This is a genomic window from Tabrizicola sp., assembly GCF_031377265.1.
Lineage (GTDB): Bacteria > Pseudomonadota > Alphaproteobacteria > Rhodobacterales > Rhodobacteraceae > JAUYQR01.
Map to the genome: position 1 here is coordinate 1 of NZ_JANMET010000206.1, position 41048 is coordinate 41048.

Consider the following 41048-nt stretch of genomic DNA (forward strand, 5'->3'; position numbering starts at 1 on the left):
CCCCGCCGCCCAGCCCGCATCCGACAGCCCGCGCAGCGCACCCAGCATCGTCGATTGCACCCCGTCAAACAGCTGCATCACCGCAAACACCGCCATCACGGTCGCGGCCAGCGTGACGACCTCAGGGTCGCGCACGATCAGACTGGCCATCCAATTCCCGCCAAACCCGAGCAGCAGTGCCGATCCTGCCAACCAAACCGTGGCCACCGCAAGGGCTGCAAAGGCCACTGGCCGCACGGCATCCCGGTTTCCCGCACCGCTCACCTGCGCCACCCTGATCGCCACCGCCCCCGCTGCCCCCAACGGCACCATGTACAACAGACCGCCGACCGACATGGCCACCTGATTTGCTGCCAGCGCCAGCGCCCCAAAGGTGCCGATCATCATCGTGCCCACCGCGATGGCCCCGGTTTCCACCAGATACATCACCCCCATCGGCAGCCCTTCGCGCGCCGTCATCGCCATATCCGTCCATGACAGCGCCCGGCGCAGCCGCAACCGGCGCAACGACGGTGCCCAAATCCACATCCCCCAGGCCACACCCAACGCCAGACATTGCGCCGAAAGGCTGGCAAGTCCTGCCCCGGTCAGCCCAAACGCCGGAAGCGGGCCAATCCCCCAGATCAGCGCATAGTTCAACGGCACGTTCACGATCACCCCGATGAAAGCGAAGCCGGTGCCCAGCCACGGCCTCCCGACTGCTTCAAATGTTGCGGTAAACACGAACAAAAGGGCAAAGGGAATCATGAACAGTGCCATCAGCCCATAGTAGGCCGGCATCGCCGCCAACACCTCTGGCGGTTGGCCAAGATGCGGCAACGCGAACCAAACGGCGGCCATGATCAGCGTGCCCATCCCCCCGATCACCACCCCCAGCGCCAGCCCGTTGCGCAATATCCCCGGAATGGCCCGCCCCGCGCCCGCGCCATGTGCATGCCCGATCCGCACCGACAGCGCCGACAGGATGCCATAGATCGACGCATACAGGATCATCGCCACCGCCGATGTCAGGCCCACTGCGGCCAATGCCACCGGGCCAAGCGGCGCCACCATCAGCGAATCGGTGATGCCGACAAGGCTCGACGCCGCCAGACCGACCACGATCGGCACCGCCAGCCCGACAATTCCCGGTACCTCCGCCCAGATATCCCGCGCCCGCACTTGCCAGCCTCCATCGTTTCACATACGCTTCGTATGTCAATATCTCACATACGGTCCGTATGTCAACCACACGCCAAAGCCGCGCCGCCATGGCGCAAGCCACCACCGACCGGCTGCTTGCCGTCGCACATCGCGCCTTTGCCGACGAAGGCTTCGCCGCCGTGTCGCTTGATACGCTGGCCGAACGGGCTGGTGTCACACGCGGCGCGCTGCACCACCACTTCACCAACAAGGCCGGCCTGTTCGAGGCGGTCCTGCGCCGGATCGACGCTGAGGTCGCCGCCGAGATGGTCCCGGCATGGGAGGCGACGCCCGACCACTGGCAAGGTTTTCGCGATTGCTTCCATGTCTACCTTGATGCCGTGCTGCGGCCTGACCGCCGCCGCATCCTGTTTCAGGACGCCCCGGCGGTTCTGGGGATGAAATCGGTCGACATCCTGATGGAATCGGGCTTTGGCGAAACGATGTCAGACCTGCAGGGCTTCATAGCCCAAGGCCGCGTCCGTGGCCCGGATGCCGAGGCGCTGGCGCATCTGGTGAACGGCGCGATCTTCGCCGTGGCCTTCTGGGCCGCCGAAGGCCAACCAGCCGAGGATCGCCGCTCCCGCGCCCATTCGGCGCTGTCCGCCCTGTTTGACGGGCTGACCCTGCCTTAGTCCAGAGCCGATTCGCAGCGCACGGTTAACGCCACTTTTGTCTTGCGCGCGTGTAGACGCAGGGAAGACGGAAAGAAGACGCAATGAAGACGTCGAAAACCCTGCCATTTCGCGGCGTTAACCCGCAGAACGGCAGGACTCCGTGCTATCTCCGCGACCCGAACAACGACCCCAGCACTCCCCGGATGATCGCCTGCCCCGACTTCGTGCCCAACTGCCGGGCAAAGCTTTTGGCAAAGGCCGTGCCGACCGAATCCGACCGACCGGTGGATTTCTTCGGCGCCTCATACCCCTTGCCGTCATAGCGCCGGGCGCGTTCGAACTCGCGGTCCACGTCAGCTTTCTTCGCCTCGTCCTCCGCCGCAGCAGCGGCGTCCTGCGCCGCCCGTTCCGCCTTGGCACGCAGCCGCTCATAGGCGCTGTCGCGGTCAACGGTGATGTCATACTTCCCCTTGACCGGAGAGCCCGCCACCAACGCCGCCCGCACGGCTTCGTCAATTGGCCCAAGCTGGCTTGACGGCGGCCGGATCAGCGTCCGCTCGGCGATACCGGGAATGCCTTTGGCCTCCAGCATCGAGGTCACCGCCTCGCCGGTGCCCACATCGCGGATCGCATCCTCGATGGCAAAGCGCGGGTTCGGACGATAGGTTTCCGACGCAAGCCTCAGATCTTTCTGGTCTTTCGCGGTAAACGCCCGCAGCGCATGCTGCACCCGGTTGCCCAATTGCCCCAGGATGTTCTCTGGCACATCGGCCGGGTTCTGGGTGATGAAATACACCCCAACACCCTTGGACCGGATCAGCCGCGCCACCTGTTCCACCTTGGCCACCAGCGCTTTTGGCGCGTCGGTGAACAACAAATGCGCCTCGTCAAAAAAGAACACCAGCTTCGGTTTGTCCGGATCACCCACTTCGGGCAGCGTCTCGAACAACTCCGACAGCAGCCACAACAGGAAGGTCGCATACAGCCGTGGCGAATTCATCAACCGGTCCGCCGCCAGAATGCTGATCCGCCCCGCACCGGCGGCATCGGTCAGCATCAGGTCGGAAAGTTCCAGCGCCGGCTCGCCAAACAGATCCGCCCCGCCCTGGTTTTCCAATACCAGCAACCGGCGCTGGATAGCCCCCACTGATTCCTTAGACACTAGCCCATAACGCGCTGAAATCGCTTCAGCATTTTCCGCCACAAAGACTAGCAGCGCCTGCAGGTCCTTCAGATCCAGCAGCGGCAGTTCCTCCTCATCCGACAGGCGGAACGCCACGTTCAGCACCCCCTCCTGCGGCTCCGACAGTTCCAGAAGCCGGCTCAGCAGCAGGGGTCCCATCTCAGCCACGGTGGCGCGGATCGGGTGGCCCTTTTGCCCGAAAAGATCCCAGAAAATCACCGGGAATGCGCGGTAGGTCAGCTCCATCCCGATGGTCGCCGCGCGTTTCATGAATGGCTCGTGCAGCTTGTGCGCCGCCGATCCAGACGCGCCGATGCCCGACAGATCGCCCTTCACATCCGACAGGAACACCGGCACCCCGGCCGCCGAAAATCCTTCGGCCAGCACCTGCAGCGTCACCGTCTTGCCCGTGCCGGTCGCCCCCGCGATCAGCCCATGCCGGTTGCCGTATTTCAGCAACAGCGACTGCGGCACCCCGTAGCCCTCACCGCCGCCACCCAAAAAAATGCTGTCTGCCACAACTGCTGCTTCTGCCACGCCACACTCCCACTCGTTGCGCGAAATCGGTCCCGCGCACCCTGCACTCGCTGCCAAAATACATTGTTAACTCCATTGTGCCAGACTTGTCTTGTCGGGCCGCATCTCCCATGCGGGTTGATGATGTTTTCCTCCCTGTCGACTGGCCGCGCCCTTAAATCGGCGCGGCTTTTTTTCGGGAAAAATCGGCCATTCGGGCTGCCAAAAACCCGTTGACGCATGTAAAAAACCGCCTTACGGTCTGTCACATAAGTCGGCCAGTCCGACAGGGAGCAAAAAACATTATCGTGAAAAGGGCCGGTTTCCCGGCCCTTTTTTCTTGCGCCCCGCTGGCCGCGGCAGAACCGCGCCACCCGTCTTTTTCGCACCTGACTTGCCGCTTTGCCCATGGTAAAGACGCCGACGAACCGACTGATCCCGACCAAAGGAATTGCCAAAGATGGCCAAGACCATGCTTTCCACGCTCGCGCTGGCGTTCACGCTGGCGGCGATGCCGCTTTTCGCCCAAACCACCACCACCGAAGAACCCGCGCCCGTCGAGGGCGATGCCCCCGCGGCAGACGGCCTTTCGATGGGGGCCGACGTCGGCGCAGCTGACGGGGTTGGGTCAACCTATGTCGCAGCCAACTTCGAAGCCTGGGAACAGCGCTGCGTGCGCACCGAATCCGGCATCGATCCATGCCAGCTGTACATGCTGCTGAAAGACGATCAGGGCAATTCGGTTGCCGAATTCACCCTGTTTGGCCTGCCCGAAGGCGGCGAAGGCCCCGCCGTTGCCGGCGCCACCTTCATCGCCCCGCTGGAGACGCTGCTCACCGCCGGCATGATGCTGCAGATCGACACCGGCAAACCCAAAGCCTACCCGTTCACCTTCTGCGCCCAGATCGGTTGCGTGGTCCGCCTTGGTTTTACTGCCGAGGAAGTGGAACAGCTGAAGAAAGGCGCCAACACCGTTATCACCATCGTGCCTTTCGTTGCCCCGGATCAGAAGGTCACCCTGACCGCGTCGCTGAAAGGCTTCACCGCAGGGTTCGAGGCGGTGAATGTTGCCAACAAGGCGGCTGATGCGGCAGCAGCGGCTGCCAAAGCTGCGGCCCCTGCCGAAGAAGCCCCAAAGGCCAGCGAATAGCGCCTGACCAACGCTGAACACAAGGCCGACCCATCCGGGTCGGCCTTGTGCGTTAGGCCCGGCGCAGTGCCAGAACGGCGTTAAGCCCGCCAAAGGCAAAGGCATTGCTCAGCGTCGCGTCAACCCGCACGGCTCGTGCGACATTTGCCACCACATCCAGCGCGCAATCCGGATCAGGGCCCTGAAACCCGATTGTCGGCGGCACCACGCCTTCGATCAGCGCCATCAGGCAAGCCAGACTCTCGATCGCCCCGGTGGCCCCGATGACATGGCCGTGCATCGCCTTGGTTGACGACATCAGCGGCGCGCCTATGCCAAAAACCTGCCGCACCGCCGCACATTCCGCCCGGTCGTTGGCCAGCGTCCCGGTACCATGCGCGTTGATGTAGCCAACGTCGCGCGGCCCCATATCGGCATCCGCCAGCGCCAACGTCATCGCGCGCGCCGCCCCTTCGGCAGACGGCGCCACAATATCAGACGCGTCCGCCGTCATCCCGAATCCCGCCACTTCAGCCAGAATGCGCGCCCCCCGCATCCGCGCATGGCTTTCTTCCTCGAACACCAGCACCGCTGCGCCCTCACCCATCACCATGCCGCGTCTTCCAGCTGAAAAAGGTCGGCAGGCGTCCGGCGCCATCACCCGCAGACCCTCCCAAGCCTTGATCCCGCCAAAGCACAGCATCGCCTCCGACCCGCCGGTCAGCATCACATCCGCAGCGCCCGAGCGGATCATCTGCAGTGCCAGCCCCATCGCGTGATTGGCGCTGGCGCAGGCCGAGGCCACGGTGAAAACCGGCCCCTGCAATCCGTAGGTCATCGACAGATGCGAAGCCGCCGCATTGTGCATCAGACGCGGCACGACCAGCGGCGACACCCGGTTGCGCCCTTCGGCAAAGACCGCGCGATAGCTGTCTTCCCAAGTGGCGATGCCGCCCGCAGCGCTGCCCAGAATCGCCCCCGCACGCACGCCCAGACCGCCGCCCAAACCCGCCGCAGCCATCGCTTCACGCGCGGCAAAGACGGCAAACTGGGTGAAACGGTCATACAACGACAACTCAGCCGCAGTGAACTCCGCCTCTGGCTGCCAGTCTTGAACCTGCGCGCCGATCTTGATGCTCAACCGGTCCGCGTCGCGGAACCTCAGTGGCCCGATCCCACAGCGCCCGTCGCGAAATGCCACAAACGTCCCCGCCACATCACGCGCCAACGCATTCACCGTTCCCGCCCCGGTGATCACGACCCGCTTCATGCGGCTTGCTGAGCGATCAGACTTTCCACAGCCGCGACAATGCTTTGCACCGAAGAGGTATCGAAATCAGGGGCTTCTGGTACATTCGCGTTGAACGGGATCGAGATGTCAAAGCGTTCCTCCAGCGCAAAGATCGCCTCGACCTTGCCCAGACTGTCCAGCCCCAGATCTTCCAGCCGTGAATCAGCCGCAATATCGTCAGGCGAAAGCAGTGCTTGCGCCGCCAGAATCTCGATCACCGCCTGCTCTATCTGTAGTCGCATCCCTGGCCCCTGCCTGATGCAGCGGGTTTAATCTGTCTCCGGCAGCTTGGGAACAAGCTTCTCGATCTCGGCCACCCGGGCTGCCAGCTTTGGCAAACGCCGCAGTGCCTTCTGCATCTCGACATGCGTCTCCATCCGAACGGCGGGATAGCCCAAAAGCACCCTGCCCGCCGGTGCATTGGTCATGATCTTGGTGCCACCGCCCGCGATCACATCATCACCCACGAACAGGTTGTCGCCGACCCCGCATTGCCCGCCCAACACCACCCGGTCGCCGATCTTGGTTGATCCGGCAATGCCGACCTGCCCGCACAACAGGCAATCGCGCCCGAGGGTCACGTTATGACCAACGTGCACCTGGTTGTCGAGCTTGCAGCCTGCCCCGATCACCGTGTCACGGATGGTGCCGCGATCAACGCAGGAGTTTGCGCCGATCTCGACGTCATCCCCAATTGTCACCGCCCCCAGCGAATGGATTCGCGTCCAGCTTTGGGCGGTGATCGCCTCACGCTGGCCCAGCGTCTCGCGGATCTGCTCAACCCCGGATTTCTCGGGCGTGACAAATGAGAACCCGTCCGAGCCGATTACAGCATTGGGGTGGCAGATGAACCGCGCGCCTATGCTGACCCGCGCGCCGATCCGCGCGCCTTCCAGGATCAGCGCATCTGCCCCGATCCGCGCCCCCGGCCCAATTGATACGTGCGATGCAATCCGCGCACCGGCGCCAATCTGCGCACCCGCACCGATGGTCACGAATGGCCCGATGGCGGCACCCGCGCCAATCTGCGCCGTAGGGTCAACCAGGCTCATCGGATGCACGCCCGCAGCGATATCCGGCCCCCGGTCCAGCAACCGCGTCAGTCCCGACATCGCAAACCGCCCGCGCGGCGCAAAGATCACCGCCACCAAGCCCATTGCCCGCCAATCCGCGCCAGGCCACAGCAGTGCCGCCCGCGCCCTGCCCTTGGCAATCCCGTCGCCATAGCGCGGGTCCATCGCCAGCGCCAGATCATCCGGCCCAGCCAACTGCGGCTCGGCCACCCGGTCGATGGTCAGATCCAGCGCCCCCTCGGCCTCGGCCCCAATTGCAGCGGCGATATCGCGAATGGTGTGGGCCATGGGATTCCCTCCGGGACACCTGCCCCGACGCGGATTTAGCGCTATACGCCGCCCAAAGCCACCCCGGCCTCGACCAGCGCCTGATACAGCTCTGCATCGCGACCATAGATGTCGCGCGCATAGCTGATCTTGCCCTTCGCCGTCGGATAGGCGGTGAAATACACCAGATGCACGGGCACCGGCGTCTCCAATTCCACTGTGGTCTCGCGCCCGGTATCCAGAACCGCCTTGAAATCCGCCTCTGGCGTCGTCGATTGCAGCGATAGCAGTGCATAGGCCAGATCGAACGGATCCGCGACCCGGATGCAGCCATGGCTAAAGGCGCGAACTTCCTTTTCGAACAACGGCTTCGACGGGGTATCATGCAGATAGATGTTGTATTGGTTTGGGAACATGAATTTCACCAGCCCCAAGGCATTGCCGTCTGACGGTGGCTGGCGCAACGCATAGGGAAAATTGCGCGCCGAATAGGCTGCGAAATTCACTGACCCGCGCGGCACGACGCGCCCGCGCCCGTCCACCACCTGCAGATGGCCAACGGCATTCGGGTTCTGTTGCAGCAGCGGCAGATATTCCTTCACGATGATAGATCGCGGCACCCCCCAGGACGGGTTGATCACCATATGCTCCATCTGGTCCGAAAACTCGGGGCTGCGCTGATCGGGGACGTTCTTGCCGATCACCACCCGCGTCTGGAACACGGTCTTGCCGTGGTCGATGATCTTGGCGGTGAACTCCGGCTGGTTGACCCAGATGTGACGCACGCTGCGGTCAATATCCAGCCAGCGTTCGCGCTCCATCGCCACGATCACCGATTTCAGCCGCTCCTCGGGGCCGACGTTGATCTCGGCCAGCGTGCTTTCCGACGCGTTGCCGTTGGGGGTAAGGCTATGGTTCAGCTGAAATTCCTGAACAGCCTTTTGCATTGCCCGATCAAAGGTCTGGCTGGCCGAAGCTGCCAGATACCCCATCCGCACCAGCCGGTCGCGCAGCGCCACCACATCGGCGCCTATCGCGCCGGGTTCCATTGCCGCCACATCAAGCGCTTCGCCCCAACCGCCGCTGCCAATTTGCCGCTCCAGCCGGATCTTGGCTTTCATCAGTTGCACATAGACTGACGACTTCGGCAGCAACCGCGCCAGCACCGCCTCCGGATCCCCGGCGGCGATACGCGCCAGCAGCACTTGCGGGTCTTCTCTCACAATGTCGCGCACAATGCCTGCGTCGATCTTCGCTGGTTTCAGCACACCCGAGGTCAGGTCATGCGCCCAAGCAAGGTAGGCCTTCGTCATCGCTACTTCCAAGCGGCCACGGTCGCCTTCGGTTTCCGCCACATGATACGCCGCGATCAATGCAGCGGCGTCATAGCGTTGCACCGGCAAGGCATGGTCGTGTGCCGTCGCAATGGCACCCAGGAATGCAAGCCTGCGCGCCGCGTCATCCTGTCCGGTCCACAGCGTTTCATAGCCGGTCTTGCGATACCATTCCGCCACTGCATCTTCGGTCGCAGCAGCCGTTGCCAGCGATTGCGTAAAGGCCGTTGTCTGTGCCTGCAGCGGCGAGGCAACGCCCACCGCCAAGACCACCGCAATGCGAGCAAAAGCCAGATGGCCGGGCCGCAAACGCATATCCAGAATACCCATCAGATCCTCAAATGTAATCGTCCCGTATCGACCTGATGTTGCAAGGAAAACAACGCATGAGTCCATTCACAAAGGTGTCGACGTCAGGAAATCCGTCTCAATTGTCGCAGAATTGGAGACAGTCTTGGTGCACGGCGATGCATCCCCGCAACAAATGGTAAAAATTTGACACGTTCAGCAATTTTTTGCCTATCGGTGGTTGTGTGGGGAACCAACGGGGATTCTGCGCTTGGGCTTCGATTCCACTTGTGCGATAAGGCGGAAGCACTTGGGGAAGAAGTGGCACAGAACTGCAAAACTGGCAGTCAAAGACAGCTACGGGGACAGGCGTTAGAATGACGGAAACTGGATCTTTCGGTGTCACGCGGCGTGGGCTGCTTGGCGTTTTCGCAGCGACGGCAGTAATCGCTGCGCCAACATACACCAATGCTTTCGGATTGCTGAAGGGCGCTGGCGACATTCGCCGCATCCGGATGTATTCCGGCCGAACCGGCGAAAGCATAGACACGATCTATTGGATCGAGGGTGAGTACATCCCCGAGGTTCTCAAGGAAATCAACTACTTCATGCGCGACTGGCGTTCCGGCGAATCCGTGAAGATGGACGCTCGCACCGTCGATATCATGGCCGCCTCGCACCGTCTGATGGATGTAAGCGAGCCGTTCATGCTGCTGTCAGGCTATCGCTGCGCGGCTACCAACGCGATGCTGCGGTCCAAATCGCGTGGCGTGGCGAAGAATTCTCTCCACATGAAGGGTCAGGCAGCTGACCTTCGGCTGAAATCCCGGTCGGTCGGGCAGATGGCCAAGGCGGCCGCAGCCTGCGCTTCGGGCGGTGTCGGCAAATACTCTCGCTCGAACTTCGTGCACATGGATTGCGGTCCGGTGCGCAGCTGGGGCGGCTGACCGCCACTTTCGGCTAATGAACAGGCGCCTTCGGGCGCCTTTTTCATGGCCGCCCGGTGCACTCACTCGCCTGCTTCGCCGTCCTCGGCCTTGCCGCGATAGCCCATCGCCACCACAAACTTCTCCGAACTGTCCGAGCGGCTTGCCGGCGGCTTCACATTCGCCACTTTCTTGAAGTTCCGCTTCAACAGCGCCTGCAATTCATGCTCCGCCCCGCCCGCCAGAACCTTGGCCACGAACGACCCGCCGACTTCCAGCACGTCAAACGCAAAATAGGCCGCCGCTTCGCACAGCGCGATGATGCGCAGATGGTCGGTGCCCTTGTGCCCGGAAGATGCCGCTGCCATGTCGCTCAACACCACATCGGCAGCGCCTCCGAGCCAGGTCTTCACCTGCTCCTCCGCACCGTCGGCCAGAAAGTCGAGCTGATGCAGCTCTGCGCCCGGAATCGGCTCCACTTCCTGCAAATCGACGCCAAGCACCCTGCCCACCGGTTTGCCCTTGCGGTCACCCAGCGCATTCACCCGTCCCACCGACACCTGACACCAGCCGCCCGGCGCGCAGCCAAGATCAACCACCCGCGCGCCCGGCACGAGAAAGCCGTACTTGTCGTCCAGCTCCAGAATCTTGTAAGCCGCCCTGCCCCGGTAGCCTTCGGTTCTGGCGCGGATCACATACGGATCGTTCAGCTGCCGTTCCAGCCACAGCGTCGAGGACAGCTTGCGCCCCTTTGCCGTCTTAACCCTGACCCGCAAATCGCGTTGGCCGCGGCCGGATGTTCCCTTGATCTCGCTCATGTATATGGCCCGTCTTCCAGAATTCCGTCCGCGCTCATCTGCGCATACAAGAGGCCCTCCCTAAGCCCCCGATCCGCCACCGACAACCGGTCAGTAGGCCAGATCCGCATCAACGCCTGCAAAATCGCTGCGCCGGACATGATCAGCGCATGCCGATCGCGCCCGATCCGCGGATCCGTGCGCCGCCCCTCAGGCCCGAGTGTCAGGTATTCGCGGATCACATAACCGATCTGGTCGCTGGTCATCTGCAGGCCATCCACCTTCGCCCGGTCATAGCGGCGCAAGCCAAGAAAGCTGGCCGCCACTGTCGTGACCGTGCCGCTGGTGCCAATAATCTGAAAGCCGGCCCGCAGGTTTTCGGCGTTATAGGGGCTGAAGCTGGCAAGGTTCTCTTCGAAGAACCAACTCATCAGTGCGAACCGCGCCGCGTCGTCATCGACATCGGCAAACTGATCCTTCAGCGTCGCCACCCCAAGCGGCACCGAAATCCAGTCAACCACCCGGGCCACCTTGCCTTCGCCCTGTGCGTCAAAGCCCATGTGCAGCCGCATGATAGCGCGTGGCCGCTCTTCCTGCGGCACGGCGGACAGGTCGATCCACACGAGTTCGGTCGATCCGCCGCCGATATCGACCACCAGCAACTGCTCCGTCGTCGTGTTGACCAAAGGCGCACACGAGATGACCGCCAGCCGCGCCTCCTCCTCAGGTCCGATGATCTCCAGCTGGAGGCCCGTCTCGCGCCGCACTTGGTTGATGAAATCCTTGGCGTTGCGCGCCCGTCGACACGCCTCGGTCGCGATCAGTCGCATCCGCCGAACGTTATGCTTTTCCAGCTTTTTTTCGCAAATCCGCAGCGCCTGAATGGTGCGTGCCATCGATGACCGGCTCAGCCGTCCGGATGCCTCAAGGCCCGCGCCAAGCTGCACGGTCTTGGAAAAGCTGTCGATGACGGTGAACTGACTGCCCTTCGGTTGGGCAATCAGCATCCGGCAACTGTTTGTGCCAAGGTCAAGTGCTGCGTACAGCGGCAATGACCCCGGGGCTGCAGGGGCAGATGGCTCTTTTGCGACGGAACCGCCCTCGGGCAGCTCGATCATCGCATCAGCAGCGTCCGCCCCTTGGGGACGCTCGGGCGTCATGATCGCCCTCCATATGTGGTTGTCGCAAAGCGTAATCCGGTTGTCACAGTCCTGCAAGCCGCGATCCGGGCCACCTCGCATGGCATCTGTCTAACGCATGATCTGAATGAAGATTTTTCCGCTCCGCCGGCGTCGCAATTCTGGTGCGTTGGGTATATGTGGGGGCGGCACCCCCCAAGGGGTCGCATCCTCGCTGCGCCATGTCGAAATCCGACATCGGTTGTCGGGGATTGGCGACTATCAACAGCAGCAACAGCGCAAGGGAATCATCGTATCATGGCCGAAGTCACAGTGGTTTTTTGGCGCGACATTCCGGCTCAGGTCATTGTCGGCAAGGGTCGGCGCGGCTCCAAAGTGCAGCTTTCCGAACGCTTTGAACAAGCCATCGACCGTTGCGCCATGAAGATCGGCGCGCGTGACAGTGACAGTTACCTCGCCGAATGGCGCAAGGTGGTGGTCCATGACCTCGACGGCGACCCCGACGCCATTGTCGCCTCCGAGGCAGCGCGCCTTGAGGCGGAATATGATGCCTCGCGCCTGAAGACACTGATTGATTCGGAAGGCTGGGCGAAAGCCTGACCCGACAATGACCCTGAGGGAGACCGTGATGGCCTTGTTCAACTTTCGCCGCCAAGAGGCTGCCCCTGCTCCCGCTGCGCTGGAAGCCTTTCTGAACGGCTATTCCATCGAGGTGATGCCGCGCACCGCCGAAAAGGTGGAAAGCTTCCGCGACATCCTGCCGGCGCGCACGCGTGTCTACGTGGCGCACATCGAAGGCACCCCGATCGAAGAGATGGTGGCCACCGCCGCGCGCTTGTCCACTGACGGCTACACCGTGATGCCGCACTTCCCGGCCCGCATCATCAAGGACAAGGCCACGCTGCAAAACTGGGTCGCGCGCTACAAAGACGCGGGCGTGCATCAGGCGCTCTTGCTGGCCGGTGGCGTGGCGCAGCCGGTCGGTCACTACCAGACCTCGATGCAACTGCTTGAATCCGGGGCATTTGACGGGTTTGACCGGCTGCATGTTGCAGGTCACCCCGAAGGCAACAAGGACATCGATCCCGACGGCTCCGACAAGATGGTGATGGCGGCCGCGCGCTGGAAATCGGCGTTCATGGAACGCACCGATGCGCAGATGGCAATGGCCACGATCTGCTTTGAGGCCGCCCCGGTGATTGCCTGGGTTGACCGGCTGGCTGCCGAAGGCATCAAACTGCCGGTCCACATCGGCGTTGCAGGCCCGGCAAAACTGCAGACCCTGATCAAATTCGCCATCGCTTGCGGCGTCGGCCCGTCCTTGCGGGTGCTGCAAAAGCGCGCGATGGATGTGACCAAACTGCTCTTGCCGTATGAGCCGACCGAGGTTCTGGCAGCATTGGCGGCCCACAAGGCCAAAAACCCCGGTTTCGGGATCGAGCAGGTCCATTTCTTCCCCCTCGGCAGCATCAAGACCAACGCCGCTTGGGTCACCGAAAACGGCGGCGCCTCCGGCGTGCCCGCAAACGCCTAAGGCAAAGGTTTAAGAATGACCCGTACTGTTATTGAATCCAAAACGAAAACCGTCATCATCGGTTTCGACGAGCCATTCTGCGTGATCGGCGAGCGGATCAACCCCACCGGGCGCAAGAAGCTGGCCGCCGAACTTGAGGCAGGCAACTTCGAAACGGTTCTGCGCGACGCGCTGGAACAGGTGGCCTGCGGGGCCACGGTGCTTGATGTGAACTCTGGTGCCGTGTTTACCAACATGATGGCCAAAGACCCGCGCTACGCCGACAACAACTTTGTCGAGCCGCCGTTGATGAAGGAACTGATCCTGCGCATTCAGGCGGTGGTGGACGTGCCGCTGTGCATCGACAGTTCGGTTCCCGGCGCGCTGGAATCGGGGTTGATGGCCTGCGAAGGCAGACCGCTGCTGAACTCGGTCACCGGGGAGGAGCATCGCCTGGAACTCGTCCTGCCGCTGGTCAAGAAATACAATGTGCCCGTCGTGGCAATTTCGAACGACGACACCGGCATTTCGGAAGACCCCAATGTGCGCTTTGCCGTGGCCAAGAAAATCGTCGAACGCGCTGCCGATTTCGGCATTCCAGCACATGACATCGTGGTTGACCCGCTGGTGATGCCGGTCGGCGCGATGGGCAGCGCCGGTCAGCAGGTCTTCACCCTGGTGCGCCGCCTGCGCGAGGAATTGGGCGTGAACACCACTTGTGGCGCCTCGAACATCTCTTTCGGTCTGCCACACCGGCACGGCATCAACGCAGCCTTCCTGCCGATGGCAATGGGCGCTGGCATGACCTCCGCCATCATGAACCCCGTCCGTCAGGTGGAAATGGAGGCGATCCGCGCCGCCAACTTCCTGATGAACCACGATGCGAATGGCGGCGAATGGATCCGCTTTGCCAAGGTGATCGAGGCAGTTGAATCGGGGGCAAGCTTTGCCGAAGCCTCTGCCGCCGCCAATCAGGCCACTTCGGGGCGGCGTGGCGGTCGGCGCGCGCGCGGCTAGACCGCCTGCGCCAACGCCCTCAGCGCCCGCGCCCGCGCGGGTGCGATCCGATTGGTCTCAATCGCCGTAAACACATGCAGCGTGTCCAGTTCGGTGTCTTGCACCGCATGGTCGCTGACCCAGGCCCCCAGCGCCAGATAGCTGCGCAGCATCGGTGGCAGCGCCGCCGGGTCGCCCGCACCTGTCCCGAATGCCACCGCTTCACGCCGCGCCCGTGGCCGCCACTGCACCGGCCCTGTCCGGTCCCGCAACGCGGCCAGCCCGCCCGCGTGGCGGGCCGGATCGGCCCCGGCAAACGACGAACACCCGCACAGCAGCGTCACCCCGTCGGCATCCACCGCGCGCGTGATCACCCCAAAGGCCAGACGCAGCACATCCGGGTCACCAACCCCCGGCGCCACGCAAAACCGCCCCAGCTCCAGCACCGGCCCCGGATAGTGCCGCAACGCTGCCAGATCATAGAACTGCGCCGAATAGCTGCTCTCGATCTCTCCCTCTGGCAGGCTCAGCATCCGGAACGTCGCCAGCAGCTGCCCTTCGCCATTCTCGATCACCACCTGCCCGCAGCGCGCGTCAAAGCTGTCCCGATCCTCGGCCGCGCCCCCCCGGAACACCAGCGACCGCAACGCCAGCGCCCGCGCCAGATCCGCAGCGCCCGTCACCATCCGCGCTCGCAGACGCCCGCCTTCACCTTTGGTCACAACTGCGCCTCTTCTTGTAACACGGGCTTGGCCAACCCGCCGCAACCGCCTAAATCTGTGCCAAGCCGGAAGGCTGCGCAAGCCGCGAGGATCATGGAGAGACAGATGGACAAAATCGTGAAACCGGATGCCGAATGGCAGGCGCAACTGTCGGATCTGGCCTATAAGGTCACCCGCAAGCACGGCACCGAACGCGCCTTCACCCATGACGACTTCCCCAAGGCCAACGGCACCTTTCGCTGCGTGTGCTGCAATGCGCCGTTGTTCGATCAGACCACAAAGTTCGACAGCGGCACCGGCTGGCCCTCGTTCTACGCGCCACTAGACGCCGAAATGGTCGGCGAACAGGAAGACAACGGCTGGTTCATGCGCCGCACCGAAGTGCATTGCAACCGCTGCGAGGCGCATCTGGGGCACGTCTTTCCTGACGGCCCGGCCCCCACCGGCCTGCGCTATTGCATCAACGGCGTTGCCTTGAAGTTCGATCCGCAGGACGCTTAGCCCGCGACATCCTCGGCCCGCAGCCGGCCAAAGCTGCCCAAAAGCTGGCCGATAAAGCTCACGCCCTTGATGTTGCTTTCCGTCACCCGGCGCGAGATTTCGACAACACGGCCGTCTTCAAGCCCGAAGCGGCCGATGTTCTCGACCACCCCGGCTTCGTTGAAATTGATCACCAGCACCTGCCGGTCGATCTCTTTCGGCTCGCGCGGGCCGATCAGTTTGTATCGGCTTTGTACATAGAACCAGCCTTCGTCGTTCAACAGGCCGGACGTGGACGGCCGCCCGATCTTGGTTCCAACCGTCTCACGGGTATCAACGCCGACCTCGACCTGCGCCAGTTCGTCGTCAGCGGGCACATAGCCGTGATTGCGATAAATTGGCGTGCAGGCCGCAACGCCCGCCACCACGATCATCGCAAGCCCACGCAACCGGGCCGCGTGGCAGGCTGCCAAAAGCGTCCGTGTCATCCGGAAAACTGCCATTCCTGCCCTCTTGACCATTCCCAAGCCCTGTATCCCCCCTCCTCGCACAAAAGCGCAAAGTCTTCCAGTCCGGAGCCGAGATGTGGGTTCTTCAAAACCCTTGCGGTTCGGGATAACAGAAGCATAGCCCATTGTTCAAGAATGGAACGTCGCACCTTGCTGCCGGTGCTGCGTTCCACCCATAAAGGTTCCCCTGATGTCCGACCCAGCCCCCGCCAAGCCGACCCGCTTTCGCACTGGCGGCCTCAGCCCACGCAAGCCCACGCATTTCTCCTATGCCCCCGATGCCGCCGGGCGCGTCGACCTTGCCCGCAGCCTCGATATCCTCGAGGTGAAGGCGCTGATCTTTTCGGGTGCCATCACCCCTTCTGGCCGTGAAGAGATGACGCTGACCGGAACCCTGAAGGCAATCGTGGTGCAGGCCTGCGTCGTCACCCTGGCCCCGGTCGAGACCCGCCTGAATGAAACCGTGCGCCGCCGCTATGTGGCAGACCTGCCGCAACCCGAAGGCGACGAGGTCGAAATGCCCGAAGATGACGGTACCGATCCGATGCCCGAAGTCATCGATCTGGCCGAGGTCGTAACCGAAGCACTGGCCTTGGCGTTGCCGCTTTACCCGCGCGCGCCGGGCGCAGAACTTGGCGAGGCGGTGTTTGCCGCCGACGGCGTAACCCCTTTGGCGGAAAGGGATCTCAAGCCTTTTGCAGGTCTTGCGGGGCTTGCGGCGCAACTGACAGCCAAGGCTGAAAAGGACGGCTCCGGCGACAGTTGACGCGTCGCGTTCGCGGCGTCGAAAAGGGGCTTGCGCTGACCCGGAATCCGAGTATGTTCCGCGCCTCATTCAAGCTGTAAAGCAGCAACCGTGATCTGTTGCCGAAAGGCATCCGAACGGCCTGCTTTGCAAAGGAAATCAGGGGCCTGTCCCCACTGCCCGAGGTTGTGACATGGCTGTCCCGCAGAACCGCACCACGAAATCTAAGCGCAACATGCGTCGTTCGCATGACGCTCTCGTGGCTGCAAACCCGAACGAATGCTCCAACTGTGGCGAACTGAAGCGCCCACACCACGTGTGTGGCGCCTGCGGTCACTATGACGCGCGCCAGGTTGTCGCCGTTGCCAAGGACGTGGATCTCGACGAGGACGCGGCGTAAGCCGCCCAGACGCGCCGCCGCTCCGATGGCAAACGGACTTCATACTCCGGTAATCCATGGTGCTGCGCGCATCGTCATTTCAATTGATGCGATGGGTGGTGATCGCGGACCGGCAGTGGTTGTTGCCGGTCTTGCTGATTCTGTCGCCAAGATTCCCAATATTGCGTTCATCCTGCATGGTGACGAAGCGGTGCTGGCACCCCTGCTTGCACGGTACCCCAGCCTTGCCGACACTGTCACGCTGCGCCACGCACCCCGCGTCGTCACCATGCAGGACAAGCCTGCCCAGGTGATGCGCCATGGCATCGGCACCTCGATGTGGTCCTGCATCGACAGTGTCAAGCAGGGCGAAGCCACCGTGGCGGTGTCTTGCGGCAATACCGGGGCACTGATGGCTGTCTCGATGATCCAGCTGCGCAAGCTGCCCGGTATCAACCGTCCGGCCATCGCCTGCCTCTGGCCCTCGCGCAATCCTGGCGGCTTCAACGTGATGCTGGACGTCGGTGCCGACATCAAGGCCGAGGCGGACGATCTGTTGCAATATGCCACGATGGGTGCCGCCTATGCGCGCAACGGACTGAACGTCGCCCGTCCCCGGATTGGCCTGTTGAACGTCGGTACCGAAGACCACAAGGGCCGGGCCGAACTGAAAGAGGCGCATGACCGCATGGCCCATGCCGCCGAAGCGGGCAATTTCGACTATGTCGGCTTTGTCGAAGGCGGCGATCTGCCGTCCGACCGGGTAGATGTGATCGTGACGGACGGCTTTACCGGCAACGTGGCACTCAAGACCGGCGAAGGCACCGCCAAACTGATCTCCGACCTGCTGCGTGAGGCGTTTGGCGGCGGGCTCTTGTCCAAATTCGCTGCAATGATGGCTATCAAGCCACTAAAACGCCTGCAAAAGCGCATCGATCCACGGCGGGTGAATGGCGGTGTGTTTCTGGGGCTTAACGGCACAGTGGTGAAATCCCACGGCTCGGCTGACAGCACCGGTGTGTCCGCAGCCATCCGTCTGGCCCACCAGCTGGCTCATTCGAACTTCATCGAAGGTCTGGCCGAACGGGTTGCATCCGCAGAACGCGCGGCGCAAGATGCCAAACACGAAGACCCCGTCGAGACCGGGTCAGGGAGCACACCATCCCCATGACCATCCGCGCAGTCGTCAAGGGCGTCGGGCATTATCTGCCTGACCGTGTCGTCCCGAATTCTGAATTTGAGGCTATCGTCGACACATCGGATGAATGGATTCGCGCCCGCTCGGGAATCGAACGCCGCCATTTCGCCGCCGAAGGCCAGAACACCTCCGATCTCGCCACCCGCGCGGCCCAGGCCGCCCTCGCCGATGCGGGCCTTGTGGCCGATGACATCGATGCCATCATCCTCGCCACCTCGACCCCCGATCTGACCTTTCCCGCCGCTGCCACCATGGTACAGGCCGCCCTCGGCATGACTCGCGGCTTTGCCTATGATGTGCAGGCCGTCTGCGCAGGATTCGTTTTTGCCCTGTCCAACGCCAACGCTTTGATCGTCTCGGGTCAGGCGCAGCGGGTTCTGGTGATCGGCGCCGAAACCTTCAGCCGCCTGATGAACTGGAAAGACCGCAGCACCTGCGTCCTGTTCGGCGACGGTGCCGGCGCGCTGGTCCTTGAGGCCGCAACAAGCGCCGGCACCTCGGCGGATCGTGGCATCCTTTCCACCGATCTCAACTCCGACGGGCGCTACCGGGACCTGCTCTATGTGAATGGCGGGGTGTCCACCGGCAGCACCGGCTATCTGGTGATGGAAGGGAAAGAGGTCTTCCGCCATGCCATTGAAAAGCTTGCCGAAACCGCCCATCGCGCGCTGGACAAAGCTGGCCTGACGCCCGATCAAGTCGATTGGATCGTGCCGCATCAGGCCAATATCCGCATCATCGAGGGCACCGCAAAACGCATGCAGGTGCCGATGGACCGCGTCGTCGTCACCGTGCAGGACCACGGCAACACCTCTGCCGCCTCGATCCCCCTCGCCCTGTCGGTCGGGCGCGATCGTGGCCAGATCAAACCCGGCGATCTCTTGGTAACCGAGGCCATCGGCGGTGGCCTGGCCTGGGGGTCGGTCGTATTACGCTGGTAAATCGCTCTTAACCCCAGCCGACAAGTGGTTGATATTGACTCGTAAATCCATCCGCAGCATCCTACGCAAAACAGCATCGGGGGGATGTGATGAGCGACAAGACTTTGACACGGATGGATCTGAGCGAGGCGGTATTCCGCGAAGTCGGCCTCAGCCGCAACGAATCCGCCACATTGGTGGAATCCGTGCTCACCCACATGTCCGACAGTCTGGCCTCCGGTGAGACGGTCAAGATCTCGTCCTTCGGCACCTTTTCGGTCCGCGCCAAATCGGCCCGCGTCGGGCGCAATCCGAAAACCGGTGACGAGGTTCCGATCAGCCCGCGCCGGGTTCTGACCTTCCGCCCGTCGCATCTGATGAAGGATCGTGTGGCTGCCGGCAAGAAGCGGTAAGGGGATAGTCGCGGATGGACAAGTCGCCGGACGCGTTCCGCACGATCAGCGAAGTTTCGGAATTCCTGGAAACGCCGGCGCATGTGCTGCGGTTCTGGGAAAGCCGGTTTCCGCAGATCCGCCCGGTGAAACGCGCTGGCGGGCGGCGCTATTACCGCCCCTCCGACATCGCCCTGCTGACCGGCATCAAGCGCCTGTTGCATGACGAAGGCCTCACCATACGCGGCGTGCAAAAGATCCTCCGCGAACAGGGCGTGCGCCATGTCGCTGGCCTGACCGACGAAGCCATCGCCGCTGACGAGGCCATCGACGAGGCCGTGATTGCCCGCTACTTCGGCGATGCCGACAGCGCCGCCCCCGCGCAGCCCGAAGCGCCCGCGCAGACCGTGCTCAGCTTTCCAACCGCACCGCAGGCGGCGGCTGCGCCAGCATCCACGATCCCGGCCCCGGCCCCGCGCCTGATTGATGACACCCGCAGCTTTGCCAGCCGAATCAGGGCCTTGCCGCCTGGCACCCTGTCTTCCAGCCGCACTCAGGTGGCCACTTTCGCCCGCCGCCTGACCACGCTGCGCGGCCAGATGGCTGACCGTGCAGATCGTGGCCAGGGCTGATCCCGCGCATGTGCTTTCCCGCTTGCTCTGCCTTGGAAACTCGCTATGTATCGCCCCGTGTCGGGCCGTAGCGCAGCCTGGTTAGCGCGTCCGTCTGGGGGGCGGGAGGTCGAGAGTTCGAATCTCTCCGGCCCGACCATTGCAAAGCCGCCCGCCTGCCATCTGGCAGTGCGGGCGGCTTCGTATCTAGCGATCAGGGGCGATAGATGACATCCGGTGTGCTGCCCAGCCAGACCCTCCGCGACCTGATCGCATCCGGGGCAATTGCCGCCGATCCGCCGGTCCGTCCTGACCAGCTGCAACCCGCCAGCCTCGATCTGCGGCTTGGAACGGTCGCCTACCGGGTGCGCGCCTCGTTCCTGACCGGCAAGGACCAAAGCGTCGAAGACCGACTTGCCGATTTCACCATGCACCGCGTCAACCTCAGCGATGGCGCCGTGCTGGAAAAGAACTGCGTCTATGTGATCCCGCTGGCCGAACGCTTGCGCCTGCCGCCCGGCATCACCGCCGTCGCCAATGCCAAAAGCTCCACCGGGCGGCTGGATCTGTTGACCCGCACCATCACCAATGGCGGGATCGAGTTTGACCGCATCCCCGAAGGCTACGACGGCCCGCTCTATGCCGAGGTTTGCCCGCGCAGCTTTTCCGTCCTCGTTCGCGCCGGTCAGCGGCTGAACCAGATCCGCTTCCGGCAGGGTCACGCCGTATTGACAGACGCAGATCTGCTTGCCCTGCATGCACAAGAGCCCCTCGTCTCCGGCGAAGCAGTGATTTCCGAAGGCTTGGGCTTTTCTGTCGATCTGCGCCCCGCCATCGGCGATCTGGTCGGCTACCGCGCCAAACCGCATGCCGGGGTGATCGACCTTGACCGCATCGGCCACTACCCCACGACCGAGTTTTGGGAGGCGCTGCACACCACCGAAGGCCGCATCATCCTTGATCCCGGCGCCTTCTACATTCTGGTCTCGCGCGAAGCGGTGACGATTCCGCCGGATTATGCCGCCGAAATGGCGCCCTACCTGGCGATGGTCGGCGAGTTTCGGGTGCATTACGCGGGCTTCTTCGATCCCGGTTTCGGCCATGCCGCCGCCGGGGGCGAGGGCTCGCGCGGCGTGCTGGAAGTGCGCTGCCACGAGGCCCCCTTCGTGCTGGAACACGGACAAGTCGTCGGACGGCTGGTCTATGAACGCATGCTGGCCCGCCCGGACACGCTTTATGGCGCGGGCCTTTCGTCAAACTATCAGGGCCAGGGCCTGAAACTGGCCAAACAGTTCAAGGCCTGATCAGGGTCGCCCCCTCGGCCATTTGCTCTTTGCAAAAAACCCACGCGGACCGCTCCGCCGCCGGCTAACGCCCGAACCGCCGGGTGATCTTGGCGATGTCCTGCGCCTTCTTGGCAAGGGCCTTGCCCTTCTCCGCCTGTTCGCGCTCCTCCGGGGTCATTTCGGCCTCGGGTTTGCCACGACTGGCAGCATATTTTATGCCGCTGTCCACCGCCGTCTTGATGAACATGCGCATCAGCATCTGGAACAGTCGGTTCAGGTCCATCGTAGGCCCCCTTCAATCCTCGAAAAGTTCGCTTTGGCCAGTCACCGCCTCGTCTTCGTCGTCTCCGGGCAGGCCAAGGCCCGGTGCGGCGCGATTGTCCAGCAGCCCTGCCGCCCGCAACTCCTTCAGCCCCGGCAGATCGCGCGCCGATTCCAGGCCAAAGTGGTCCAGGAAATGCTCGGTCACCACAAAGGTCACCGGCCGCCCCGGCGTCATCCGGCGGCGACCCAGACGGATCCAGTCCAGTTCCAGCAGTTGGTCCACCGTACCCCGGCTGACCGCAACGCCGCGGATTTCCTCGATCTCGGCGCGCGTCACCGGCTGATGATAGGCCACGATCGCCAGCGTCTCAATCGCCGCGCGCGACAGCTTGCGCGTTTCCACCGATTCGCGCTGCATCAGGTGGCCAAGGTCGGGCGCGGTGCGAAACGCATAGGCATCGCCGACCCGCACCAGATTGACCCCCCGCCCCTCATACCGCCGCTTCAGATGCGCCAGCGCCTCGCCCGCATCCGCGCCATGCGGCAGCCGCGCGGTCAGTTCGGCCAGCGTCACCGGATCGGCCATCGCAAACAGGATCGCCTCGACCATACGCTCCTGCTCGCCGATCGGCGGCGCCTCGAACAGGCTTTGTTCGTCTTCGATCACGGATCCCTCCTGCGCACCTGCACCGGTGCAAAGGTGTCGGACTGGCGCAACACCACCTGTCCGCGCTTGGCCAGCTCCAGCACCGCCGCGAAATGTGCCGCCGTGGTCGACCGCCGTGCCATCGGCGTCGCGGTCCAGCCGTCGGGCAGGAATGTGGTCAAATCCGCCCATTCCCCCGCAAACCCGATCAGTCCGCGCATCCGGTCCAGCGCTTGTTCCATCGTGTAGACATGTTCGCGGTCCATCACAAAGGGCCGGAACTCATCCTTGGTGCGAATGCGTGCGTAGGCCCGCATCAGGTCCAGCAAGCTTGCGGTGTAACGGATCGTGCGGTGATGCAGCACATCCTCCGGCACGCCGCGGGCAAACCGGTCGCGCCCCAGCTGGTCACGCCCCATCAGCCGCGCTGCCGCCTCGCGCATTGCCGCCAACCGCTCCAGCTGAAACGCCAGATGCGCCGCCAGATCCTCGGCCGAAGGTCCCTCATCCGTCGGGTCGGGTGGCAGCAGCAGCCGCGATTTCAGAAACGCCAGCCACGCCGCCATCACCAGATAATCGGCCGCAAGTTCGATCCGCAAGCTTTGTGCCTGCGCCACAAATCCCAGATACTGCTCGGCCAGCTTCAACACCGATATCTTGCGCAGATCCACCTTCTGCGTCCGACTGAGCATCAGCAACAGGTCCAGAGGCCCCTCGAACCCATCGACATCGACGATCAGCGCCTCAGCCGCCAGCCGGTCAACGGTCAGCAATCGTTCCGGCTGATCCCAGGCGTCCGCTTCCTCAGCCATGCGCCAGCTCTGCCATCAGGCCGGCCACATCCGGTACCCCGACATCGCGGCGCTGCGCCAGTGCGGCCCCCGCCCGGCGCAGGGTCGCAGGCCCCATCCGCCCCGCAGCCCCCGCCACCGCCTGCATCTCGGCCATCTCGCCACTGCAATGCAGCGCAATATCCACGCCCGCCGCAATCGACCGCGCGGTCCGTTCGGCCAGCGTCCCCGACAGCGCATTCATGTTCAGATCATCCGTCATCAACAGCCCGCCAAAGCCGATATCTTCGCGGATCACCCTGATCATCCGGGGCGATTGGGTTGCGGGCAAGTCCTGATCGAATGCCTCGAACACCAGATGCGCCGTCATCGCCATCGGTAGATCGGCCAGCGCCCGGAACGGCGCGAAATCCACCGCCTCCAGCGCTTCGGCCGAAGCAGTCACCCGCGGCAGATCGTGATGCGTGTCCATCATTGATCGCCCGTGCCCCGGCATGTGCTTGATCACCGGCAGCACCCCCCCGGCCAGCAACCCATCCGCCACCGCCCGCGCCACCGCCGTCACCACCGCAGGATCGGTCCCATAACACCGGTTGCGCAGGAACGGATGCGTCGATGCGCTCGCCACATCGGCAACCGGCGCGCAATTGGCATCCACCCCCACCGCGCGCAGTTCCGCCGCGATCAGTTGCGCGCGCAGCCGCATCTGCCGCGCCGCCGAGGCCAGATCCGGCGCCGTCAGCACCGTCTCCAGCGGCGGCGCCCACTCGCGCCAATGCGGCGCGCGCATCCGCTGCACCCGCCCGCCCTCCTGATCAATCAGCACCGGCGCATCACGACCAACCGCCTCGCGCAGCGCATCCGTCAGCCGCGCCACCTGATCCGGCGTCTCGATGTTGCGGGCAAACACAATAAACCCGAACGGGTCACAGTCCCGAAAAAATGCCGCCTCGTTTGAGGAAAGCGTCGTTCCGGCGCACCCGAAAATCGCCGCTCCGGAACCAGCGTTCATCTTTGCGCAACAGGAATGCAGGGGGCATCTTCGGCCACAAAGGCAGAACAGAACCGCCGCGCATCGGCCTCGTCTTCAAAGCCGTGGCCGCGCAGCCGGTAGAACGTGTGCCCGCCGCTTTCGGCCGCCTGAATCACCATTGCCTTGCCCGCCATAAGATCAGCGAACCTGATTTGCAGCTTGCCCCATTCGGCTTTCGCCTCATCCACCGTGTCAAACGCGCCAAACTGCACCAGCCGCGTTCCCGGCTCCAGCGTGCTCGCGTCAATCTCGACCGGCGCTTCTTGGATGGCCGGTTCTGCCTCTGGGGTGGCCGCACTCAGCGCCACCGTTTCTGGGCGCGCCACCGGGCGCGGCGATCGGGTGATCGCACCGGGCGGTGCGGGCTCCAGTCCCGCTTCGATGACCGGCTCGCCTTCGATCACCGGTTCACCTTCGCTCAACGCTTCGGCCAGTGCTGCGGCCACGGCAAGCTCGGTGGGGTCGGCGCTTTCGGTCACCGGGTCCAGCGCAAGGGGAAGGTTCGGGTCCGCGCCCACCGACGATGCTGGCAGCACGTCAGGCACCGGTTGGCCAGCCAGACCCGCCGCATCCTCCAGCGTCAGTTCCACCGGGCGCGGCGCAAGGATAAGCCGGTCAGGCATCGGTGCAGCACTGCCTACGGCTGCAACCTCGTTCACTGCCAGACCTTGATGGTCCGTCACCTCGCCACCGGGGTTTTCCGGCGCAACCCGCATCGGCCCATCCAGCGCCAGAACCACCGGCACGCCGCGCACGTCGCGCACCGCCAGCTTGTAACCCCAGAACCCCAGACCGAACACCAGGGCCACTGAACACAGCGCCCCTGCAATGTTGATGTATCGTTGCAGGTTGGCTGCGCCGCCACCGGTTGTGGAAACACCGCCGCCGAAACCGTCGAAATCCGCGTCCGCCATGTGTCGCCTCTGCTCGCGGGGTGGTTTGTCCCCCCCTGCTTTCACGCCTGTTGGGCCGGTCGCACGCAAAAGTTCAGCGCATTTCCTCGACCGGAGTGACACCCAAGATACCAAGACCAGCGCAAATAACAACGCCCACGGCCCGGACAAGGGCGATTTTTGCCTGCGAAACGTTCAAATCGTCCTGCAGGAACCGCAAACCGGCCTCGTCATTGCCCTTGTTCCACAACCCGTGGAAATCTGACGCGACCTCGTACAGGTAAAACGCCACCCGGTGCGGCTCATTGCCCTTGGCGGCAATCTCCACCAAGCGCGGCCATTCGGCCAGTTTGCGTGCCATCTGAATCTCGGCCTCGTGGTCCAGAACCGAAAGATCGGCCCGCGCCAGGGCTGCATCCGTCACGTCGATCCCCGCGTCGCGCGCCTTGCGCAGGATCGAATTGATCCGGGCATTGGCGTATTGCACATAGAACACCGGGTTGTCTTTCGACTGTTCCAGCACCTTGTCGAAATCGAAATCCAGCGCCACGTCGTTCTTGCGGGTCAGCATGATGAACCGGGTCACGTCTGCGCCCGCCTGCTCGACCACGTCGCGCAGGGTGACGAAGGTGCCGGCGCGTTTGGACATTTTGAACGGCTGGCCGCCCTTCCACAGTTTGACCAGCTGGATCAGCTTGATGTCCAGCGGCACACGGCCCCCCGACAGCGCCGATACCGCCGCCTTCATCCGCTTCACATAGCCGCCGTGATCGGCGCCCAGAATGTCGATCAATTCGTCAAAGCCGCGCTGAACCTTGTCATAGTGATAGGCGATGTCGGGGGCGAAATAGGTCCATGACCCATCCGATTTCTGCACCGGGCGGTCGACATCGTCACCATGCGCCGTGCTGCGGAACAGGGTCTGGACGCGCGGCTCCCAATCGTCCGGCTCCTTGCCTTTCGGGGCTTCCAGCACGCCTTCATAGATCAGCCCCATGCCGCGCAGTGCCTCGATCGCCGCTTCGATCTTGCCGGTGCCGTACAGGGCCTTCTCGCTCGAATAGACGTCCATCTCGACGCCCAGGGCCGCCAGATCGCCCCGGATCATCGCCATCATCATGCCGGTCGCAAACTCGCGCACATCGGCCAGCCAATACTGCTCGCCCTTGTCCAACAGGCGGTCGCCATACTTGGCCTTCAACGCCTCGCCCACCGGGATCAGGTAATCCCCCGGATACAGCCCTTCACGTATTTCCGGCTCCAGCCCATGCGCCTCGCGGTAGCGTTCATAGGCTGACCGCGCCAGCACATCGACCTGCGCGCCGCCGTCGTTGATATAATACTCCCGCGTCACATCCCAGCCCGCAAAGGCCAAGAGCCGCGCCAGCGCGTCGCCGACCACCGCGCCCCGCACATGGCCCACATGCATCGGCCCGGTCGGATTGGCGCTGACGAACTCTACGTTCACCCGCCGCCCCGCGCCCATGTCGGAGCGCCCAAAGCCCATCCCCGTCTCCAGCACCGCGCGCACCAGCCCCTGCCAGGCCTGATCCACCAGCCGCAGGTTCAGAAACCCCGGTCCCGCCACATCCGCCCCCGCCACGCGCGGGTCTTCCATCAGCCGCAACGCCAGCATGTCGGCAATCGCGCGCGGCGCCAGCCCTGCCGGTTTGGCCAGCACCATCGCTGCATTCGTCGCCAGATGCCCATGCCCCGCATCGCGCGGCGGCTCTACCGCGACAGCGGCAAGGTCCAGCCCCATGGGCAGCTTGCCATCGGCAGCAAGCGCGGCAAGTTCGCCCACCACCAGCTCACGAATATCGGCGAAAAGGTTCATCTGGTCACATCCTCATTCTTGCCCAAGGCCATGCCAGAGGGCGCGATAGAGGTCAAGGATCGCTCAGGTTTCAGACCGCCAGTCGGCCAATGCCGGGTTGTCTTCGGCCTGCGTGCCAAGCCCCGCCGGCATCCGCACCTCGCGGTTGCGAAAGTAATGCGTCTCGCGCGCGCCAAAGTAGAACGCCACCACCGCACCCAGCAGCCACCAGAGCGGCTCTGGCACCGCATTCAACCCCACCATCCGCTCGGCAAACCTGAACGGGTCCACCATCGCATAGACGAACAGCCCGATCGTCCCGAACGCCAGCAGCGGCCGCGGCAACCGGTTCAGCCCGTTTACCAGCCGGTCGAACCAGCCGGCCGAGGGGTTGCCGAACTCATCCCCCAACTGCCGCAAGGCCGCCATCTGCGCCTCCGCAGACAGCTCCATCCGCTTGGTGGCCGAGGGCACGAACACCTCCGCCATCCCCTTTGCGGCCTCGCCCAGGGCCGTCACCGCCGCAGGCCCGCCCACCAGCTTGCCGATCACGCCCATGCTGCCACCCGTGCGGCATGCTGTGCCGCCGTCAGGTGATACTTCGGCGAAATGAACTCCTCCGCCCGGGTGATCCAGCCACCCTTGCCGCCATCCTTGCGGCGCGCGAACTTGCGGCTGGCCGGGCGTTTGTCGGCAAGCGTGTAATAGTAGTTCCGCCGCGCAATCCCGTAAGCGTCCGCCAGATGCGATGGCGCCGCCTCAGAGGCCATCTGCGCCGCGCGAATGGTCTGCGGCCCGATCTCGCCGTCCGCATCGCAGGGAAATCCCATATCCCCCAGCAATCGCTGCAATATCTTCACCGCATTGCCGCCCGCATTCACATACATGTCAAACACGCTGGCCTGCAGCGCCTCGGGCAGTGCCGCGATGCCGGGGCGCTTGTAGTAATGCTCCAGATAGATTTCCACCGCTTGCGCCCGGCTCAGGGCGCGCACGTCGGCCACGTCGATGCGCGTGTCGCGGTTCACATCGATCCCAAGGCGGCGCAGCGTGCCGATCGTGACCCCGTGGTTGGTGGCGCCGCCCGGATCATCGGGGTCGTTCACGAACCCACCCTCGCGGGCGACAATCTCTTCGGCAATCTGTTGGACGGACACCATCTGCTTCTCCGGTTGGCGGCGTTGCGCCCCAACCATCGGAAGTTCTTGTTAACCCACCTTCACCGCAGCGTACGCTCAGCTTTCCGGTTTGGCGTTCGGGTCCTTGTAGACGCCTTGTTCCTTCAGCGCCTCCACCACTTCCTTCGGCATGTAGGTCTCGTCATGCTTGGCCAGCACTTCGGTGGCGACAAAAGTCTGCCCCTCCATCCGCCCCAGCGCCACGATCCCCTCGCCTTCCGCGAACAGGTCCGGCAGCACCCCGGTATAGCTCACCGGCACTGTCGCATTGGTATCGGTCACTGAAAACCGCACCGCCGCCCCATCGTCGCGCACCACCGACCCCTCGACCACCAGCCCGCCCACCCGAAACACCTCGTTTGGCGACGGCGGGTCTTCCAGCACCTGCGTCGGGCTGCGGAAAAAGTTGATGCCATCCTGCATCGCATAGCCGATCAGCGCCGTAGCCACCGCCAACGCCACCACCGCTAACGCGATAATCTGGATACGCCGTTGTTTCTTAAGCCCTTTCAGTCCCGCCATCAGCTCCTCACGGGAAGACCGGCGCCAGCATCAGCCCGGTTGTTTCTTCGATCCCCAGCATCAGGTTCGCATTCTGGATCGCCTGCCCCGATGACCCTTTGGTCAGATTGTCCAGAACCGCCACCACCACCGCAAGCCCGGGCTTGCGGTCGCCAATCACCCCCAGATGGCAGAAATTGGATCCCGCAATGTCGCGTGTCGAGGGGAGTGTGCCAAAGGGTAGCACCCGCAGGAACGGTTCCGTCGCATAGGCCGCCGCCAGCGTCGCATGTACCACCGCCGGGTCGCCCTTTACATAGACTGTCGCGAGGACACCCCGGTTCATCGGCAACAGATGCGGGGTGAACTGCACCAGCACCGGGCGACCGGCAAGTTTCGAAAACTCCTGATCAAACTCGCCCAGATGCCGGTGCTTGCCGCCCGCCGAATAGGCATGCGTGCCGCCTGACAACTCGGCGTGCAGCAGGTTCTCCTTCAGGCTTCGCCCAGCCCCGCTGACCCCTGCTTTCAGGTCGATCAGAATATCGTCAAGGTCGATCACTTTGGCCGCAATCAACGGCAGCAGCGCAAACTGCCCGGTGGCCGCGTTGCAGCCGGTGCCCGCCACCAGCCGCGCAGCGCGGATGTCATCGCGGTAAAACTCGGTCAGACCATAGACCGCTTCTTTCTGCAGCTCCGGCTGGCTGTGCGGCTGGCCATACCACTTTTCATAACCCGCCGGGTCGCGCAGCCGGAAATCGGCGCTCAGGTCCACGATCTTCAGATCACGCGGCAATCTGGCAATCACCTCTTGCGTCGTTGCATGAGGAAGGGCGCAGAAGCACAAGTCAACATTAGAAAAATCGATCTCGTCGATCTTGCTGAGCATCGGCAGGTCAAGATGCCGCAGAAACGGAAATACTTCCGCCATCGCCATCCCGGCCTTGCGGTCGGCCGATAGTGCGACGATCTGCATCTCCGGATGCGTGGCGATCAAGCGTACCAGTTCCGCGCCGGTGTAGCCCGAGGCTCCGAGAATGGCTATTTTATGGGTCATCGTCTTGCCTCCCGTCCTGGCAGCGCGCTCGTCAAACTCGGCGCCTTACTTGCGCCGAAGTACGGTCATTTGCAAGAACCCCTATTGCCGGGGCGAGATCAGCCAATCGTTACCAAATCCCTAATCTGGAATCGTAACCCATTGATATCATGTGATCGAATTTCTGTCCACGCGTGGACAAGGCCAATTCAAGCTACCGGCACCCACATCACATCTTCGATCCTCGGTGCCCCCGTGGCCAGCATCACCACCCGGTCGAACCCCATCGCGATCCCCGACGCGGCAGGCATGATTTTCAACGCCTCAAGGAAATCCTCATCCAGCGGATACCGCTCTCCATAGACCCTCTCCTTTTCATCCATCTCCAGCCCGAACCGTTGCCGCTGCTCCTCCGGGTCGGTCAGTTCGCCGAACCCGTTGGCCAGCTCCACCCCGCAGGCATAAACCTCGAACCGCTCCGCCACCCGCTGGTCCCCCGCGACCCGCCGCGCCAGCGCCGCCTCCGCCGCCGGATAGCGGTCCAGGATCGTGATCCGCCCCATCCCAAGATGCGGCTCCACCTTTTCCGACAACACCCGGCTCAGCAGGTCCGACCAGGTGTCATCCTCAGCCCTGCGCAGGCCGATCGCGTCCAACTCACGCGCCAGCCGCGCTGCGGAAACCGTGCCATCCGCCGTGATCGAGGCCAGCAGGTCCACCCCCGCGTATCTCTCGAAGGCCTCCGCCACCGACAGCCGTTCCGGTTGCGCATAGGGATCGCAGCTGTGCTCCCGAAAGCGCAGCTCCCGGCTTCCCGCCGCCGATACCGCCAGCCGCAGAAAGCCGACCGTGTCTTCCATCAGTTGCTCGTACCCTTCACCGACCCGGTACCATTCCAGCATCGTGAATTCCGGTGAGTGCAGCGCCCCCCGTTCGCGGTTGCGCCAGACATGGGCAAAGGCATGGATCTTTGTCTCCCCCGCCGCGAGCAGCTTCTTCATCGCGAACTCGGGAGAGGTATGGAGATACATGTCCCGCCCGACCCCGTCATTGCCGATGGCAGACGTGGCAAAGCCGTGCAGATGCGCTTCATTTCCCGGCGAGATTTGCAGGGCGACCGGGTCCACCTCGGTGAATCCCTCCACCGCCAACCAGCCGCGGATCGCGGCCTGGATCCGGCCCCGCGCCAACAAAAGCGGGCGGCGGTCGGCGTGACGGTCAGGGCTCCACCAAGGCGTGTTTGGTTTCATCTGGAATTTCCGGTCAGGATGGGTTAGTGCGCGGCGACGCCCGTTTACGGGCCATGCCAGCCAATCACAAGGACCGCGCTTTGAAAGTCATCGCCTCCTCGCTCCGCAAGGGCAACGTCGTCGAACTGGACGGCCGTCTTTACGTCGTCCTCAAGTCGGAGAATTTCCACCCCGGCAAGGGCACGCCGACCACCAGCGTCGACATGCGGCGGATCTCGGACGGGGTGAAGGTGGCCGAGCGTTGGCGCACGACCGAGATGGTCGAGAAGGCCACCGTGGACGAGCGGGAGTACGACTTTCTCTATGAGGACGGCGAGGGGTTCCACTTCATGGAGCCGGAAAGCTATGAGCAGATCGCGGTTCATCCGGACGTGGTCGGCGACGGCAAGGTGTTCCTGACGGACGGGATGAAGGTCTACCTCAAGACCTTCGAGGGTGCGGCGATTGCCATCGAGTTTCCGCAGCGGGTGATCGTGGAAATCACCGAGACGGAGCCGGTGGTGAAGGGGCAGACGGCGTCGTCTTCCTATAAGCCCGCGATCTGTTCGAACGGGCTGCGGGTCATGGTGCCGCCGCATATCGGGGCGGGGACGCGGATCGAGATCAATACTGAGGATAATTCTTATGTTGGGCGAGCGAAGGAGTGATGGCCCTTGGGCCTCAAAGACGATTGTCCACGCGTGGACACGGTGGCAGTTGTAAGCATATCAACGGGTTAGTCGGCGTTGTTATCCAGTTGTTAAGATCTGGATATCTTAACGGATGGCGTACATGGTCGCAACGTGGATGCTGGAGCAATGCGGTCTATCGCCAGCATGCTGACCCGACGAAAATACAGGTAAAGATCTGTGCTGGTAGCTAAGATGATCGCGCTGAGCTTTCGATCCAACCAGAGTGTTCGCTGATTAATGAATAGACAGCTGGAAAGCTGGTGTTAACCTCGTCCTTATGAATTATTGGAAATCACATGTCGGATCAAACTGTCCACGCTGATACTTTGATCGACCCGGCGGCTGTTGTCGATGCTCTGGAAAGCAATCGATTCAAGGACTTTCTGGACCATGTACCGGTTGCCATTGCGGTTTCGGAACTGCAACCATCAGAAGTCGTCCGATACGCCAACCTGGAATTTCAGCGACTGACAGGGCGAACAGCGATAGAGATCGAGGGGAAAAGTTGGCGAGCGTTACCCGGAATTGCTTCGGCCGATGGCGATGAGAGGTTGCTGCGGGACGCTGTCAAAGACGATTCGGAGTATATCGGTGTCTTCGCGATCGACTGCGAGGTTGGCACCATCAATGTGGACGTCTGGTCGAACACCATCGAAGGCGACACCGGAGAGCCGATCTACCGTCTGGTGGCCATGGGTCGCGCCGCCGACGCCACCGATATCCGAAACGCCGAGGCGACGGCGCTTTACCAGAAAGATGTTCAGCTCAAGGAACTTCAACACCGGGTTAAAAATAACCTGCAAATGATCACGTCCCTGATACGCGCAGAGGCGCGCAGCCTGCAGCACCCCGACACCAGCGAAAGCTTTGGCCGACTTGCGGGCCGGGTGAATGCGCTTGCGGTCTTGTATGATGCACTCTCTCACGACAAAACCGATGATCAGGTCGACTTGGGGTCCTATCTCGGTCAGATTGCATCCGCCGTGATGCAGGCGCATGCCACGACGGGGATACGGCTTGACACCAAGATCGACAGCTGGCCGGTCTCGATCAATGTTGCGCTGCCGGCGGGCCTTGTGGTGAACGAGGTGCTGACGAATGCCCTGAAGCATGCCTTCAAGGCCGGCGAGGGCGGCATCATCAAACTATACAGTCTGATTGATGACCAAGGCTGCCACATCACCATTTCCGATGACGGCATCGGCCTGCTGGAGGGGGCGGTCTGGCCGCTTCCCGGCAAACTCAGTGCGGTTATCGTGCAGTCCCTGAAACAGAATGCCGCTGCCGCAGTGTCGGTTCGGTCCGCGCCGAAGAAAGGCGTTTCAGTGACAATTTCTTTCGCCAAAGCGGCAGCGGCACCGGCCAATGCCAAGCAAGGCTGACCCTTGGAGCCTGGCTTTGGATAGGCCCCTCCTCACGCCGCCTCGAACACCACTTTTTTCCGCAAGAACTGCGTCGCGCGGTCGCTGACGGAGCGGGGGTCGCCGGTGGTCAGGAACTTCGCCTTCTTGCCCTGCCCCAGCATTTCGGGCCGACGGGTCAGATAGTCGGCCAAGCTTTCGGCCACCAGGTTGGCTTGAGAATAGACCTTGACCCCCGGCCCCAACGCTTCGGCGAACACCCGCTCCATCAAGGGGTAATGAGTGCAGCCGAGAACGGCGGCTTCGGGGTGGGGCATGCGGCGTTTCAGGGCGTCGACATGGCCGCGCACCAAAGCTTCGGCAAGGATCTCGTCGCCTTGCTCAATCGCGTCGACCACGCCGCCGCAGGGCTGCGCCTCGACGTCCACGCCGATGGCGCGGAACGCAAGCTCGCGCTGGAAGGCGCGGGAGGCGACGGTGGCAGGGGTGGCGAAGAAGGCGACGTGCTTTACCGCAACTTCGCGCGGCGGCGAGTTGTCGCCCCAGTTGCGTTCTGTCACCGCCTCGATCATCGGGACCAGCACACCCAGCACCCGCTTGTCGCGCGGCAGCCAGGTTTCCTGCATCCGTTTCAAGGCGGCGGCGGCGGCGGTGTTGCAGGCGAGAACCACCAGATCGCAGCCCTCGGCCCAAAGCCGTTCGACGCCGGCGGTGGTCAGCTTGAAGATATCATCAGGGGTGCGCACGCCGTAGGGCGCATGGGCGTTGTCGCCGAAGTAGACGAAGGGCACATCCGGCAGGCGCTTTGTTACGGCGTCAAGCACGGTAAGGCCGCCCAGACCGGAATCGAACACACCAACTGCCATGCCTGCCCCCTTTTCGCGGCAGGCCGGAGTTACCGGGTCTTGTACCGCTCTTCGAACTCGTACCCCGGATCATAGGTGCGAAGGGGCGTGGGCGAAAGGGCATAGGTTGCGCGGCGCAGGCTTTCCATCATCGCGGTCGGATCAGAGCCGAGGCTGTGGCGCGGGATCGGGTCGCCGATCACCAGACGGACCGGCGCATCGGTGCGCGAGCGGAATTCCTTGATCAACAGGCCAAGGCGCAAGGTGTAATGCAGGTGCGAGGCAATCTGGAACAGGCGCGAATTCTGCCCCTCGAAGTACAGCGGCACAATGGTGGCATCGGACTTGGCGATCATCTTGGCGGTGAAGTTGCGCCAGGACGGATCCATCGGCGGGCCGAAGGGTTTGGCGGCGGTGGATACGGTGCCGCCGGGGAAAATGCCGATTGCCCCGCCGTCACCGAGGTAGCGAAGGGCGGTTGCGCGGGTGTCGATATTGAGCTGCACCGCCTCTTTGGTGGCATCGAACGAGATCGGCAGCAGAACCTTGTTCAACGTCTCGGCCCGGCGGAACACCGAGTTGGCAAGGATGCGGAAATCACCGCGGGTCCGTTGCAGGATGTGGCCAAGGATCAGCCCGTCAAGGATGCCGTAGGGGTGGTTGGCAATCATGATCAGCGGGCCAGTGCGGGGAATGTTGTCGAGCGAGCCGCCGATGATGTCGAGCGACAGGCCGTAGCGTTCCACCATCACATCCCAGAACGGAATGCCGCGGGCGATGTCTTGTTCGTAGCCCTTGGCGCGGCGGATCAGGGACAGCCGACCGGTGGTGTTTTCCAGCATCCGGATCAAGGCGCGGCCACTGCGAGAGCGGGCCGAAGTGGCGTAGGTGATGTCGCGGGTCAGGTCTCTGGCGGTCATTATTGGGTCCGGTTTTTGCTGTTGACGGCGATGCCACAGACAGATGACGGCAGCATGACAGTGCGGAATTCAGGGTGCGGATTTCCGGTGTTTACAGTCGAAGGATTTTGCGTGAACAGGGCACTATTGTGTTAGGGTCGCGCGGATTTCGCAGGAGTTGGTGATGGATTGGGACAAGCTGAGGATTTTTCATGCAGTGGCCGAAAAGGGCAGTTTGACCCATGCCGGTGAGGTGCTGCACCTTAGCCAATCCGCTGTCAGCCGCCAGATCCGTGCGTTGGAGGAAAGTCTGGCGGTAACGCTGTTTCACCGGCATGCGCGAGGGCTTATCCTGACCGAGCAGGGCGAGTTGCTGTATGACGCGACGCAAGCCATGGCCAAGCGGCTGGATGCGACGGCGGCACGGATACGGGACAGCGAGGATGAGGTGTTCGGCGAGTTGCGGGTGACTACGACCACCGGCTTTGGGACCCTGTGGCTGGCCCCAAGGCTTGCGCGGCTGTATGAGAAGTACCCGGCGCTGAAGATCGATCTGATGCTGGAAGAGCGGGTGCTGGATCTGCCGATGCGCGAGGCAGATGTGGCGATCCGGATGAAGGAGCCAAGCCAGGCCGACCTGATCCGTAAACGGCTGATGAACATCAAGATGCGGCTTTATGCGACGCCGGAGTATCTGGAAACGCACGGCACGCCGGTCACGATGGACGATTTCAGCCAGCACCGACTGATCAGCCAGCACGCAGGCACGCCGCAAGTGGCAGCAGGTGCGCTGCTGGTGCAGGAGTTGATGAGCCACGACATCCCCTCGACCCTGACGGTAAACAACTATTTTGGCGTGTTGCAGGCGGTGTTGAACCATTTGGGTATCGGGGTGATGCCCGACTATATCACCGAGGATTTCCCGCATCTGGTGCGGGTGCTGGACGATGTGCAAAGCGCCGAAGTGCCAGTGTTTCTTGCCTACCCGGAAGAACTGCGGCATTCCAAACGGGTGGCGGCGTTCCGCGATTTCGTGGTGGACGAGATCATGACCTATCGGCGGCGGCAGAACGATGAGGCGGTCACGGCGTCGGCGGTTGCCGGCTGATCGCATTTGTCGGTATGCAAACAACGCATGGCGGCAATGCCGCAAAAGTGGACCTGTTCGCCTTGTTTCCGGGCGGTCTTCAAACTACCTCGGTGATTGAGGCGATGATTGAGATTTCTCTCACCGCCTCATACCTCCCTGTTGGACTTGGCCGAGCGCAAGCTCGGCCTTTTTTTTTACGCCCGTGCCAAAAGTGCACCTTCATGAGCGCGCAGGAATGCGTGCAGCAGGTCGTTGTAGTTGGGCACTACCGCCGTGATCACCGAAGGCCGGGCAGCAAGCGCCTTGCGCCATGCCGTGACCTTGGGCAGGCCGGTGAGGATGCAGAGATCGGTGATCTGGTCGAACACATCGAAGTAGCGGAACATCGGCGCGAAGACAGCATCGACGACAGAGAATGCCGCACCCGCAAACCACGGACCGCCAGCCAGCGCCGCCTCGACGCGGGCGAATTTGTCCCGCAGGGTCGCGACCTTTTGATCAAGGACAGTGCTATCCTTGGTCGTTTCCAGCACCCAGATATCACCGAGCATCGAAGAGCCGAACTCCATCCAGGCGCGATGTCTGGCGCGGGCCAGCGGGGCGGTTGGGTGCAACGGCGACGGTGTGGTGTCTTCGATGTATTCGACGATCACGCTGCTTTCAAAGAGCACCTCATCGCCGACAAGCAGAAGCGGCACCTTGCCCTGCGGCGAAATGCGGGTGAACCAGTCGGGCTTGTTTGCGAGGTCCACATCGCGGCGGGCGAAGGGAATACCCTTTTCAGCCAGCACGATAGCGGCGCGCTGGACGTAGGGGCAAAGGTCGAAGGAGACGAGGGTCATGCTGTCGGTGGTCAGGGTGTCGGTCACGGGAATCATCCTTGTAGTTTTAAATGCACATGCATCTTTTTTCATGCACTCGCATGGATGTCAACCTTGATCCATATGCATGAACTGTTAAGGTCTGGCGATGAATGATCTTCCCGATGAGACGACGATTCTGGCTTGGGCACGGTTGGTACTGGCCGCGCGTTCGGTACTGGGCGCTGTTGAGGCGGACCTGAAGGCCGCCGGATTTCCGCCGCTCGGCTGGTATGATGTGGCGCTGGAGGTACGGCGCGCAGGCAGGGCCATGCGCCCGGTGGAGATCGAAGAACAGCTTTTGATCCCGCAGTCGAACGTGTCGCGGCTGCTGGACCGGATGGTTGCGGCAGGATATCTGTCGCGCCAGCCCTGCGCTGATGACCGGCGCGGGTTCGAGTTGAACCTCACTCTGGCCGGGCACGACCTGTTGGCGAAGATGTGGCCGACCTACCGTGACCTGATCCAGAGGCATGTCGGCGGCAAGCTGCAACCGGGTGAGGCTGAAACGCTGGCTGCCGCGCTTGGGCGGCTGCTGGACTGACCCTCAGGACAAAAGCCGGGCGCGGCGGCGGCTGAGGAAGGCCGCGTCCGAAGGTGAGGCGGCCAGATCGATTGCACGGGCATAGGCTTCGTTGGCAGCGGTGATCTGACCGCTTCGCGCCAGAAGCTCGGCCCGGGCGGCGTGGAACGGCTGGTAGGCGGCAAGGTCTGATTGAAGCTGGTCAAGGGCGGCAAGGGCGCAGCCAAGATCGCCCGCTTCGGCCACGGCCACGGCCTGATTGAGGCGCACCACCGGGGTCGGTTCATGGGCGTGCAGGCCCGCGTAAAGGGCGGCGATCTGCGGCCAGTCGGGCGGATCGCTGGTCTGGCAGGCGGCAATCGCGGCCTTGATCTGGAACGGGCCGGGAGTGCGGCGGGTGATCGCCGCGTCAAGGTGGGCCAGCCCATCGGCAACCATCGCGTGATCCCAGAGGCTGCGGTCCTGATCGGTCAGCGCCACGGTCACGCCATCGGCGATGCGGGCGGCGCGGCGGGCATGGGTCAGAAGCAGAAGGGCAAGCGCACCTTCGACCTCGGCCTCGGCGGGGCGCAGATCGTTCAGCATACGGGCAAGGAAAATAGCCTCGTCGCACAGATCGCGGCCGGCGTGGGGGCCAATGGTGTAGCCTGCGTTGAAGATCAGGTAGACCACTGTCAGCACCGAATTCAGCCGGTCGGCCCAATCTTCGGGATCGGGGACACGGAAGGGAATGCCGGCGGCGGCGATCTTGGCCTTGGCGCGGCTGAGGCGCTGGCCCAGCGTTGGTTCGGTATCAAGGAAAGCGCGGGCGATTTCGGGCGTGGACAACCCGCCAAGGGTGCGCAGGGTCAGCGCCACGCGGGATTTCTGATCAAGTGCCGGGTGGCAGCAGGTAAAGATCAGGCGCAGGCGGTCATCGGCGATCATCTCAGGCTCGGTATCATCGGCTTCGTCCTTGGACAGGCGGGCGAGATCGGCAGCTTTGCGGGCCTCGCGGGCACCGCTGCGCAACCGGTCGATGGCCTTGCGCAGCGCGACTTTCAGCAGCCAGCCCTGCGGCGAGTTGGGTAGGCCCGCGCGGCCCCAGTGCGACAGCGCCGAGATCGCGGCCTCCTGCAGCGCCTCTTCGGCCAGCTGGAAGTCGCGCAACCGGGCAATCAGCGCGGCAATAAGCCGCCCCCGGTCATTGCGCATCACCTGATCAAGGGCACGGGTGATGGCAATGGCCTGCGAGGCGGCTTGGGTGGTCATCGGATCATTTGCCTGCCGGGTTGTAATCCATCAGGGGGCGCACTTCGACCGTGCCCCAATGGGCGGGTGGCATGATTTTGGCATAGCGAAGGGCCGCATCAAGATCAGGCACATCGACCACATAGTATCCACCGAGGTGTTCTTTGGTTTCGGCAAAGGGGCCATCCATCGTTTCCACCTTTCCGCCGCGGATACGCAGCGACGTGGCGGTTTCAACACCTTGCAAGCCTTCACCCGAGTCAAGCACGCCGTCGGCGACCAGCTTTGCACTTACGGCAGCAAATTCAGCCATCATTTTTTCGAACTCTGCTGTGCCATAGGCAGGTTCTGCTGCGGGATTTCCATAAAGCAAGATCATGTATTTCATAGCAAGATTCCTTTGTCCTTGGGTTACGAGATTTCCGGTTGTGGTCGTGGGTCAGAGGCCGAGGATGTTCACACCGAGGCAGACCATCATGTTCAGGGTGGCCAGGATGTTGGTGCCGTTGCCGACATAGCGCAGCGGATGGGCCGAATTGTCGATCTTCAGCCCGGAGGGATGTGCGATTCTGCCGATCAGCAACAGCGCGCCGGAGATGTGCAGATAAAGTGCCGGTGCGCCCATGCCTTCTGCAAGGATCATCAGGATCAGCACGAAGGGGGTCCATTCGACAAAGTTGCCATGCTGGCGAATGCGCAACAGCATTTCGGGATTGCCGCCGTCACCAATCGACAGCTTGAGGCCGCCACGCATGCTGGTGGTGCGGAACCACAGGATCAGGAAGATGACTGCAAGCGGCAGGGCGTAGATCGGGGTTACTTCAAAGGCCATGATTTCACTTTCTTGGGTTCAGGTTTCGATAACCCAAGGACGCTGGCACTTTGCCGATTTCGACACGCCGCACAAATATTTTCGCCGAGCATCGGAAGTTGCGGTCACTGCTGCCGTGCCGGGCCGGGCCAAATGAAAAAAGCCCGGCAGTTTCCTGCCGGGCCTTTGGTCGATGAATGCGGGCCGCTTAGCCTTTGGTTGCAGGCTCCAACTGGCTGCTCAGCGCGACGAAGAGTTCCGCTTCGGTCCAGCCCAGCGTCAGCGAGCCGTCGGCAACCATGTCCTTCGGCATTGGCACGGTGAACGACTTGACGCTCGACTTTGACGCGATGTCACCGTTGATCGTGACGATGACGATCAGTGCGCCATCGGCATCTTCGTAGACGCCTTCGACCTGACCGATGACGATCTGGTCTTTGGTCCGGACTTCATTGCCGATGAAAGCGCTGTCCTCCAGCATCTTGACTGTGGTCATGTCTTCGGGCGACGAGCCAAGCATCGCGTCGGCGGACAGATCCACCGCTAGCGCCGGGGCAGCGATCAGCGAAGCGGCTGTGGCAACAGCCAAGAAAAATTTGGATTTCAACATTCTGTTTACTCCTGTTTGTCGCCGGTCACCCGGCATGCGTGAACAACGGCTGGATCGCGGATCGGTTCCACCCGTCAGGCTATTTGTTGGTCTTTCATGTTCTGGGTTGATCGCATAAGGAACCAGCAGTCGAGCGGAGAGACCCCATGCAGGACCCGAAGATCACCCCGGACCTTGTTGCCAGTCACGGGCTGAAGCCGGATGAATACCAGCGGTTGTTGAGCATCATCGGGCGGGTGCCGTCGTTTACCGAACTGGGCATCTTCTCGGCGATGTGGAACGAGCATTGTTCCTACAAGTCGTCGAAGAAATGGCTGCGCACCCTGCCCACCACCGGGCCGCAGGTGATTTGCGGGCCGGGCGAGAATGCCGGTGTGGTGGATATTGGCGATGGTCAGGCGGTGATCTTCAAGATGGAGAGCCATAACCACCCAAGCTATATCGAGCCGCATCAGGGCGCCGCGACCGGCGTGGGCGGCATTCTGCGCGATGTGTTCACCATGGGCGCGCGGCCGATTGCGGCGATGAATTCGTTGTCTTTCGGGCTGCCCAGCCACCCCAAGACCCGCCATCTGGTGAAGGGTGTGGTTGAGGGTGTGGGATCTTACGGCAACGCGTTCGGGGTGCCGACGGTGGGCGGCGAAGTGCGCTTTCACCGCAGCTACAACGGCAACTGTCTGGTCAACGCCTTTGCTGCGGGCCTCGCGGATGCGGACAAGATTTTCTATTCGGTGGCCAGCGGTGTCGGGATGCCCGTGGTCTATCTGGGTGCCAAGACCGGGCGCGACGGGGTGGGCGGGGCTACCATGGCATCAGCCGAATTCGATGACACGATCGAGGACAAGCGCCCGACGGTGCAAGTCGGCGACCCGTTCACCGAAAAACGCCTGCTGGAGGCGTGTCTGGAGCTGATGGCCAGTGGCGCGGTCATTTCCATTCAGGATATGGGGGCTGCGGGGCTGACCTGTTCAGCGGTGGAGATGGGCGATAAGGGAGGCCTCGGCATCCGGTTGCAACTGGATGACGTGCCACAGCGCGAAACGGGCATGACCGCCTATGAGATGATGCTGTCGGAATCCCAGGAACGGATGCTGATGGTGCTGAAACCTGAGCTTGAGGCGGTGGCGCGGGCGATTTTCGTGAAATGGGATCTGGATTTTGCGATTGTCGGCGAGACCATCCCGGAGGACCGGTTCCTGATCCTGCACGGCAATGCGGTGAAAGCCGATCTGCCGCTGTCAAAGCTC

47 protein-coding genes and 1 tRNA gene are annotated in these 41048 nt (G+C 62.9%); 20 read left to right on the forward strand and 28 right to left on the reverse strand.

Annotation, left to right across the window (positions count from 1 at the left end; translation table 11 throughout):
* The coding region (locus RMO18_RS11890) for an MATE family efflux transporter (RefSeq protein ID WP_309666132.1) at nucleotides 1–1161 on the reverse strand (1161 nt) is incomplete at its 3' end.
* 59 nt (nucleotides 1162–1220) lie between these two features.
* Here RMO18_RS11890 and RMO18_RS11895 point away from each other — a divergent pair.
* Complete coding sequence (locus RMO18_RS11895; protein WP_309666134.1) at nucleotides 1221–1817, forward strand: helix-turn-helix domain-containing protein; 597 nt, start codon at nucleotides 1221–1223, stop codon at nucleotides 1815–1817.
* Between the two features lie 145 nt (nucleotides 1818–1962).
* Here RMO18_RS11895 and RMO18_RS11900 read toward each other — a convergent pair whose 3' ends face one another.
* Nucleotides 1963–3501, reverse strand: a complete 1539-nt coding sequence (locus RMO18_RS11900) for a helicase HerA-like domain-containing protein (protein ID WP_309666188.1) — start codon at nucleotides 3499–3501, stop codon at nucleotides 1963–1965.
* A 457-nt stretch (nucleotides 3502–3958) separates the two neighbouring features.
* On the opposite strand from RMO18_RS11900, the gene RMO18_RS11905 reads away from it, so the two are divergent.
* Nucleotides 3959–4648 carry an invasion associated locus B family protein gene (locus RMO18_RS11905; protein WP_405054061.1) on the forward strand — a complete coding sequence of 230 codons (690 nt, stop codon included), beginning with the start codon at nucleotides 3959–3961 and terminating at the stop codon, nucleotides 4646–4648.
* Between the two features lie 52 nt (nucleotides 4649–4700).
* Here the strand turns inward: RMO18_RS11905 and RMO18_RS11910 are convergent, their stop codons facing one another.
* Genes RMO18_RS11910 through RMO18_RS11925 form a run of 4 tightly spaced genes read right to left on the reverse strand, consistent with a single transcriptional unit; the run spans nucleotide 4701 to nucleotide 8922 of the window.
* A complete protein-coding gene (locus tag RMO18_RS11910) occupies nucleotides 4701–5897 on the reverse strand; it encodes a beta-ketoacyl-[acyl-carrier-protein] synthase family protein (RefSeq protein WP_309666135.1) in 1197 nt (398 codons plus the stop codon).
* Nucleotides 5894–6160: a phosphopantetheine-binding protein gene (locus tag RMO18_RS11915; protein WP_309666137.1), complete on the reverse strand. Its 267-nt coding sequence runs from the start codon at nucleotides 6158–6160 to the stop codon at nucleotides 5894–5896. Before RMO18_RS11915 ends, RMO18_RS11910 begins: the two co-directional genes overlap by 4 nt.
* Before the next feature lie 27 nt (nucleotides 6161–6187).
* Complete coding sequence (lpxD, locus tag RMO18_RS11920; RefSeq protein WP_309666138.1) at nucleotides 6188–7279, reverse strand: UDP-3-O-(3-hydroxymyristoyl)glucosamine N-acyltransferase; 1092 nt, start codon at nucleotides 7277–7279, stop codon at nucleotides 6188–6190.
* 41 nt (nucleotides 7280–7320) lie between these two features.
* Nucleotides 7321–8922, reverse strand: a complete 1602-nt coding sequence (locus RMO18_RS11925; RefSeq protein WP_309666139.1) for a L,D-transpeptidase family protein — start codon at nucleotides 8920–8922, stop codon at nucleotides 7321–7323.
* 335 nt (nucleotides 8923–9257) lie between these two features.
* On the opposite strand from RMO18_RS11925, the gene RMO18_RS11930 reads away from it, so the two are divergent.
* Entirely contained in the window at nucleotides 9258–9827 is a 570-nt protein-coding gene (locus RMO18_RS11930) for a DUF882 domain-containing protein (RefSeq protein ID WP_309666140.1), read from the forward strand.
* Nucleotides 9828–9889: 62 nt separating this feature from the next.
* On the opposite strand, the gene RMO18_RS11935 is transcribed toward RMO18_RS11930, so the two are convergent.
* Complete coding sequence (locus RMO18_RS11935) at nucleotides 9890–10624, reverse strand: RlmE family RNA methyltransferase (RefSeq protein ID WP_309666142.1); 735 nt, start codon at nucleotides 10622–10624, stop codon at nucleotides 9890–9892.
* Nucleotides 10621–11763, reverse strand: a complete 1143-nt coding sequence (locus RMO18_RS11940; RefSeq protein WP_309666143.1) for a Ppx/GppA phosphatase family protein — start codon at nucleotides 11761–11763, stop codon at nucleotides 10621–10623. The genes RMO18_RS11935 and RMO18_RS11940 overlap by 4 nt, the downstream gene beginning before the upstream one ends.
* A gap of 276 nt (nucleotides 11764–12039) precedes the next feature.
* Here RMO18_RS11940 and RMO18_RS11945 point away from each other — a divergent pair, with 276 nt between their 5' ends.
* From RMO18_RS11945 to RMO18_RS11955, 3 genes are read left to right on the forward strand one after another with little or no spacing between them, the layout of a single operon-like run.
* Nucleotides 12040–12342, forward strand: coding sequence for a virulence factor (locus tag RMO18_RS11945; protein WP_309666144.1), 303 nt, complete (start codon nucleotides 12040–12042; stop codon nucleotides 12340–12342).
* Between the two features lie 28 nt (nucleotides 12343–12370).
* Nucleotides 12371–13276 carry a methylenetetrahydrofolate reductase gene (locus tag RMO18_RS11950; protein WP_309666145.1) on the forward strand — a complete coding sequence of 302 codons (906 nt, stop codon included), beginning with the start codon at nucleotides 12371–12373 and terminating at the stop codon, nucleotides 13274–13276.
* Nucleotides 13277–13291: 15 nt separating this feature from the next.
* Entirely contained in the window at nucleotides 13292–14272 is a 981-nt protein-coding gene (locus tag RMO18_RS11955; protein ID WP_309666146.1) for a methyltetrahydrofolate cobalamin methyltransferase, read from the forward strand.
* Here RMO18_RS11955 and RMO18_RS11960 read toward each other — a convergent pair.
* On the reverse strand, nucleotides 14269–14973 hold the full coding sequence (locus RMO18_RS11960; RefSeq protein WP_309666147.1) for a GNAT family N-acyltransferase: 705 nt from the start codon (nucleotides 14971–14973) through the stop codon (nucleotides 14269–14271). The genes RMO18_RS11955 and RMO18_RS11960 overlap by 4 nt on opposite strands.
* A 105-nt stretch (nucleotides 14974–15078) precedes the next feature.
* Here RMO18_RS11960 and msrB point away from each other — a divergent pair, with 105 nt between their 5' ends.
* Nucleotides 15079–15474, forward strand: a complete 396-nt coding sequence (msrB, locus tag RMO18_RS11965; protein WP_309666148.1) for a peptide-methionine (R)-S-oxide reductase MsrB — start codon at nucleotides 15079–15081, stop codon at nucleotides 15472–15474.
* Here msrB and RMO18_RS11970 read toward each other — a convergent pair.
* Entirely contained in the window at nucleotides 15471–15956 is a 486-nt protein-coding gene (locus RMO18_RS11970; RefSeq protein WP_309666149.1) for an outer membrane protein assembly factor BamE, read from the reverse strand. The two genes, msrB and RMO18_RS11970, sit on opposite strands and share 4 nt — an antisense overlap.
* 196 nt (nucleotides 15957–16152) lie before the next feature.
* Here RMO18_RS11970 and RMO18_RS11975 point away from each other — a divergent pair, with 196 nt between their 5' ends.
* The 8 genes from RMO18_RS11975 to RMO18_RS12010 all read left to right on the forward strand — a co-directional run bounded on the left by RMO18_RS11975 (nucleotide 16153) and on the right by RMO18_RS12010 (nucleotide 21511).
* Nucleotides 16153–16728, forward strand: coding sequence for a DUF177 domain-containing protein (locus RMO18_RS11975; protein ID WP_309666150.1), 576 nt, complete (start codon nucleotides 16153–16155; stop codon nucleotides 16726–16728).
* Between the two features lie 172 nt (nucleotides 16729–16900).
* A complete protein-coding gene (rpmF, locus tag RMO18_RS11980; RefSeq protein ID WP_309666151.1) occupies nucleotides 16901–17107 on the forward strand; it encodes a 50S ribosomal protein L32 in 207 nt (68 codons plus the stop codon).
* A 25-nt stretch (nucleotides 17108–17132) separates the two neighbouring features.
* Nucleotides 17133–18257: a phosphate acyltransferase PlsX gene (gene plsX, locus RMO18_RS11985; RefSeq protein WP_309666152.1), complete on the forward strand. Its 1125-nt coding sequence runs from the start codon at nucleotides 17133–17135 to the stop codon at nucleotides 18255–18257.
* A complete protein-coding gene (locus RMO18_RS11990) occupies nucleotides 18254–19225 on the forward strand; it encodes a beta-ketoacyl-ACP synthase III (RefSeq protein WP_309666153.1) in 972 nt (323 codons plus the stop codon). The genes plsX and RMO18_RS11990 overlap by 4 nt, the downstream gene beginning before the upstream one ends.
* Nucleotides 19226–19314: 89 nt before the next feature.
* Nucleotides 19315–19617, forward strand: coding sequence for an integration host factor subunit alpha (gene ihfA / locus RMO18_RS11995; RefSeq protein ID WP_309666155.1), 303 nt, complete (start codon nucleotides 19315–19317; stop codon nucleotides 19615–19617).
* A 14-nt stretch (nucleotides 19618–19631) separates the two neighbouring features.
* Nucleotides 19632–20228 carry a MerR family transcriptional regulator gene (locus RMO18_RS12000; RefSeq protein WP_309666157.1) on the forward strand — a complete coding sequence of 199 codons (597 nt, stop codon included), beginning with the start codon at nucleotides 19632–19634 and terminating at the stop codon, nucleotides 20226–20228.
* A 61-nt stretch (nucleotides 20229–20289) separates the two neighbouring features.
* Nucleotides 20290–20367, forward strand: a tRNA-Pro gene (locus RMO18_RS12005).
* Nucleotides 20368–20434: 67 nt separating this feature from the next.
* Complete coding sequence (locus RMO18_RS12010) at nucleotides 20435–21511, forward strand: 2'-deoxycytidine 5'-triphosphate deaminase (protein ID WP_309666158.1); 1077 nt, start codon at nucleotides 20435–20437, stop codon at nucleotides 21509–21511.
* Between the two features lie 64 nt (nucleotides 21512–21575).
* Here RMO18_RS12010 and RMO18_RS12015 read toward each other — a convergent pair whose 3' ends face one another.
* The 11 genes from RMO18_RS12015 to epmA form a co-directional block, all read right to left on the reverse strand.
* Nucleotides 21576–21776: a hypothetical protein gene (locus RMO18_RS12015; RefSeq protein ID WP_309666159.1), complete on the reverse strand. Its 201-nt coding sequence runs from the start codon at nucleotides 21774–21776 to the stop codon at nucleotides 21576–21578.
* Nucleotides 21777–21788: 12 nt separating this feature from the next.
* Nucleotides 21789–22367, reverse strand: coding sequence for an SMC-Scp complex subunit ScpB (gene scpB, locus RMO18_RS12020; protein ID WP_309666190.1), 579 nt, complete (start codon nucleotides 22365–22367; stop codon nucleotides 21789–21791).
* Between the two features lie 53 nt (nucleotides 22368–22420).
* Nucleotides 22421–23215, reverse strand: a complete 795-nt coding sequence (locus RMO18_RS12025) for a ScpA family protein (protein WP_309666160.1) — start codon at nucleotides 23213–23215, stop codon at nucleotides 22421–22423.
* The gene (locus RMO18_RS12030) at nucleotides 23208–24206 is read right to left on the reverse strand and encodes a glycoside hydrolase family 3 N-terminal domain-containing protein (RefSeq protein WP_309666161.1); all 999 of its coding nucleotides are present in this window, start codon (nucleotides 24204–24206) and stop codon (nucleotides 23208–23210) included. The genes RMO18_RS12025 and RMO18_RS12030 overlap by 8 nt, the downstream gene beginning before the upstream one ends.
* Nucleotides 24203–25141, reverse strand: coding sequence for an SPOR domain-containing protein (locus RMO18_RS12035; RefSeq protein WP_309666163.1), 939 nt, complete (start codon nucleotides 25139–25141; stop codon nucleotides 24203–24205). The genes RMO18_RS12030 and RMO18_RS12035 overlap by 4 nt, the downstream gene beginning before the upstream one ends.
* 73 nt (nucleotides 25142–25214) lie before the next feature.
* The gene (gene argS / locus RMO18_RS12040; RefSeq protein ID WP_309666164.1) at nucleotides 25215–26957 is read right to left on the reverse strand and encodes an arginine--tRNA ligase; all 1743 of its coding nucleotides are present in this window, start codon (nucleotides 26955–26957) and stop codon (nucleotides 25215–25217) included.
* Between the two features lie 63 nt (nucleotides 26958–27020).
* Nucleotides 27021–27494, reverse strand: a complete 474-nt coding sequence (locus RMO18_RS12045; protein ID WP_309666166.1) for a holin family protein — start codon at nucleotides 27492–27494, stop codon at nucleotides 27021–27023.
* Nucleotides 27485–28096, reverse strand: coding sequence for a holin-associated N-acetylmuramidase (locus RMO18_RS12050; RefSeq protein WP_309666168.1), 612 nt, complete (start codon nucleotides 28094–28096; stop codon nucleotides 27485–27487). Before RMO18_RS12050 ends, RMO18_RS12045 begins: the two co-directional genes overlap by 10 nt.
* A gap of 75 nt (nucleotides 28097–28171) precedes the next feature.
* Entirely contained in the window at nucleotides 28172–28636 is a 465-nt protein-coding gene (ccmE, locus tag RMO18_RS12055; RefSeq protein WP_309666169.1) for a cytochrome c maturation protein CcmE, read from the reverse strand.
* Between the two features lie 7 nt (nucleotides 28637–28643).
* Nucleotides 28644–29672, reverse strand: coding sequence for an N-acetyl-gamma-glutamyl-phosphate reductase (gene argC / locus RMO18_RS12060; RefSeq protein ID WP_309666170.1), 1029 nt, complete (start codon nucleotides 29670–29672; stop codon nucleotides 28644–28646).
* Between the two features lie 188 nt (nucleotides 29673–29860).
* Nucleotides 29861–30901: an EF-P lysine aminoacylase EpmA gene (gene epmA, locus RMO18_RS12065; protein ID WP_309666172.1), complete on the reverse strand. Its 1041-nt coding sequence runs from the start codon at nucleotides 30899–30901 to the stop codon at nucleotides 29861–29863.
* Between the two features lie 80 nt (nucleotides 30902–30981).
* Here epmA and efp point away from each other — a divergent pair, with 80 nt between their 5' ends.
* Nucleotides 30982–31548 carry an elongation factor P gene (gene efp / locus RMO18_RS12070; RefSeq protein WP_309666192.1) on the forward strand — a complete coding sequence of 189 codons (567 nt, stop codon included), beginning with the start codon at nucleotides 30982–30984 and terminating at the stop codon, nucleotides 31546–31548.
* A 320-nt stretch (nucleotides 31549–31868) separates the two neighbouring features.
* Nucleotides 31869–32954 (forward strand): histidine kinase dimerization/phosphoacceptor domain -containing protein, encoded by a 1086-nt coding sequence (locus RMO18_RS12075; protein WP_309666173.1) that lies wholly within the window; start codon nucleotides 31869–31871, stop codon nucleotides 32952–32954.
* A 32-nt stretch (nucleotides 32955–32986) separates the two neighbouring features.
* Here the strand turns inward: RMO18_RS12075 and RMO18_RS12080 are convergent, their stop codons facing one another.
* Both RMO18_RS12080 and RMO18_RS12085 read right to left on the reverse strand, forming a co-directional pair.
* Nucleotides 32987–33799, reverse strand: a complete 813-nt coding sequence (locus RMO18_RS12080; RefSeq protein ID WP_309666175.1) for an aspartate/glutamate racemase family protein — start codon at nucleotides 33797–33799, stop codon at nucleotides 32987–32989.
* 29 nt (nucleotides 33800–33828) lie between these two features.
* On the reverse strand, nucleotides 33829–34698 hold the full coding sequence (locus tag RMO18_RS12085) for a lysophospholipid acyltransferase family protein (RefSeq protein WP_405054062.1): 870 nt from the start codon (nucleotides 34696–34698) through the stop codon (nucleotides 33829–33831).
* A 163-nt stretch (nucleotides 34699–34861) separates the two neighbouring features.
* Here RMO18_RS12085 and RMO18_RS12090 point away from each other — a divergent pair, with 163 nt between their 5' ends.
* Nucleotides 34862–35785 (forward strand): LysR family transcriptional regulator, encoded by a 924-nt coding sequence (locus tag RMO18_RS12090; protein WP_309666176.1) that lies wholly within the window; start codon nucleotides 34862–34864, stop codon nucleotides 35783–35785.
* 176 nt (nucleotides 35786–35961) lie between these two features.
* On the opposite strand, the gene RMO18_RS12095 is transcribed toward RMO18_RS12090, so the two are convergent.
* Nucleotides 35962–36636, reverse strand: a complete 675-nt coding sequence (locus tag RMO18_RS12095; protein ID WP_309666177.1) for a glutathione S-transferase family protein — start codon at nucleotides 36634–36636, stop codon at nucleotides 35962–35964.
* A 100-nt stretch (nucleotides 36637–36736) separates the two neighbouring features.
* Between RMO18_RS12095 and RMO18_RS12100 the strand changes: the two genes are divergently transcribed.
* Nucleotides 36737–37171, forward strand: a complete 435-nt coding sequence (locus tag RMO18_RS12100; RefSeq protein WP_309666179.1) for a MarR family transcriptional regulator — start codon at nucleotides 36737–36739, stop codon at nucleotides 37169–37171.
* 3 nt (nucleotides 37172–37174) lie between these two features.
* Here RMO18_RS12100 and RMO18_RS12105 read toward each other — a convergent pair whose 3' ends face one another.
* The 4 genes from RMO18_RS12105 to RMO18_RS12120 form a co-directional block, all read right to left on the reverse strand.
* Complete coding sequence (locus RMO18_RS12105) at nucleotides 37175–38401, reverse strand: DUF6596 domain-containing protein (protein WP_309666181.1); 1227 nt, start codon at nucleotides 38399–38401, stop codon at nucleotides 37175–37177.
* Nucleotides 38402–38405: 4 nt separating this feature from the next.
* Nucleotides 38406–38768, reverse strand: coding sequence for a YciI family protein (locus tag RMO18_RS12110; RefSeq protein ID WP_309666182.1), 363 nt, complete (start codon nucleotides 38766–38768; stop codon nucleotides 38406–38408).
* A gap of 51 nt (nucleotides 38769–38819) precedes the next feature.
* Complete coding sequence (locus RMO18_RS12115; RefSeq protein WP_309666184.1) at nucleotides 38820–39212, reverse strand: MAPEG family protein; 393 nt, start codon at nucleotides 39210–39212, stop codon at nucleotides 38820–38822.
* A 187-nt stretch (nucleotides 39213–39399) separates the two neighbouring features.
* Nucleotides 39400–39780 (reverse strand): hypothetical protein, encoded by a 381-nt coding sequence (locus RMO18_RS12120; RefSeq protein ID WP_309666186.1) that lies wholly within the window; start codon nucleotides 39778–39780, stop codon nucleotides 39400–39402.
* A 167-nt stretch (nucleotides 39781–39947) separates the two neighbouring features.
* Here RMO18_RS12120 and purL point away from each other — a divergent pair.
* The coding region (gene purL, locus RMO18_RS12125) for a phosphoribosylformylglycinamidine synthase subunit PurL (protein WP_309666187.1) at nucleotides 39948–41048 on the forward strand (1101 nt) is incomplete at its 3' end.

Excerpts from the sequence above, each read along its gene's own strand:
- lpxD (WP_309666138.1), bottom strand. The coding sequence starts at position 7,279 with ATGGCCCACACCATTCGCGATATCGCCGCTGCAATTGGGGCCGAGGCC.
- ihfA (WP_309666155.1), top strand. The coding sequence starts at position 19,315 with ATGAGCGACAAGACTTTGACACGGATGGATCTGAGCGAGGCGGTATTC.
- RMO18_RS11910 (WP_309666135.1), bottom strand. The coding sequence starts at position 5,897 with ATGAAGCGGGTCGTGATCACCGGGGCGGGAACGGTGAATGCGTTGGCG.
- argS (WP_309666164.1), bottom strand. The coding sequence starts at position 26,957 with ATGAACCTTTTCGCCGATATTCGTGAGCTGGTGGTGGGCGAACTTGCC.
- RMO18_RS11925 (WP_309666139.1), bottom strand. The coding sequence starts at position 8,922 with ATGGGTATTCTGGATATGCGTTTGCGGCCCGGCCATCTGGCTTTTGCT.
- RMO18_RS11895 (WP_309666134.1), top strand. The coding sequence starts at position 1,221 with ATGTCAACCACACGCCAAAGCCGCGCCGCCATGGCGCAAGCCACCACC.
- RMO18_RS12110 (WP_309666182.1), bottom strand. The coding sequence starts at position 38,768 with ATGAAATACATGATCTTGCTTTATGGAAATCCCGCAGCAGAACCTGCC.
- RMO18_RS12075 (WP_309666173.1), top strand. The coding sequence starts at position 31,869 with ATGTCGGATCAAACTGTCCACGCTGATACTTTGATCGACCCGGCGGCT.
- RMO18_RS12085 (WP_405054062.1), bottom strand. The coding sequence starts at position 34,698 with ATGACCGCCAGAGACCTGACCCGCGACATCACCTACGCCACTTCGGCC.
- RMO18_RS12090 (WP_309666176.1), top strand. The coding sequence starts at position 34,862 with ATGGATTGGGACAAGCTGAGGATTTTTCATGCAGTGGCCGAAAAGGGC.
- RMO18_RS12050 (WP_309666168.1), bottom strand. The coding sequence starts at position 28,096 with ATGGTGTCCGTCCAACAGATTGCCGAAGAGATTGTCGCCCGCGAGGGT.
- RMO18_RS11905 (WP_405054061.1), top strand. The coding sequence starts at position 3,959 with ATGGCCAAGACCATGCTTTCCACGCTCGCGCTGGCGTTCACGCTGGCG.
- ccmE (WP_309666169.1), bottom strand. The coding sequence starts at position 28,636 with ATGGCGGGACTGAAAGGGCTTAAGAAACAACGGCGTATCCAGATTATC.
- RMO18_RS12015 (WP_309666159.1), bottom strand. The coding sequence starts at position 21,776 with ATGGACCTGAACCGACTGTTCCAGATGCTGATGCGCATGTTCATCAAG.
- RMO18_RS11945 (WP_309666144.1), top strand. The coding sequence starts at position 12,040 with ATGGCCGAAGTCACAGTGGTTTTTTGGCGCGACATTCCGGCTCAGGTC.
- RMO18_RS11970 (WP_309666149.1), bottom strand. The coding sequence starts at position 15,956 with ATGGCAGTTTTCCGGATGACACGGACGCTTTTGGCAGCCTGCCACGCG.
- RMO18_RS11950 (WP_309666145.1), top strand. The coding sequence starts at position 12,371 with ATGGCCTTGTTCAACTTTCGCCGCCAAGAGGCTGCCCCTGCTCCCGCT.
- RMO18_RS11975 (WP_309666150.1), top strand. The coding sequence starts at position 16,153 with ATGTCCGACCCAGCCCCCGCCAAGCCGACCCGCTTTCGCACTGGCGGC.
- RMO18_RS11955 (WP_309666146.1), top strand. The coding sequence starts at position 13,292 with ATGACCCGTACTGTTATTGAATCCAAAACGAAAACCGTCATCATCGGT.
- RMO18_RS12030 (WP_309666161.1), bottom strand. The coding sequence starts at position 24,206 with ATGAACGCTGGTTCCGGAGCGGCGATTTTCGGGTGCGCCGGAACGACG.
- RMO18_RS11935 (WP_309666142.1), bottom strand. The coding sequence starts at position 10,624 with ATGAGCGAGATCAAGGGAACATCCGGCCGCGGCCAACGCGATTTGCGG.
- epmA (WP_309666172.1), bottom strand. The coding sequence starts at position 30,901 with ATGAAACCAAACACGCCTTGGTGGAGCCCTGACCGTCACGCCGACCGC.
- plsX (WP_309666152.1), top strand. The coding sequence starts at position 17,133 with ATGGCAAACGGACTTCATACTCCGGTAATCCATGGTGCTGCGCGCATC.
- RMO18_RS12115 (WP_309666184.1), bottom strand. The coding sequence starts at position 39,212 with ATGGCCTTTGAAGTAACCCCGATCTACGCCCTGCCGCTTGCAGTCATC.
- msrB (WP_309666148.1), top strand. The coding sequence starts at position 15,079 with ATGGACAAAATCGTGAAACCGGATGCCGAATGGCAGGCGCAACTGTCG.
- RMO18_RS12080 (WP_309666175.1), bottom strand. The coding sequence starts at position 33,799 with ATGGCAGTTGGTGTGTTCGATTCCGGTCTGGGCGGCCTTACCGTGCTT.
- RMO18_RS11940 (WP_309666143.1), bottom strand. The coding sequence starts at position 11,763 with ATGACGCCCGAGCGTCCCCAAGGGGCGGACGCTGCTGATGCGATGATC.
- RMO18_RS12035 (WP_309666163.1), bottom strand. The coding sequence starts at position 25,141 with ATGGCGGACGCGGATTTCGACGGTTTCGGCGGCGGTGTTTCCACAACC.
- RMO18_RS12010 (WP_309666158.1), top strand. The coding sequence starts at position 20,435 with ATGACATCCGGTGTGCTGCCCAGCCAGACCCTCCGCGACCTGATCGCA.
- RMO18_RS11930 (WP_309666140.1), top strand. The coding sequence starts at position 9,258 with ATGACGGAAACTGGATCTTTCGGTGTCACGCGGCGTGGGCTGCTTGGC.
- RMO18_RS12045 (WP_309666166.1), bottom strand. The coding sequence starts at position 27,494 with ATGGGCGTGATCGGCAAGCTGGTGGGCGGGCCTGCGGCGGTGACGGCC.
- RMO18_RS12025 (WP_309666160.1), bottom strand. The coding sequence starts at position 23,215 with ATGGCTGAGGAAGCGGACGCCTGGGATCAGCCGGAACGATTGCTGACC.
- RMO18_RS12105 (WP_309666181.1), bottom strand. The coding sequence starts at position 38,401 with ATGACCACCCAAGCCGCCTCGCAGGCCATTGCCATCACCCGTGCCCTT.
- RMO18_RS12000 (WP_309666157.1), top strand. The coding sequence starts at position 19,632 with ATGGACAAGTCGCCGGACGCGTTCCGCACGATCAGCGAAGTTTCGGAA.
- rpmF (WP_309666151.1), top strand. The coding sequence starts at position 16,901 with ATGGCTGTCCCGCAGAACCGCACCACGAAATCTAAGCGCAACATGCGT.
- RMO18_RS11990 (WP_309666153.1), top strand. The coding sequence starts at position 18,254 with ATGACCATCCGCGCAGTCGTCAAGGGCGTCGGGCATTATCTGCCTGAC.
- scpB (WP_309666190.1), bottom strand. The coding sequence starts at position 22,367 with ATGGTCGAGGCGATCCTGTTTGCGATGGCCGATCCGGTGACGCTGGCC.
- argC (WP_309666170.1), bottom strand. The coding sequence starts at position 29,672 with ATGACCCATAAAATAGCCATTCTCGGAGCCTCGGGCTACACCGGCGCG.
- RMO18_RS12100 (WP_309666179.1), top strand. The coding sequence starts at position 36,737 with ATGAATGATCTTCCCGATGAGACGACGATTCTGGCTTGGGCACGGTTG.
- RMO18_RS11915 (WP_309666137.1), bottom strand. The coding sequence starts at position 6,160 with ATGCGACTACAGATAGAGCAGGCGGTGATCGAGATTCTGGCGGCGCAA.